We start from the raw sequence: 55528 nt of genomic DNA on the forward strand, positions 1-55528 counted from the left end.
GCGCGCATCCTGGAAATGCAGACCAGCGCCCAGCTGACCCTGCGCCACGCCCGCGAACTGCTGCTGCCGCTGCGTGAAGAAGCGCGCCGGCACAACGCCGTGACCCGCGGCGCCGCACTGGCGCTGTCGGTGATCCGGCGCAAGGGCATCGATGCCGTGCCGCAAGCCGCCATGCCACTGTTCACCCGCCCGCAGAGCACCTTCCTCGGCAGTGCCAGCCAGGTCGAGGCCTACGTCTATGCCCTGGCCCGCTTCGAGCCGAAGCCGGCCAAGTTCCCCAAGGCGCACAAGACCCAGAAAGGCCCGCTGCCGCGTGCGCCACGCACGGTCAAAGAGATGCTCGAGCGCTGCGAAGACGCCCTGCCGCTGCCCGACCTGATGGTCTGGTTGCTTGATCAGGAACCCGAAGGCGCCACCGACGAACTGCTGTACTGGTTCTCGCGCCTGTCGCGGGAGAAGCGCTTCAAGCGCGAACGCCTGGAACGGCGCGAGTACACCACCCACGAACACCTGGTCAGCCTGCGCTCGTTCGCCCTGACCTCCAGCCGCGAAGCGCAACCTGAAACCCACGCGAGCCCAGCCAATGCATCTTGATCTTTCCGAACTGTCCCAGCTCGCGCCGATCTTCCGCGAGCTGTTCAAGGGCTTCCACGTCAGCCGCCGCGCCCCTGAAATGTACGCCCAGCTGTCGAACTTCCAGGACCAGTACCGCACCCTGTTCAAGGCCCTGGGCTTCGAGCTGGTGTGCGACACCCGCGGCTTCTACTACTTCGTCCCCGAGCAGGCCGCCGCGCAGGTCAACAAGACTGCCCAGCGCCTGTCACTGTTCACCTTCATCATCGTCGAGCACCTGGCCGACCAGGGCCGCGACCCGATGGCCGTGCTCGACGGCGGCAGCATCGGCCGCGACGAGCTGCCCTCGCTGCTGGACAAGTACCGCGACCTGTTCCTGCAGGCCGAAGTGCAGACCGTCGACGAGCTGGAAGAAAAGATCATGCGCCGCATGACCCAGCTCGGCTTCGCCCACGAAGAAGGCGGCATCTACCGCTTCCTGCCGCCGATGCACCGCTTCCTCGACGTGTGCCTGTCGGTGCAGCAGGACCGCGACCTGGCCGCCAGCCTGCACAGCGACCTGCCCTTGCCGGTGCCGGTACTGGTCGAGGAAGAAAGCCCGGAACAACTCAACCGCACCGACGACCCGCTCGACCTCACCCCATTCGATGGCGAGGAAAGCGAAGAGGACGCCCTGGCCCGGGCCATCCGCGAAGAGCAACAGGAGATTGACGCATGAGCCAGGAACGCTACGGCATCCGCCGCTTTGCACTGCTCAACACCGCCGGCTACAGCCTCGGGCTGTTCCCGCTGGAGCACCCGCTGTCGGTGTATGGTGCCAACAACCTGGGTAAATCGGCGTCGATCAACGCCCTGCAGTTCCCGATCCTGGCACGCATGTCCGACATGAGCTTCGGCAAGTACAGCCTGGAGCAGTCGCGCCGGTTCTACTTCGCCAGCGACACCTCGTACATCCTCTGCGAACTGAACCTGCCCCACGGCACGCACGTGATCGGCGTGGTCGGCCGCGGCCCCGGCGGCGGTTTCGGGCATCAGTTCTTTGCCTACAAAGGCGAGCTGGACCTGGCTCACTACCAGAAGAACGACACCTGCCTGCGCCAGAAAGAGCTGTTCACCAACCTCGAGCGCCTGGGCCTGAAGGCCTATGAGCTCAAGCCCGACGAACTGCGCCGGCTGCTGGTCGGCGGCCACACTTCGTGCCCGCTGGACCTGACCCTGATCCCGCTGCGCTCCACCAGCGAGCAGAGCCTGAAAACCTTCCGCGCACTGTTCATCAACCTGCTGCACATGCGCGAGATCACAGCGGCCAAGCTCAAGCAGCTGTTCCTCGACGCCTTCGAGCACAGCCTGCGTTCGGGCAGCGTCGACTACATCGCCGCCTGTGAAGAAGCCTTCCGCGACGTGCGCCGCATGGAGCAGGACTACAACGCCCTGGTCGCAGCCGGCCCGCTGGTCGAGGCCCTGGCCGGTGGCGTGGCCCAGCGCGACATCCTGCGCGGCAAGCTGCACCGCCTTTCGCCGCTGCTCGACAACCTGCTGGGCACCTGGCAGGAGTACGCCATGGCGCGCAAGGAAGAGCTGGTGATCCAGGCCGAGCACTACCGTGGCGAGCAGGACCGCCTGCAGAACGACCAGCGTGGCGGCACCCAGGAGCTGATGCGCCTGGAGCGTGAAATCACCGGCATCCAGCGCTGGCTCGGCGAGCTGTCGGTGCTCAAGCACCGCTTCGCCCTGGTCGATGACGTCAAGGTGCTGGAACAGGGCCTGTTGGCCGCCAAGGACGCCCACGACGAACTGGCCGGCGCCCTGGCGCAGTCGCGCCAGTTCAGCGCCGAAGACCTCGACGAGCGCGTGCGCGACCTGGAAAAACGCCTCAAGCAGGTCAAGCAGCAGCTCGACCACGCCGACAACAACAGCTACGCCCGCCTGCGCGAAGAATTCTCGCAGCAGGACGTCGACCGCCTGATGCGCCTGTTCAACGGCGCGCTGTTCAGCTTGCCGCTGGGCGAGCGCGGCATCGAACTGGACGACAGCGACCTGTGGGTGAAGTCCCTGGAAGCCGTGCTCGACAGCTTCAAGGGCGAGCGCTTCGAGGCCCCTGGCCTGTCCATCGACCTCTCCAACATCGACCCGCCAGCGCTGCAGGCCTTGGCCGACCGCGCCGCCCTGCGCGACCAGAAGGAGCGCCTGGAAAAAGAGCTCAAGCAGCTCAAGACCCAGCAACAGGTCGCCGCCGACCGTACCGCCTCCAAGGCGCAGACAGAAGCCCTGTACCAGGAAGTGCTGGACGCCCAGAAGGCCCTTGAAGACTACCGCCGCAGCGAAACCCTGAGTGCCGAAGAGCCCGAGAAGCTGGAGCAACTGGCGCAGCTGGAAGCCGCCCAGGACGAGCTCAAGCGCTCCAGCGACGCCTTCACCGAGCGCGTCCAGCAGCTGTCGGCCAAGCTGCAGCTGGTCGGCCGCCAGATCGGCGACCTGGAATCCAAGCAGCGCACCCTGGAAGACGCCTTGCGCCGCCGTCAGCTGCTGCCGGCCGACCTGCCCTACGGTACGCCGTTCATGGAAGAAGTCGACGACTCCATGGAAAACCTGCTGCCGATGCTCAACGACTATCAGGACAGCTGGCAGGCCCTGCAACGCGTCGACAACCAGATCGAGGCGCTATATGCCCAGGTGCGCCTCAAGGGCGTGGCCAAGTTCGACAGCGAAGACGACATGGAGCGCCGCCTGCAGCTGCTGGTGAACGCCTACGCGCACCGCACCGACGAAGCCCTGACCCTGGCCAAGGCGCGCCGCGCCGCAGTCACCGACATCGCCCGGACCCTGCGCAACATCCGCAGCGACTACGACAGCCTCGAGCACCAGCTGGCCCTGTTCAACCGCGAGATCAACAAACGCCAGGTCTCCAACCTGGAAAGCTTCCGCGTAGTGCTGGCGCCGAACAAGGAAGCGCTCAAGCACATCGACCAGATCATCCACAGCGCCGGCCAGTACGAGGAAGGCGAGACCCTGTCGGTGTTCGACCTGACCCAGAGCGCCGAGCAGGACAACAAGAACGAAGAGGCCAAGGAGTACCTGGCGCGGCTGGTGGCTGCAAACCATAACCAGCTGGGCCTGAAGGACCTGTTCGAGCTTGCGTTCGAGATCACCAAGGTCAACGGCCAACCGATCATCCACGCCGACATCGACGGCGCGGCATCCAACGGCACCACCATGACCATCAAGGCGCTGACCAACATGTACCTGTTGCTGCACCTGATGGACCGTGACCTGGCCGGGCGCATTCGCCTGCCGTACTACCTCGACGAGGCGGCGGACATCGACGAACGCAACCAGGCGGCACTGCTGGAAACCAGCCTGCAACTGGGCTTCGTGCCGATTCTGGCGAGCGTGAAGCCGCAGGTGTCGGCACGCGTGGCGATCGACCTGGAAGGTGGCAGCGGGCCGAATGGCATCTACATCGACGAGGCGGACTGGAAGTACATCAGCCGGCTGGATGAGGTGAAGGCTATCGTGCGCGAGGATCAGGCTGAGGAGTTGGCCTGAGGAATCTGGGGCCGCATTGCGGCCCTTTCGCGACACAAGGCCGCTCCCACAAAGGTCCTGCGTACACCGGCCAATGTGGGAGCGGCCTTGTGTCGCGAAAGGAGGCCAAAGGCCTCCCGGCGATCTACCAGGCTATCAATGAGCCCAAGGCAGGATCGGGATCGCCGTCACCGCATTCTGCGGGCTGCCTTCGATCATGCGGTCGCTGTACACCAGATAAACCAGCGTATTGCGCTTCTTGTCGAGGAAGCGCACCACCTGCATGGTCTTGAATACCAGCGAGGTGCGCTCCTTGAACACCTCCTCACCGTCTTTCAGTTCACCCTTGAAGTTGATCGGCCCTACCTGACGGCAGGCAATCGAAGCCTCCGCCCGATCTTCCGCCAAGCCCAAACCACCCTTCACGCCGCCAGTCTTGGCCCGCGACAGGTAGCAGGTCACACCCTCGACCTTGGGATCATCGAACGCCTCGACCACGATGCGATCATTCGGCCCAAGGAACTTGAACACGGTGGACACCTGGCCGATCTCCTCGGCCCCGGCCAGCACCGGCAGGGTAAGGACCGCCATCGCGATTACCCGCTTGAGCAGCTTCATACCAGCACCAGGTTGTCGCGGTGCACCAGCTCCGGCTCGGCGATGTAGCCCAGCAAGGCCTCGATCTGATCGGACGGCTGGCCGATGATCTTCTGTGCCTCCAGCGCGCTGTAGTTGGCCAGGCCACGGGCCACTTCGACGCCATCCGGGCCTACGCAGACCACCATCTCGCCACGGCGGAAACTGCCCTGCACCGTCTTCACGCCGACCGGCAGCAGGCTCTTGTTCGCCTCGCGCAACGCCTGCACGGCACCTGCGTCGAGCACCAGGGTGCCGCGGGTCTGCAGGTGGCCAGCCAGCCACTGCTTGCGTGCCGCCAGCATGCCGCGCTCGGGCGACAGCAGCGTACCCAGGCGCTCACCGGCTTTCAGGCGATCCAGCACTCGCTCGATGCGGCCACCGATGATGATCGTGTGGGCGCCGGAACGGGCTGCCAGGCGTGCGGCACGCAGCTTGGTCTGCATGCCGCCCCGGCCCAGCGCACCACCGGTACCACCGGCCACGGCGTCGAGCGACGGGTCGTCGGCACGGGCTTCGTAGATCAGCTGGGCTTCGGGGTTGTTGCGCGGGTCGGCGTCGAACATGCCGTCGCGGTCGGTGAGGATCACCAGCAGGTCGGCTTCCACCAGGTTGGCCACCAGCGCGGCCAAGGTGTCGTTATCGCCGAAGCGGATCTCGTCAGTGACCACGGTGTCGTTTTCGTTGATCACCGGTACCACGCCCAGGTCAACCAGGGTACGCAGGGTACTGCGGGCGTTCAGGTAACGCTTGCGGTCGGACAGGTCGTCGTGGGTCAGGAGGATCTGCGCGGTGTGTTTGCCGTGCTCGCCGAAGCTCGTTTCCCAGGCCTGCACCAGGCGCATCTGGCCAATCGAGGCAGCGGCCTGCAACTCGTTCATCGCACTCGGTCGCGAAGTCCAGCCCAGCTGGCTCATGCCGGCAGCCACGGCCCCGGAGGAGACCAGTACCAACTCCACGCCTGCTTCACGCAGCGCGACCATCTGCTCGACCCATACGGCCATGGCGCCGCGGTCGAGACCCTTGCCATCAGCGGTCAGCAGGGCACTGCCAATCTTCACGACCCAGCGCTTGGCGCCCGTCACCTTGCTTCGCATCTTCTTCCAACCTATGCCGAATCTATAGATACCGTGGATACAAAAACGCCGCTCCCGAGAGCGGCGTTTAGTGTACTGCAACCGATCAGTCGCGCACGTAAATGATTTCCGGGCCGTCTTCGTCGTCCTCGAAATCATCGTCCCAGGCATCGTCGTCGTCGCCGATGTCGTGCACGCTCTTGACGCCGGTACGACGCAGGGTACGGGCGTCGTCCAGGGCCTGCAGCTGGGCGCGGGCTTCGTCTTCGATACGTTGATCCAGTTCGGCCAGTTCCTCGGCGTAGGCCGGGTCGTTGGCCAGGCGGTCGGCGCGGTCTTCGATGTAGCGCATCAGGTCGTGACTGAGCTGCTCGGTACCTTGCTTGGAGATTGCCGAGATCACATAGACCGGGCCCTCCCACTGGAGGCGCTCGATCACTTCCTTGACCCGCTCTTCGCGCTCGTCTTCCATCAGCATGTCGGACTTGTTCAGTACCAGCCAGCGCTCGCGGTCGGTCAGCGACGGGCTGAAGCGGGTCAGCTCGTTGATGATGACTTCAGCGGCATCGGCCGGACTGCTGCCGTCCAGCGGCGCCAGGTCGACCAGGTGCAGCAGCACGCGGGTACGCGCCAGGTGCTTGAGGAAGCGGATACCCAGGCCGGCACCGTCGGAGGCACCTTCGATCAGGCCGGGGATGTCGGCGATGACGAAGCTCTTCCAGCGGTCGACGCTGACCACGCCCAGGTTCGGTACCAGGGTCGTGAACGGATAGTCGGCGACCTTAGGCTTGGCGGCCGAAACCGAGCGAATGAAGGTGCTCTTGCCTGCGTTCGGCAGGCCGAGCAGACCGACGTCGGCCAGGACCTTCAGCTCCATCTTCAGGTCGCGCTGTTCACCTGGCTTGCCCGGTGTGGTCTGGCGCGGCGCACGGTTGGTACTGGACTTGAAGCGGGTGTTACCCAGGCCGTGCCAGCCGCCCTGGGCGACCATCAGCTTCTGGCCTGGAGTGACCAGGTCACCGATCACTTCCTGGGTCGAGGCATCGATCACGGTGGTGCCGACTGGCACACGCAGGAACAGGTCCTCGCCCTTCTTCCCGGTGCAATCGGTGCTGCCGCCATTGGAACCACGCTGGGCTTCGTGGTGACGGGTGTAGCGGTAGTCGACCAGGGTGTTGAGGTTTTCGTCGGCAACCATGTACACCGAGCCACCATCACCACCGTCGCCGCCGTTGGGGCCGCCGTTCTCGATGAACTTCTCGCGGCGGAAGCTCATGCAACCGTTACCGCCGTCACCGGCCTTGACCCGGATGGATACTTCGTCAACAAACTTCATTCAAAACCGCCTCTCGCCTGCGGGCGAGTTGAATACTGAAAAACCTGAGGCTCTTGCAAAAATGAGCGCGGCGGCCCCGTACGACCGTAGAAACCCACGCCGGCAGCCCATACAAACAGCTTTGCAAGAGGCTCACCACAAACGAAAAAGCCCCGTCGCGTGACGGGGCTTCTGGAGCGACGTCGCGATTAAGCGGCGACGATGCTCACGTAACGGCGCATGAACTCGCCTTTCTTCTCGAACTTGATCACGCCTTCGATCTTGGCGAACAAGGTGTGGTCCTTGCCCATGCCAACGCCGTAGCCAGCGTGGAATTCGGTGCCGCGCTGACGGACGATGATGTTGCCTGGTTTGATAACCTGGCCGCCATACATCTTCACGCCAAGGCGTTTCGATTCTGAGTCGCGACCGTTACGAGTACTACCACCAGCCTTCTTGTGAGCCATGGTTCAATTCTCCAAATAAATTCAGGGGACCGAGGCGATTAAGCCTGGATACCGGTGATTTTGATCTCGGTGAACCACTGGCGGTGGCCCATACGCTTCATGTGGTGCTTACGACGACGGAACTTGATGATACGAACCTTGTCGTGACGGCCTTGCGAAACGACTTCGGCAACCACTTTAGCGCCGGCGACGACTGGTGCGCCGATGGTGACTTCTTCACCGTTGGCAACCAGCAGGACGCGGTCGAAAGTCACGGATTCGCCAGTGGCGACTTCCAGCTTTTCGATCTTGAGGAATTCACCTTCAGCGACTTTGTACTGCTTGCCGCCGGTAACGATTACTGCGTAAGACATGGTATTTCTCCGATAATCCTGCTCACCCAGCGCTTTATATGATGAGTATTGGCTGGCATGGCTGCATGGGGCTGGAACGGCCCTGTGCAATTGCGTAAGGCAGGTGCTGCCCAGGAAGTTAGGGTGCGCGATTGTACGCAACCCCGGTTTTGCTTGCAAGTCCCGCCCCCGGCCAGCGGGCACCGCGCCTTGACACACCGGGACCCGCGACCTAGCATGCCGCGCAACCTCACTGGAGCAGCCGATGCAACCCCAAACCTTCTACCGCGCGGTGGCTGAAGATTTCAGCGCCGTCGACGAGATCATCAAGAAGCAGCTGACCTCGCGCGTGCCGCTGGTATCGAAGATCGGCGACTATATCACGTCGGCCGGTGGCAAGCGCCTGCGTCCGCTGCTGGTCCTGCTGTGCGGCAAGGCCCTGGGCCGTGAAGGCGCCGACCTGCGCCTGCTGGCCGCGACCATCGAGTTCCTGCACACCGCCACCTTGCTGCATGACGATGTGGTCGACATGTCCGGCATGCGCCGTGGCCGCTCCACCGCCAACGCCCTGTGGGGCAACGCGCCGAGCGTCCTGGTAGGCGATTTCCTCTATTCGCGTTCGTTCGAGATGATGGTCGAACTGGGCTCGATGCCGGTCATGCAGATCCTCTCCAAGGCCACCCGGGTAATCGCCGAGGGCGAAGTGCTGCAGTTGTCGCGGGTACGCGATGCCAGCACCACCGAAGAGGTCTACATGGACGTCATCCGCGGCAAGACCGCCATGCTGTTCGAAGCCTCGACCCACAGCGCCGCGGCACTGGCCGAAGCCAGCGAAGCGCAGCGCGAAGCCCTGCGCACCTTTGGTGACCACCTGGGCGTGGCTTTCCAGCTGGTCGACGACCTGCTCGACTACGAAGGCGATGCCGAAGCCCTGGGCAAGAACGTCGGCGACGACCTGGCAGAAGGCAAGCCGACCCTGCCGCTGATCTACACCATGCGCGAAGGGACGCCGGAGCAGGCGGCACTGGTGCGCAAGGCGATCCAGAAGGGCGGCCTGGAAGATCTGGAGCAGATTCGCGAGGCCGTCAACGCCTCTGGCGCACTGAAGTACACCGCCGAACTGGCACGGGACTACGTCAAGCGTGCCATCGAGTGCCTGGAAGTGCTGCCAGCCAGCGAATACCGGGATGCGCTGGTTGAACTGAGTGAGTTTGCCGTCGCGCGAACCCACTGACAGATCGAGTCGCCTTCATTCGCGGGTAAACCCGCTCCCACAGATTGTGCAAACGCTGTGGGGGCGGGTTTACCCGCGATGCATTTGTCCGGACAAAATTACTTCTGCCGCTAGACCTTATACAATATGGGCCTTTAACCGTCTGTCTGTTTAAGGAACCGAAGTGAGCACCCTGCCTCCCTGCCCTAAATGCAACTCCGAATACACCTACGAGGATGGCAGCCAGCTGATCTGCCCTGAGTGCGCCCACGAGTGGTCGGCCAGCGGTGAAGCCGAGGCGGCCAGCGATGACGTAGTGAAGAAGGATTCGGTCGGCAACGTCCTGCAGGACGGCGATACCGTTACCGTGATCAAGGACCTCAAGGTCAAGGGCTCGTCCCTGGTGGTCAAGGTCGGCACCAAGGTGAAGAACATCCGCCTGTGCGATGGCGACCACGACATCGACTGCAAGATCGATGGCATCGGTGCAATGAAGCTCAAGTCGGAATTCGTGCGCAAGGTCTGATTACAAAATCTGCCAATTGGCGCTTGCCATTCAGATAATAAGAATTATTCTCATTGGAGCCGTTTTCCAAGGAGAATCTCCATGACTTATCTGATCGACGCCTGGCTGGACCGCCCCCACCCCTATCTGCGCATCCTCCATCGGGAAACCGGTGAGGTGTGCGCAGTGCTCGAAGAAGAAGCACTGGACGAGCTGCGCGACCAGGGTGACCTGGACTTCAGCGGGCTGAACTCGAGCGAGCCGATCGTGCTCAAGGAATTGGTGCGGAATTTGTTTCTGTTCTGCTATGCGCGGGCGTTGCGCCCCGGGGGAACAGACTGGAACTGAGGCTGGCAGGCCCGGCCTCTTCGCGGGTGAACCCGCTCCCACAGAACTCTGTGCAGTGCCCTGTGGGAGCGGGTTTACCCGCGAATGGCCTCAAGCAGGTCTTACAGAACGTCGAGCAGCTCGACGTCGAACACCAGTACGCTGTGCGGCGGGATGCTGCCAACGCCTTGCGCGCCGTAGGCCAGCTCGCTCGGCACGTACAGGCGCCATTTGCTGCCCGCGTTCATCAGCTGCAGGGCTTCGGTCCAGCCAGCGATCACGCCGCCAACCGGGAATTCGGCAGGCTGGCCACGATCGTAGGAGCTGTCGAACACAGTGCCGTCGATCAGGGTGCCGTGGTAATGGGTGCGGACGTTGCTTTCGCGGGTCGGCTTGGCGCCTTCACCTGCGGTCAGCACTTCGAACTGCAGGCCCGAAGCCAGGGTGGTGATGCCGTCACGCTTGGCGTTTTCGACCAGGAAAGCCTTGCCAGCGGCTGCGGCGGCTTCAGCCTTGGCGGCAGCTTCGGCTTGCATCAGCTCACGGATGACCTTGAAGCTGGCCGACAGGTCGGCTTCGTTGACACGGCTTTCGGCGCCGTTGAAAGCATCGGTCAGGCCGGCCAGGATGGCTTCCAGGCTCACGCCTGGCGGCGGGTTGTCACGCAGCTGGCCGCCCAGTTGACGGCCAATGCCGTAGCTGACGCGCGTTTCGTCGGTGGACAGGTTGAGTTCGGACATGGTCATGCTCCACTGCAGGGCGCAGTGCAGCCGCGCCCTTGATGAAAAGGGCGAGCAGCCTAGCACACTGGGCAGCCGCGAGCAGCTACCAGGCCGAACGCTGGGAAATCGGCACCTTCAAATCTTCTTCGGGGTGCATGCCCATGCCACACATCTCGTCCTGCACCGACCAGTGCACAAGGTTCATCGACACCATCGGGATGGTCTGCAACAACTTGCGCGCATCCTCCACCGAGTGCACGCGCAAGCGCTCACCGCGGGTATCGGACAGGGGATGGGGATGGCCTTTGATCCGCGCTTCGATCAGGTAGTCGCCGCCCTCGATGGCAATGAGGTTCAGTTCGTCGACATGGCCGGCCCTGGCCTCGGTGTTGAGCTGATGCAGGTTCATGAGAGCACCTCGCTATGGGAACCACGCATGAGTGCTCATTTTTTGTACGAATCTAATGATTGCACAAGGCATTACTGACGCCGCTCGTCAGTTGGTTTGATCCTTTGTGGGAGCGGCCTTGCGTCGCGAAAGGGCCGCAAAGCGGCCCCAGCAATCTATGCACCAACGCTGATATCTGGGGCCGCGCTGCGGCCCTTTCGCGACGCAAGGCCGCTCCCACAATGACCGCGACAGCTGTCAGTGCTTGGTCAGCTTGTCCAGGTATCCCATGCAGAACGCCGAGACCACGAAGGTCATGTGGATGATCACGTACCACATCAGGTAGTCGGTGGAGATGTTCTGCGCATCCATGAACACCCGCAGCAGGTGGATCGAAGAAATCGCCACGATCGAGGCGGCTACTTTCATCTTCAGCGACGAAGAATCCATCTTGCCCAACCAGTTGAGCTTTTCTTTGCTCTCGTCGATGTCCAGCTGCGACACGAAGTTCTCGTAGCCGGAAATCATCACCATTACCAACAGGCCGCCAACCAGCGACATGTCGATCAGCGACAGGATGACCAGAATCAGGTCGGCTTCACTGAGGGCAAAGACGTTGGGCAGGACGTGGACAACTTCCTGGAAGAACTTCAGCGCCAGGGCCAGCAGGCCGAGGGACAGCCCGAAGTAGATGGGAGCGAGCAGCCAGCGCGAGGCATACATCGCGTTTTCGAGAATACGTTCCATGGAGAATTTGGGACTCGTCAGGTGACTGGAAATTCGGCCGCGAGTATAGCCAGCCACCTGTGACAGCAAAAGCCTGCGGCCTGATGCCGCACCGCTGACAAAGAGTGCTCAGGTTTCAGGATGGAACTGGTAGTCCCCCAGATTGCGGCAGCGTTCGCCATTGATCCGGCGCAGCTGAGCCTGCAGGTGCAGGCACCAGATCTGTGGATCGTCGGCCACCTGATACCCATGCAGCGTCAAGCTGTCGACGATGGCGCTGAGCACGGACTCGGCCACTACCGGCCCATGGAACGGCCCCTGGGCTTTGATTGCCGAGGGTTGTTCACCGGCCATGCCGGCGGCAAACAGCAGCGTCCACATGCCGTTGTCACCGGCCAGTGGGCGGATGCTGCATTCAATGCGGGTCACCAGGCCCAGGCACTGGCGAGTAAGGCTGAGGTTGCGCATGGCCGCGTCCCCTCCAATGAGCCCTGTTCAGCCTGAAAACCAGGCTGTTTCCATCCTGAACCCTGATACCGTCCTTAAGTTCCAGCATAGAAGAACGGCATAGAAAGATGGAAAACCGGCGCTGAACGGTAGCACTTGGCCGCCAGCGCCGATTTTTTGACTCAGGCCGGCTTGGCTTGGGCAATCACCTCTTCCAGCCGTTCCTTTTCTGCCTTCTCGATCTCTTCCTCGCTGATCATCTCGGCGATCTCGCGCAAGCGTTCGACCACCCGGGCGTTGACGCTGCCTTCGGTAAAGACGCCTTTATCGTTGAGTTCACCAGCTTCTTCGCCCACCAGCAGGCTCAACGCTTCATCAGCCTGGCTGACTGCATAGACGTGGAACATGCCGTTCTCGACCGCCTGCAACACGCGCTCGTCGAGCATCAGCGTGGCGACGTTGGCGCGCGGAATGATCACCCCCTGCTCGCCCGTCAGGCCACGTGCCTCGCAGAGGCGGAAGAAGCCTTCGATCTTCTCGTTGACCCCACCCACCGCCTGCACTTCACCGAACTGGTTGATCGAACCGGTGATGGCGAAGCACTGCTTGAGCGGCGTGCGCGACAACGCCGAGATCAGCGTGCAAGCCTCACCCAGCGAGGCGCTGTCGCCATCGACATAGCCGTAGGACTGCTCCAGGGCGATGCTGGCGGAAATCGCCAGGGGGAATTCCTGGGCATAGCGGCTGCCCAGGTAGCCCGTAAGGATCATTACGCCCTTGGAGTGGATCGGCTGGCCGAGGTTGACCTCACGTTCGATGTCGACGATGCCGCTGCCGCCCGGGTAGACGGTGGCGGAAATGCGCGCTGGCATGCCGAAAGCCGAATCGCCGACTTCGAGCACGGTCAGGCCGTTGCACTTGCCGATCGCCGCGCCTTCCGTGTCGATCAGGATGATGCCTGCGAGCATGTCATCGAGCACCCGCTGCGAGACACGCCCGGTACGGGTGGCCTTGGCCTTGAGCGCCCGCTCGATGTGCCCGGCGTCGGTCATTTCGTCACTGGCCAGCTGACGGATGAAATCCGCCTCGCTGACCAGCTGGAACAGGTCGCCAATGCGTGCCGACAGGCGCGACTGGTTTTCCGCCAGGCGAGCGCTGTAAGTAGCCAGGCGCGCCACCGCATCGCTGGTCAGCGGTGCCATGCCTTCTTCGTTGGTGCGGGTGCGCAGCAGCTGGGCGAACTGCTCGAGGTTCTCGTCGACCATCGGCATGTCTTCGTCGAAGTCGACCAGCACACGGAACATCTCCTGGAAGTCCGGGTCGTGGTCCTGCAGCGCGTAGTACAGCTGGCGCGAACCGATGATCACCAGCTTGATGTTCAGCGGAATCATCTGCGGCGTCAGGCTGACCGTGGCTACGCGGCCCAGCTCGCCCAACGGCGACTCCATCTTCAGCTTGCGCGACTGCAGGGCGCGCTTGAGGGCGTCCCAGACGAACGGCTCGCCCAGCATCTTCTCCGCTTCGAGAATCAGGAAGCCGCCGTTGGCGCGGTGCAGCGCGCCAGGGCGCAGCTGCCGGTAAGAGGTGTACAGCGCCCCTTGATCGGTGCTGTATTCGATGCGCCCGAACAGGTTGTCGTAGGTCGGGTGCGGCTCGAATACCACCGGTGCACCACCGTCAGCGTGGTGGCCGACCACCAGGCTTGGCGCGTACTGTTCTTCAAGCAGCTTGCGCGCAGCAGCATCGGTCTTGCTGTCTTCAACCAGCTGCTCGACCACGGTGCGCAGCAGGTTCAACTGCACGGACTGCAGGTAAGCGCAGACCGCCGCGTTCTCCGCGTACTTTTCCGACAGCGGCGCCAGCAGCGGCTGCAGGGCCAAGGTGATGGTTTCTTCGTTGAGCTGACGCAGCTGGTTGTTCGACTCACGCTTCCATTGCGGCAGGCTGGCCAGCTCCTCGTTGAGGCGCTCCTCGAGCAGGGCGATGTCCTCGTGGAATCGCTCGCGAACCTCTTCGGGCAACTGGGCGAATTCGGCTTCGTCCAGCGCCTTGCCGTCGGCCATCGGGGTGAAGGCCACGTTGCTGGCATCGCGGTACAGGGCCACGTCCTTTTCCAGCGAGGCGCGCTCGATCACGTCCAGTGCACGGTCATAACGCTGGTTGAAGGCGCGGTCGATGGCGCCCTTCTTTTGCTGGTACGACGGGTGCTCGAACACCGCCGGGAAGGTCGCCAGCAAGTTGTCGATCAAGCCGCCCATGTCGTTGATGAACTCGGCAGCGCTGCCGGAAGGCAGCTCCAGGGCGCGTGGCTCGCGGGTGTCATCGAAATGGTTGACGTAAAGCCAGTCGGACGGGGTCTGCTGACGCTTGCCCTCGGCCTTGAGGTAGCGTTTGACGAACGAGAAGCGGCCGGTGCCCGGCTCGCCCATCACATAGACGTTGTAACCCGGGCGCGGCATGGCCACGCCGAACTGCAGGGCCTCGACAGCACGCTCCTGGCCCAGGACTCCGCGAAACGGCTCCAGATCGTCGGTATTGGTAAAGGCAAACTGCTCGGGGGAGAAACGCCGGGTCAGGGCTTCAGGCGCGAGACGCAGGCGCGCAGCGACAGGATCGGGCATTGGGTTTCCTTACTTCGGCGGGGCAGATACGCAGCATTCTGGCGCTGCCCGCGCGCGCCTTGCAAGGTTCCTCGGGACTTTATGTCGCAGCGGTGATGATGTCATCGGCGAGCAAATTTTTCGCAATCAACAACGCAACCTTTAGATCATGCCTAAACTCCAAGCTGCGCGGGTGGGTGAAATGCTTTCCCGACCTGGCAACCGAGTTGCCAGAAACCCTGACCCTTGGTTAAGACAAATAGAGAACAATGCTATGAAACGGATTCTTCTGGGTACTCTGTTCACCGTGGTTTCGCTCAACGCGCTTGCCGAAGCGCCGGGTGGCCCGAACTGCGGCTGGGGCAACATGCTGTTCGAAGGCCAGCGCGGCACGCCGGCCCACTTCCTGGCTTCCACCACCAACGGTACCTCCGGCAACGCCACCTTCGGCATGACCTCCGGCACCAACGGCTGCTCGACCAAGGCCTCGCTGACCTATGGCGGCAAGTCCTGGTTCGCCATGAACGGCATGATGAACGAGCTGTCCGAAGACATGGCCATGGGCCAGGGCGAAGCCCTGACCACCTACGCCGTGGTCCTGGGCGTCGCTCCGGAAGATCGTGGCTACTTCGCCTCGGTCACCCACCAGCACTTCAATCAGATCTTCAGCAGCGCCGACGTGACTGCCGAGACTGTCCACAGCAATACCCTGGCCGTTCTGAAGAACGACCCACGCCTGGCCAAATACGCCACCGAGGCCTGAGTGCAGCTACCCCCGCCCCGGCCTCCGGGGCGGGTTTCGCCTTTCTTCGGCATCGTTAAGAAGTAGTTGCCCGACATGCTCAAACGCCTCGCATCCCTGGCGCTGTGTGCCTGCGCCCCCGTACATGCCATGCCCGTGCTGGACTCAGGCCGTATCCAGCAACTGGCCAACACCCCTTACTGGATTGCCCTGGGCCACTATGAAACCGCCAAGCTCGGCGGCTGGCGCAGCTATGTGGACGATGATGCCTTCTTCCTCGCCGAGGACGGCGCGCACCACCCGGACCAGGAGCTCAAGGCCACGGTTGCAGCGCTGTACGCCCCAGCCAGCCTGGGCGACAAGCACGCCCAATGCGTATTCCCCGCGCGCACCCGTTGGCTGCGTGAACAGCTGGACCTTAAAGACCTGCCGCAACCGGACTGCCAGGAATTCAAGACCTGGTACCAGTCGATCGACCCGCACAGCGCGGCGCTGATTTTCCCGGCGGCCTACCTCAACAGCCCGTCGTCGATGTTCGGCCACACCTTGCTGCGCATCGACCAGTCCAACACCCGCAGCGACGACACCACGCTGCTGAGCTACGCAATCAACTTCGGCGCCTACATCGAAGGCAGCGACAACAGCATCCTGTATGCCTGGAAGGGCCTGATGGGTGGCTACCCAGGCCTGTTCGCGCTGATGCCCTACCAGGAAAAGCTCTCCGAATACCGCAGCCTGGAGAACCGCGACCTGTGGGAATACCAGCTGGACCTGACGCCCGAAGAAACCGGGCGCATGGTCGAGCACGTCTGGGAGCTGAAGCAGATCCAGTTCGACTACTTCTTCTTCGACGAAAACTGCTCCTACCGCCTGCTGGAGCTGTTGCAGGTGGCCCGGCCAAGCCTGGACCTGACCTCGCAATTCCCGCTCACTGCCATCCCGACGGACACGGTGAAAGCGGTGAAGCAGTCCGGCCTGGTCGCCAGCGAAACCTACCGCCCGTCACGCGAACGCGAACTGCTGGCCCGGGCCGAGCCGCTGGACCATGACGAGAAGCGCCAGGTGCTGGCCGTCAGCGCCGATACCGCGCAGTTGCAAAGCCCTGAATTCAAAGCCCTGCCCCGCGAGCGCCAGGCACTGGTGCAGGATGCGGCTTACCGCCTGGAGCGCTACCGGGCCAACGGCCAAGCGCGAGACCCTGGGCAGGCCAAGCGCAGCTTCGAGCTTCTGCGGGCAATCAACAGCAACCCGCCGCCGCCGTTGCAGATCGAGCGCCCTGGCCTGCCAGAGGACGGCCATGACTCGCGAACCTGGCAACTGGGCGCGGGCACCCGAGAGGACCGCGCCTACGCCGAATACGGCCTGCGCATGGCCTACCACGACCTCAACGACAACGCCTACGGCTTCCCGTTGGGGGCGCAAATCGAAATTCTGCAACTGAAAGTGCGCCAGTACGAAGGCAACGACTGGCAGGTACAGCGCCTGGACCTGGCCACCATCCGCTCGCTGACGCCACGCAACGAGCTGCTAAAGCCATGGTCCTGGCAAGTCGCTGGCGGCCTGGAACGGGTGCCGGGCAAGCATGACGACGAGGTACTGGTGAGCCATGTGAACGGCGGCGCCGGGGGTACCTGGCAGCTGGCCGATGGCTTGCTGGGCTTCGCCCTGGGCACGTTGCGAATCGAGCACCACAACGACTTCGCCCAGTTCGTCGCCCCGGCGACGGGGTTCAATGGCGGGCTGCTGTGGCGCAACGGGCTGGGCAACATGACACTGGAGGCCAAGGGTGATTACTTCACCAATGGCGAGGTACGGCGCAGTGTGAGCCTGAACCAGCAGTGGGAGATCAGCCAGAACCTGGGGGTGCGGTTGAGTGCTTCGCGGGAGTTCAGCCACCTGGCGACGGCGCAGAATGAAGTGATGCTGGAGCTGAAGTGGTATCACTATTGAGGCCGCTTTGCGGCCTTTCGCGGGCTTGCCCGCTCCCACGGATACGCCAACGCCCTTCGGGCATGTGCAGTTGCTGTGGGAACGGGCGCGCCAGCGAAAGGGCCACCAGCCTCGATAACCGCAATGTGAACCAACCGACTCTTTGACACTGTTTTGACACCTCCCCGACAAATCGCCACCTAGACTTTGCGGTATATCCCAAAGGGTCCAGGTGGTCATGTCGCGGTACTGGTTCGGCTTGTGCGTTGCGTTGTTGCTGGCGGGTTGCGAAACCACCCATGATCAGATGGTCAACCACGGTTATCCCCCCGCCTACGCCGACGGCTACCAGGACGGTTGCAGCAGCGGCCGCCAGGCGGCCGGGCTGATGGTGGGCGACTTCAAGAAGGACGTACCGCGCTACTTGCACGAGCGCCACTACGAGACCGGCTGGGACGATGGGTTCCGTCAATGCCAGGCGATGCAGGACAGCGAGGAGCAGCGCCAGTACCACGAGCGCTTCTGGGACGAACGTGATCGCCAGTGGCAGCAGGAGAAAGACCGGGGCGCCGCCCGTGCCTACCGCCACGACTGAGTCGCAAATGGACATCCATTGAAACCGTCGGCCTGCCATGCTGGTCTCCAGCACAAGGAGGCCATTGCATGAGCCGAGCATTCGTCAACGAAGACCAAGCCGCTGCCCAGGCCGATCAGCCGGTGGAGCGGCGCGTCAGCGACCAACCCAATTACGTCACTGCCAATGGCCTGCGCCAGCTGCAACAACGCGTGCGTGAACTGAATGCCTTGCGCAGCGCGTTGCAGGCGCAGGGCGAGCGCGGTGACCAGCAGCGCCTGGCCGATACCGAGCGGGATTTGCGCTATTTCAGCGCGCGGGCGCAGAGCGCCCAGGTAGTGCCGGAGGCGACTTCGCGCAGCAAAGTGCAGATTGGCAGCCGGGTCCGGTTCGTCGATGAACAGGAACAGGAGCACGTAGTGCAACTGGTGGGCGAGGACGAGGCAGATGCCGCCCGCGGGATGATCAACTGGGGATCACCGCTGGGGCGGGCATTGCTTGGGGCCGGGCCTGGGGATGAAATACTGTGGCGGCGACCGGCGGGCGATCAAACGATCGAGGTGGTCGAGATCGAGACTTGATGCCTGGGGGTCGCTCTGCGCCCCCCAGGAAGCTGGAGTCAGACCACGCCTTGCGCCAGCATGGCATCGGCGACCTTGACGAAACCGGCGATGTTGGCGCCCTTCACATAATTGACCGTGCCGTCGGCTTCTTCACCGTAATGCACGCAGGCATGGTGAATCGACTGCATGATGTTGTGCAGTTTGCTGTCCACTTCACCCGCCGTCCACAGCAGGCGCATGGCGTTCTGCGACATCTCCAGGCCCGATACGGCTACGCCGCCGGCGTTGGATGCCTTGCCCGGTGCGTACAGGATCCCGGCCTCGATGAACAGGTCGACCGCCGCCAGGGTAGTCGGCATGTTGGCGCCTTCGGCCACGCAGATGCAGCCGTTGCGCAGCAGGGTGCGGGCGTCTTCGATGTCCAGCTCGTTCTGCGTGGCGCATGGCAGGGCGATGTCACACGGCAGGCTCCACGGGGTCTGGCCCTTGCGGAACTCCAGGCCAAACTGTTCAGCCAGCTCGCTGATGCGGCCGCGCTTGACGTTCTTCAGCGTCATCAGCGCGTCCCACTGGGCATCGGTCAGGCCAGATTCGGCGTACAGGGTGCCTTCGGAGTCGGACAGCGAAATCACCTTGCCGCCAAGGTCCATGACCTTGCGGGCAGCGTACTGGGCGACGTTGCCGGAACCGGAAATGGCCACGCGACGGCCATCGATGCGCAGGTTCTGGCGCTTGAGCATTTCTTCAGCGAAGTACACGCAGCCGTAGCCAGTGGCTTCGGGGCGGATCAGGCTGCCGCCGTAGGTCATGCCCTTGCCGGTCAGCACCGACGTGAACTGGTTGGCCAGGCGCTTGTACTGGCCGAACATGAAGCCGATCTCGCGGGCGCCCACGCCAATGTCACCAGCCGGCACGTCGCAATCAGCACCGATGTGGCGGTACAGCTCGCTCATGAAGGCCTGGCAGAAGCGCATGACTTCGGCATCGCTCTTGCCTTTCGGGTCGAAGTCCGAACCGCCCTTGCCGCCGCCCATGGGCAGCGAGGTGAGGGAATTCTTGAACACCTGTTCGAAGGCCAGGAACTTGAGCACGCTCAGGTTCACCGACGGGTGGAAGCGCAGGCCGCCCTTGTAGGGGCCGATGGCGCTGCTCATCTGGATGCGGTAACCGCGGTTGACCTGCACCTTGCCCTGGTCATCGACCCACGACACGCGGAACAGCACGGCGCGCTCCGGCTCGACCATGCGTTCGAGGATGCCGGACTGCAGGTAGTGCGGGTTAGCTTCGAGGAACGGCCACAAGGTACGCAGCACTTCTTCGACGGCCTGGTGGAATTCCGGTTGGCCCGGGTCGCGTTGCTGCAGGCGTGCGAGGAAATTGTCGACAGATTCGATCATGGTAGACATCTCACCAAGAGGATTGGACTTATTGGTTTTTTCTGGAATGTACCAAGAAGCAATCGCACTGGAATAGGGCGAAATGTCGTTTTTATGAAATTATTTGGTGCGTTTTATATAAGTGTATACAAAATCGCCTTCCGCGCCGCCTGCTTCGCGGGCGCGCCCGCTCCCACAGGAACCTCGCAAACCTCAAGACCGGCGCTGTACCTGTGGGAGCGGGCATGCCCGCGAATGAAGCCAACACCACTTTCCAGGCAGGCACAAAAATGGGGCCACGATGGGCCCCATTTCTGTGCATCAAGAAACCGGCTTACTGGGCCAGCTTCTTGTGCCGTACACGGTGCGGCTGGGCAGCAGCATCGCCCAGGCGCTTCTTGCGGTCGGCTTCGTACTCGGTGTAGTTACCCTCGAAGAACACCACGTTCGAGTCGTCTTCGTACGCCAGGATGTGAGTGGCAACACGGTCCAGGAACCAGCGGTCGTGGGAAATCACGATGGCGGCGCCCGGGAAGTCCAGCAGGGCTTCTTCCAGGGAACGCAGGGTTTCGACGTCGAGGTCGTTGGACGGTTCGTCGAGCAGCAGGACGTTGCCGCCCTCCTTCAGGGTCAGCGCCAGGTGCAGACGGCCACGCTCACCACCGGACAGGTCCTTGACGAACTTCTGCTGGTCACCACCCTTGAAGTTGAAGCGGCCAACGTAGGTACGCGACGGGATCTCGTAGTTGCCGATGCGGATCTGGTCGGAACCGTCGGAGATCTGCTGGAACACGGTCTTGGAACCGTCGAGGTCTTCACGGCTCTGGTCCACGCAGGCCAGCTGCACGGTTTCGCCGATCTCGATGCTGCCCGAGTCCGGTTGCTCCTTGCCCATCAGCATGCGGAACAGGGTCGACTTACCGGCACCGTTACCGCCGATCACGCCGACGATGGCGCCTTTGGGCATCGAGAACGACAGGTTGTCGATCAGCACCCGGTCGCCGTAGCCTTTGGTGACGTTCTTGAACTCGATGACCTTGTCGCCCAGGCGCGGACCGGCCGGGATGTAGATCTCGTTGGTTTCACTGCGCTTCTGGAATTCCTGCGACTGCATCTCTTCGAAGCGCTGCAGACGGGCCTTGGATTTCGACTGGCGGGCCTTGGCGCCTTTGCGCACCCACTCCAGTTCCTCTTTCATGGCCTTCTCGTGGGCGCTCTGCTGCTTGGATTCCTGCGCCAGACGCTCCGACTTGGCTTCCAGCCAGCCCGAGTAGTTGCCTTCGTACGGGATACCGGCGCCGCGGTCCAGTTCGAGGATCCAGCCGGCGACGTTGTCGAGGAAGTAACGGTCGTGGGTAATCGCTACCACGGTGCCCGGGAAGTCGTGCAGGAAGCGCTCCAGCCAGGCTACCGAATCGGCATCCAGGTGGTTGGTCGGTTCGTCGAGCAGCAGCATGTCGGGGGCCGACAGCAGCAGGCGGCACAGGGCCACGCGGCGCTTCTCGCCACCGGACAGGTGCTCGATGCGAGCATCCCAGGCCGGCAGGCGCAGGGCGTCGGCGGCGACGTCCAGCTGGCGCTCGAGGTTGTGGCCGTCGGCAGCCTGCAGGATGGCTTCGAGCTTGGCCTGTTCGGCAGCCAGCTTGTCGAAGTCGGCATCAGGTTCGGCGTAGGCCGCGTAGACCTCGTCCAGGCGAGCCTGGGCGTCCTTGATCACACTGACCGCTTCCTCGACCACTTCGCGCACGGACTTGTTCGGGTCCAGTTGCGGCTCCTGCGGCAGGTAACCCACGTTGATGTCGGGCATCGGACGGGCTTCGCCGTCGAATTCCTTGTCGACGCCCGCCATGATCCGCAACAGGGTCGACTTACCGGCGCCGTTCAGGCCGAGCACGCCGATCTTGGCGCCTGGGAAGAACGACAGGGAAATATTCTTGAGAATTTCCCGCTTCGGCGGCACGACCTTGCTCAGCCGATGCATGGTGTAGACGTATTGAGCCAAAACCAAGCCCTCTAAATAGGTAAAGACATCGACGATCGCCCCGGCACTGCGGCCAGGGGGATGTGTTTACGGGTTTCATTGAACAAAGTCGACCATTCTACGCCAACGCGCGGCGTTGCACAGGGTGGTCGGATGGTGGGGTGGGATCGTTGTGATCCTGCCGGGCATTCTTTGTCTGTGCCGGCCCTTTAGCCGCGAAGAGGCCGGCACAGCAGCCCGAAACGGGTCAGACGTGACGCTGCTTGCCAGCCTTGCCCCGTGGCAGGCGGCAACGGTCGCTCTGCTCGGCCAGGCGCGCAGCATAAGCGGCTTTGACGCTGAAGCCACCGCTGCGGGCTGGCTGTTCGGCAACCTTGGCCGGCTGGGCTGCAACAGGCGTGCTGACGACCTTGCCAGCCGGCTTGGCTACGCCAGCCACCGGTGCCTTTTCAGCGGGTGCTGCGGCCGCCTTGGCGGTCTTGCGCAGCTCAGCCAGCGATGGCGTCTTGTTTTTCGTGGCCGCAGCCGCATCTGGTTTGACCAGCGAACGCTGGCACGATTTGCAGGATACGTCCGCGGTCACGGCAGTGCTGACAAGGGTCTGACTGCTGCGCCCACAGGCGGAATCGAGGCCATTGGTGGAAAAGTGAGTAACCAAAACCGAACATCTCCGATGCGTTGTCATTGAAGCGGGCGGCATTCTCGCACAGGATGCAGGGTCTTGCCGAACGGGTCAGCATCACCACCACCATTGGCTTCGGACAATCGGGCTGGCACATTGCCATAATCACAGGCATGCTAGCCCGTTCGCATGTCCGGCTTTATAGTGCGCGGCCGCGGTCCAGGCCTGTGCAGTACCGGCATACACCGTGCATGTCCATCCCTGCCATCGCCAGCCCAATCGCAGGACCAACGCTTGACCAATCTCAATCATCCGACTCTGCTGCGCCCCACTTCGCCGGCCCCAGTCGCTTCGCTACGGGGTTCGGTCAAGGGTGCGTTGGCGCTGCTGGCCCTGATTCTGCTGGGCTTGCTGCTATGGCAACTGGTCTCCCAGTTTCGCCACACCCAGGCCGACCAGCGCCAGCTGAACCTCAACGCGAGCGCCGAACTCGCCGACCACCTGAGCCTGAACATGGCCCTCAAGGCCCAGCAGGCCATCAACGTGGTCCAGCCCTACGTCAAGGCACCGGCGCCGGCCGCCCTGCCGAGCCTGCTGGAGACCTTGCGTGAACGCCTGCCCGCCCTGCGTGACCTGGCCTGGCTGGACCAGGCCGGGGAACTGCACGGTGACAGCCTGGTCGACAGCCCTGACCGTCAGTCGATTGACGAGCTGGTCGGGCTGAACCAGGGGCGCAACTACTTTTTTACCAACTCGGCAGACAACCGCACCCTCTACCTGCTGTTGCGCCAGTCGGCGGAGCAGGACCGCGGCTACTGGCTATTGCGCCTGTCACCGGACTATTACCAGACACTCACCGAACACCTCGACGGCCCGGGCCACCCGCTCTGGCTGCTGGAAAACAGCCGCAGTGGCGAGGTGCTGGAACGCCACGCTCCGGCGCAGACCAGCGGTGAGCCGCTGCAAAGCGTGATGCTCGCCTTCATCGACAACAGCACCTGGCAATTGCGTGGCCTGTTCGACGCAGGCCTGGCCCAGCAGAAGCTGCTGCCGGCGCTGATCGGCAAATGCCTGCTGGCGCTGTTCTGCGCCCTGCTGCCGGTACTGGCGCTGTTCAACATGCGCCGACGCCAGCGCGCCCTGCAGGAAGACCGCCGGCGCTACCTGGAAATCTTCGAAGGCACCGGCGTGGCCTTGTGCGTGCTCGACCTGTCGAGCCTGCCCGGCCAGCTCGACCGCTATCACCTGCGCAACCTGGCCGGGCTCAAGCAGAGCCTGGCGCTGGACTCGAACCTGCGCCGCTCGCTGCTGCTGGAGCTGAAGATCACCGAGATCAACCAAGTGGCGCGCCAGCTCCTTAATGTCGAGTGCCACCAAGGCGCCTGGCAACGACTGATCGATGGTAGCGGCGACGGCCGCGACAGCGTCGGCATGCAGCTGATCGACGCGCTGATCGAACAGCGCCCGACGCTGGAGTTGGAAGTGCGCCTGCCCGCACCGCTGGGTGGCGAATTGCACCTGTGGCTGATGGCGCGCCTGCCGCAGCAGCGTCGCGATTACCAGGCGGTCATCCTCAGCATCAGCGACATTACCAGCCGCAAGCAGGTGGAGCTGTCGCTGCTGGAACGTGAAAGCTTCTGGTCCGACGTCGTGCGTACCGTGCCCGACCAGCTGTACGTGCAGGACGTGCTCAGCCAGCGAATGATCTTCAGCAACCGCCACCTCGGCCAGACCCTCGGCTACGACCGCACCGAGCTGGCGCAGATGGGCGACCGCTTCTGGGAACTGCTGCTGCACCACGAAGATGCCGCGCACTACCAGGCTTTGCGCCAGCAACAGCGCGACAGTGCCCATAGCCAGTCACTGCACACTCAGTTGCGCTTCCGCCACCGCGATGGCGGCTGGCGCTGCTATGAAATCCGCGAACAGGTACTGACCCGCGACGACGATGGCCTGGTCACACGCATCATCGGCGTGGGCAAGGATGTCACCGTACAGATCGAGGCCAGCCAGTCGCTGCGTGACAGCGAGCAGCGCTACCGCATGCTCGCCGAAAGCATCAGCGACGTGATCTTCTCCACCGACAGCCGCCTGCAGCTCAACTACGTCAGCCCCTCGGTGCAGGCCGTGCTGGGATACCAGGCCGAGTGGATCTTCGACAACGGCTGGCAGTCGATCATCGCCAACCCGTCCCAGCTCACCGGCATCTACAGCCTGATGGAGCGCGTCAGCAAGGCCATGGGCGACAGCGAGCAACTGGCCCAACTGCGCAGCCAGCTGCCGACGCAACTGTTCCTGTTCGACTGCCTGCGCGCCGATGGCCGCAAGATCCCCATCGAACTGCGCCTGGTGCTGGTGTGGGACGACCAGCAGCGCTTCGAAGGCGTGCTCGGCGTAGGCCGCGACATCAGCCAGCAGCGCCGTGCGGAAAAAGACCTGCGCATGGCGGCGACGGTATTCGAGCATTCCACCTCGGCCATCCTCATCACCGACCCGGCCGGCTATATCGTTCAGGCCAACGAAGCCTTCAGCCGGGTCAGCGGCTACGCGGTCGGCGACGTGCTCGACCAGCTGCCGAGCATGCTGGTCGTCGAGGATCAACAGGAAAGCCACCTGCGCTACGTGCTCAAGCAACTGCACCAGCGCGGCAGCTGGGAAGGCGAAGTGTGGCTCAAGCGCCGCGACGGCGACCATTACCCGGCCTGGGTCGGCATCACCGCCGTGCTCGACGACGAAGGCGACCTGGCCAGCTATGTGTGCTTCTTCACCGACATCAGCGAGCGCAAGGCCAGCGAACAGCGCATCCACCGCCTGGCCTACTACGACGCCCTCACCCACCTGCCCAACCGCACGCTGTTCCAGGACCGCCTGCACACCGCGCTGCAGCAGGCCGAGCGGCAGAAGTCATGGGTGGTGCTGATGTTCCTCGACCTGGACCGTTTCAAGCCGATCAACGACTCCCTCGGCCACGCTGCAGGCGATCGTATGCTCAAGGACATGGCCCTGCGCCTGCTGGCCTGCGTCGACGATGACGATACCGTGGCGCGCATGGGGGGCGACGAATTCACGTTGCTGCTGCAGCCGCGGGCCACCCGCGAGATGGCCCTGAACCGCGCCATCCACGTGGCCGAGAATATTCTTGGCAGCCTGGTGCGGCCATTCGTGCTGGAGGGTCGCGAGTTCTTCGTCACCGCCAGTATCGGCATCGCCCTCAGCCCGCAGGACGGTAACGAGCTGAGCCAGTTGATGAAGAACGCCGACACCGCCATGTACCACGCCAAGGAGCGCGGCAAGAACAACTTCCAGTTCTACCAGACCGAGATGAACGCCAGCGCCCTTGAGCGCCTGGAACTGGAAAGCGACCTGCGCCACGCGCTGGAGCAGAACGAATTCATCCTCTACTACCAGCCGCAGTTCAGCGGCGACGGCAAGCGCCTGACCGGTGCCGAAGCCCTGCTGCGCTGGCGCCACCCGACCCGCGGGCTGGTGCCGCCGGGCGACTTCATCCCGGTGATCGAAGAACTGGGCCTGGTAGTGGATGTCGGCGACTGGGTGCTACGCGAGGCCAGCCGCCAGCTCAAGGCCTGGCACAAGAACAAGGTGCGCGTGCCGAAGGTATCGGTGAACATCTCGGCGCGGCAGTTCTCTGACGGCCAGCTAGGCACGCGGATCGCCACCATCCTCGAAGAAACCGGCCTGCCGCCGGCGTGCCTGGAGCTGGAGCTGACCGAAAGCATCCTGATGCGCGAGGTCAATGAGGCGCTGCAGATTCTCGCCAGCCTGAAAAACCTCGGCCTGAGCATCGCGGTCGACGACTTCGGCACCGGTTACTCGTCGCTGAACTACCTCAAGCAGTTCCCCATCGACGTGCTGAAAATCGACCGCACCTTCGTCGACGGCCTACCCGAGGGCGAGCAGGACGCGCAGATCGCCCGGGCGATCATCGCCATGGCCCACAGCCTCAACCTGGCGGTGATCGCCGAGGGCGTGGAGACCCATGAGCAGCTGGAATTCCTGCGCGAGCATGGCTGCGACGAGGTGCAGGGCTACCTGTTCGGGCGGCCGATGCCGGCCAACCAGTTCGAAGCGCAGTTCGCCAACGCCGCCCTGTTCATGTTCCAGTGAGCCTTCGCCCCTTGGACGCGACATGGTACCTGTGGGAGCGGGCTTGTCGGACCGCCGCACCGCCGCGAAGCAGGCACCGCGCTGGATGGCACCGGCTTCGCCGGTGTTCGCGGGCAAGCCCGCTCCCACAGGGGGTGCGTCACGGCTGAAAATCGTGCCGGAAAAACGGACCTGAAAGTCAACTCCAGCCCAGACACGGCGCGGGATGCAACATGAAGCCCATTGGTCCGCGACTTGATGCCGGTTCATATGCCAGGCGCGGATCAATCGGTTAGAATGCCCCCCCAAATTACCCCGATCCTTGAGGACCGCCATGTTCAGCCGTGATTTGACCATTGCCAAGTACGACGCCGAGCTCTTCGAAGCCATGCAGCAAGAAGCCCTGCGCCAGGAAGAGCATATCGAGCTGATCGCTTCGGAAAACTACACCAGCCCGGCAGTCATGGAAGCTCAGGGCTCGGTCCTGACCAACAAGTACGCCGAAGGCTACCCAGGCAAGCGCTACTACGGCGGCTGCGAGTACGTCGACGTGGTCGAGCAACTGGCCATCGACCGTGCCAAGGAGCTGTTCGGCGCCGACTACGCCAACGTCCAGCCGCACGCTGGCTCGCAAGCCAACGCGGCGGTCTACCTGGCCCTGCTGTCGGCCGGTGACACCATTCTGGGCATGAGCCTGGCCCACGGTGGCCACCTGACCCACGGTGCTTCGGTAAGCTCGTCGGGCAAGCTGTACAACGCCATCCAGTACGGCATCGACAGCAATGGCCTGATCGACTACGACGAAGTCGAGCGCCTGGCTGTCGAGCACAAGCCGAAGATGATCGTTGCCGGCTTCTCGGCGTACTCGCAGGTCCTGGACTTCGCCCGCTTCCGCGCCATCGCCGACAAGGTCGGTGCCTACCTGTTCGTCGACATGGCCCACGTTGCCGGCCTGGTTGCCGCTGGCGTGTACCCGAACCCTGTGCCGTTTGCCGACGTGGTCACCACCACCACCCACAAGACCCTGCGCGGTCCACGTGGCGGCCTGATCCTGGCCCGCGCCAACGCCGACATCGAGAAGAAGCTGAACTCCGCCGTCTTCCCAGGTGCCCAGGGCGGCCCGCTGGAGCACGTGATCGCGGCCAAGGCCATCTGCTTCAAGGAAGCGCTGCAGCCTGAGTTCAAGGCTTACCAGCAGCAGGTCGTGAAGAACGCCCAAGCCATGGCCGAAGTGTTCATCGAGCGTGGTTTCGACGTCGTTTCCGGCGGCACCCAGAACCACCTGTTCCTGCTGTCGCTGATCAAGCAGGAGATCTCCGGTAAAGATGCTGACGCTGCCCTGGGCAAAGCCTTCATCACCGTCAACAAGAACTCGGTACCGAACGACCCACGTTCCCCGTTCGTCACCTCGGGCCTGCGTTTCGGCACCCCAGCCGTCACCACCCGTGGTTTCAAGGAAACCGAGTGCCGCGAACTGGCCGGCTGGATCTGCGACATCCTCGCTGACCTGAACAACGAAGCGGTGATCGACGCCGTACGCGAGAAGGTCAAGGCCATCTGCAAGAAGCTGCCGGTTTACGGCAACTGATTGGCGCAAGCCTGATGTGAAGAAGCCCGGCCCGGTGCCGGGCTTTTTCATGCCTGCGATCCGGCCCGGGAACAGCTTCCGGATAGGTTGAACGAACCAGGCTGCCTAACCTGCCGCCTCCTTTGAAACTGACGGGAGGCCACCCATGGCAGACCACGCAGCACTGTCCTTCACCGCAACGTTGCAGTTCGCTGAAGCCCCCATCAATGTACTGGGCGACATGACCACCGGGCCCGTGACGCTGGTGAGCCCGCATCAGGCGCCGGGTTACGTCGTTGAAGGCGCCACGGCCCTCGGCATGTTGAACGGCACCGACACGGATTGGCATCACGGCCGGGAGACCGGGCTGATCACCTTCGAACCAGCCGCCCAGCCAGCTGCGTTGCTGCTGTACTTCCGCCATAGCGAAGCGGGTTATCGCCTCTATCTGCGCAACGGCCCCCACTCCGGCGAAGGTGTGTTCACCACCGCCGATGGCCTGGTCAACGTACAGCCGATCAAGGCAAAAGACCCAAGCCTTTGGACGCTGACCGATGCACAGACGGGTGCGGCGTTCGACCTGACATCGCTTGAAGTGGGCCGCAGGGAAGTCCAGCTGGCAAGCACGCAAGGACACCCGCTGGAATTGCACAGTCTGTACCCGGTAGGCGGGTTTCTGGCCTGCTACCCGGCGGCGCAGCAAGGGACCTTGAGCCTGATCATTCAGGAGCGCGGTGTCGACTGGCTCAAGCCGACCTGATCTGCCCCGCTCACGTCTTCAGGACTGGCACAATCCCTGTGGGGGCGAGTGAACCTGAGCCCCTTCAGGCTCATTCAGCTCATGCAGCCCCCGCCGTCACGTATTAACCTGTGCCACCCAAGCGCAACCAGACACAGGCCCGGCTTTGACCAGAGAGCAACTCGAAACCCAGCAGATCCCGATCTACTTCGCCGCCGTGCTCGCCGCCCTGGCCTTCGGCCTGCTGGCCAGCGACACCGCACGGCACCTTGAAGCCCTGGTCACGCCCGCCATCGCCATCCTGATGTACGCGATGTTCCTGCAAATCCCTTTCCTCGACCTGCGCCAAGGCCTGGGCAACCGCCGCTTCATGGCCGCCCTGCTGCTCGCCAATTTCATCCTGGTACCTTTGCTGGTATGGGCCCTCACCCGCGGCGTTGCCGATCATCCGGCGATCCTCATCGGCGCGCTACTGGTACTGCTCACACCCTGCATCGACTATGTGGTGGTGTTTACCCACATCGGCAAAGGCGACTCGCGCCTGACCCTCGCCGCCACGCCCGTGCTGCTGCTGGTGCAATTGGTGCTGCTGCCGGTGTACCTGGCGCTGATCCTCGGCGACAACAGCGAGGTAACAATCAGCATTGCCCCGTTCGTGGAAGCCTTCGTGCTGCTGATCATGCTGCCGATGATCCTCGCCGTGTTCACCAGCGCCGGCGCCCGCCGCTCCCGCGCTGTATCGGCGTGGAACGACGCCTGGGCGTGGATGCCGGTGCCAGCGATGGCGTTGGTATTGGTGGCGGTGATCGGGTCGCAGATTGCCGTGGTGCTTCGGGACTTCGATCGGTTGCTGCCGGTGATTCCGGTGTACGTCGGCTTCATGCTGCTGGCACCGCTGCTCGGGCTCGTTTCGGCGCGGTTGTTGCGCCTGCCGGTGGCCGAGGCACGCTCGCTCACCTTCAGCGCCGCGACGCGGAACTCGCTGGTGGTGTTGCCATTGGCGCTGGCGTTGCCAGAGGACCTGCGCCGGTTGGCGGCGGCGGCGGTGATCACCCAGACGCTGTTGGAATTGGTGAGCGAGCTGGTTTACATCAGGCTGATTCCGCTGCTTGTACGGCGCTGACACGTCTTGTGGGAGCCAGCTTGCTCGCGAAGGGCTGCAAAGCAGCCCTCGACAAACGCTGTTTCAATGATCGGCTACGGTGCCTTCATAGCATCGGTAGTCGCCTTGATAATCTCCTTGGCCGCTTCAACGCTAATCGGTAGAGGCGCCTGTGCATCATCTTGCTCAGGCTTTGGCCGATGATGGAAATAGCGCAGCAAGGCAATCAGCAACAAGGTCGGCACGGTGGAAAGTGCCACGATGATCGGGATATCACCCGTGGAGTGAGGCTTCACGGAGGTGAAGAAATACCACGTGCCTACCGTCAGCCGAATATTCCCAAGAAACACGAAGCCAAGCAGCGCAATGTAGAAAGTGATGACCAGCGCCACAGTGACATTGGTCAGGCGCTTCTCCCAGCGAAAACGCCAAGACTCTCGTTTAAGGTAGTCACTGACCAGACCTACGTTATCCGCCTCTCCCTGAGACAGGTCATCACTCGTGCCTGTCATAGGAACCCGATTGCCTTAAGCCGGAACTCCATCGCAGCGGTCGAGACACCAAAAGCCCTGGCCAGGCGAGCAAGGTCAGTAATCCTCTGCTCAAGCACCAGGTGTTTGACCAAGGCTGCAGGCATCAGCAACGCAGCAGCGAACCGATTGGCCGCGACCTCTTTAGGGTCCCTCGTTCTCGCACTGAATTGTTCCGTGGTATCACGTGGAGCGTCCAGATCACCGTGCACGTGATGGCCTATTTCATGAGCGATCGTGAACCGCTGACGAACAGGCGCATCCGTGGAGTTGTAAGTGATCAGCGGCTTCCCGTCACGATAGGAATAATGGCCGCTCTCGTTAGGGCGCCAGTTCTCCTGATCGAACGGGGTCAACGACTTGACCTCGATGCCCATCGCCTCAGCTATCGATTGAGGGTTGACCGGCAGTCGCCCGTCCCAATGCGCTTGCAGGACGTCGTTTGCAGTACGGTACTCCATTCGGCCTCCTGAGAAAGGTTGGGGTTGTTGGTCAAAAGTGAGGGGCGATTTTGCACAAGTCAAGGGTAGCGGTCAAATTTAGGTTGACACGCGATATTGCATTCGTTCTACCGCTGAAGCTGTAGGTAAGAAAAAAGGAAATACGGAGAGCGAAAGTGCCTACGCATCCGCGTGAAAGGGCCCTACAGTACGTGATGCACAGGCACTTGGTATCCCTGCTGCCTATATCGCCTTCATCTCCGCAATATCCCGCGCCACCTGATCCGCCGAGTGATCAAACATCGCCTGCTCCTGCGTATCCAGCGGCAGCTCGATCACCCGGGCAATCCCCTTACCAGCCAGCACGCAAGGAACGCCCATGGCGATGTCGGTGCGCCCGTATTCCCCTTCAAGAATCGCAACTGCCGGCAAAATGCGGTTACGCCCATTGGCGATCGCATCCACCATCTGCGCAATGGCCACACCCGGCGCATCGCAGGCGCTGCCGACCTTCTTCAGGCCCAGGATCTCGCCACCACCCTTGCGTGTGCGTTCGACGATCCGCTCGATCTGCTCCTCGGACAGGAAGTGCGACAGCGGCACCGAGCCGATCTGGCAGTAGCGCATAAGCGGCACCATGCTGTCGCCATGCCCGCCCAGCACCAGCGCCGTGATGTCCCGGGCGGAAAACCCCGTTTGCTCGGCAATGAAGCACTTCATGCGCGCGGTATCCAGCACCCCCGCCTGGCCGAACACCCTGCCACGCCCGAGCTTGCTGAGCGACCAGGCGCGATAGGTCAGCACATCGACCGGGTTCGACACCACCAGCACCGTCGCTGCCGGCGCATAGCGATTGATGTCGTGCATGATGCCGTCGAGGATCGGCAGGTTGATGCTCAGCACGTCCTGCCGCGACTGGCCAGGCTTGCGCGGCACGCCTGCGGTAATCACCACCAGCTCAGAGTCCTGCAGCATTTCCGACTTGGCGCCTCCAAGTACCCGGGTATCAGACCCTGACTCGACGGCTGCCTGCCAGATGTCCAGCGCCTTGCCCTGGGCCAGCTCACCCTGCACGTCGAGCAACATCAGTTCACGGCAATACTCTTCCCGGGCGATGATCTGCGCCGCCGCCTCACCCACGATCCCCGCGCCCACGATTGATAACTTGTTCACCTGACACCTCCCAGCGGCGCGCGCCACCAGGAGCGCGCCTGCGTATACAGAGAAGTATTGCCTGCCAAGGCGAAAAGACCATGGGACGCGACCGCCTGCTATTGACAGCCTCCCACGGCCCCGGAAATACTTTGTAAAGATTCATATAGATGACCAAATAACAAGGTGAATCGCTCCATGACCGCACTGCCCAGCCCTACGCGTTTGCCCGGCGCCACACCGCCGTGCGCCAACCCCATTCCTCCGAAGTTCGAAGTCTGCGCATCCAGTCGGCCATCTGCCCGCGACCGCTAACGGCTCGCTACCGCCCGCAGAACCCGCTGGCAAGCCTGCAATGCCTGAGCGCCGCTAGTGCGCCAGCCCAACCGAGATTCCCTGAATGACTCCCTTAGATATACAGCTGTTGCTGACCGCGTTGGTCAGTGTCCTGGTGCTGGTTGCGCTTATCGTCTCGCGCCTCAAGATGCACCCGCTGCTGGCCTTGCTGGTGGTGTCCATTGGCGTCGGCTTTGCCACCCGCATGGAGCCCGGCAGCATCGTCTCCCACCTGCTCACTGGCGCCGGCAAGACGCTGGGTGCGGTGGGGGTGGTGATCGCGCTGGGCGCGATGCTCGGCAAGATTCTGGCTGACGCTGGCGTCACTGAGCAGGTCGCCGACGTCATCCTCAAGCGTACCTCGGATCGGATGATCCCTTGGGCGATGATGCTGGTAGCCTTTGTCATCGGCATCCCGATGTTCTTCGAAGTGGGTCTGGTGATCATGCTCCCGTTGATCTTCAGTGTGGCGCGCAAGCTGGAAGGCCAGGCCCGCTTCAAAGGCTCGGCGTATGTATATGTCGGTGTGCCGGTGATTGCCGCGCTGGCCGCCATGCACGGCATGGTGCCGCCGCACCCAGGCCCCTTGACTGCCATCGCCGTGCTCAAGACCTCGGTCGGCCCCACCATGCTCTATGGCTTCCTGGCCGCGATCCCGGCCATGATCCTGGGCGGCCCGCTGTATGGCCTGTTCATTGCGCCGCGCATGAGCACCCGGCCCGATCAGGCATTGCTGGACCAGTTCACACTGGCTGAAAAAGCCGACGGCCAACCCCGCCCCGGCGTTGTGGTCGGCATGCTGGCGGCGTTGCTGCCGGCGATCCTGATGCTGGTGCATGCCGTGGCAGAAATGCTGCTGCCCAAAGGCAATGCGCTGCTGGAACTGGCCAGCTTCCTGGGCAACCCGCTGATCGCCATGCTGCTGGGCGTGCTGTTCGCCGGCGCGAGCATGGTGCTGGCGCGTGGCGGCAATGCCGAACAGCTGCGCGATGCGCTGGGCAAAAGCCTCAAGCCAATTGCCTCGATCATCATGATCATCGCCGGGGGCGGGGCCTTCCAGGAGATGCTGACCAGCGCCAAGGTCGGCGATGCCATCGTGCACCTGACCCAGCAATCTGCCTTCCCGCCGTTGATCCTGGGGTGGCTGATCGCGATGCTGTTGTCGGTGTCTACCGGCTCCGCCACGGTCGGTATCGTGGGCGCTGCCGGCTTGCTGGCGCCGCTGGCAGGTGCTGATCCGAGCCTGAACCTGCCATTGCTGGCCCTGTCGATCGGCTGCGGTTCGCTGTTCTTCAACTACGCCAACCATGCGGGCTTCTGGATGGTGAAGGAGTCGTTTGGCATGACCATGGGTGAGGCCACCAAGACCATCTCGGTGGTGCAGTCCATCGTGGCGGTGGTCGGCTTGATCGTGGTGTTGATGCTGAATGCGGCGATTACGGTGAACTGAGCCGGGAAAACCGGCCCAGTTCATCAACTGCCTCAGCGTTTTTCTGCGACCAGGGTGTAGCACATGGGTATCTGTGCCGCGCCCTGCTCATAGACGTCGTACACCTCCTCCCGATTGGAATGCGGGTATTCGTCGAACGCACGAAGGCTCAAGCCTGCGCCAGCAACGCTCATGAGCACCTCCCTTAGCGGGTGGAGCTGCCAGTAGGACTGCAACTCGTTTGGCTCGCCCTTGCCTTCGTAAACAATGGCGCCCGTTTCGACCAGCGGTTCGGCCAGGAAATAGGACGTGCTGATGCGCCAAGGGTCGCTGGCTTCGGGGTCGAGCATTTCTAGGAAGGGGTGTGTTTCGTAGATCACCAGGGTGCCGCCCGGTTTCAGCGTTCTGGCGACGTGGGTGAAGAACAGCGCGAGGTTGGGCATCCAGTTCAGGACACCGATGGTGATCAAGGCGATATCGAAGCGCTGGTCGAGGCTTGCCGGTAGTTCGTGGATGTCTGACTCGATGAAGACGGGCGAATAGGGGGACCTTTCGGCCAGCTCGTGCGCTTGCTTCAGAAACTCCGAAGACTGATCGACGCCCACCACTTCCGATGCGCCAAGGGCAAACAGCGATATCGCTTCGCGGCCATTGTTGCAGCCCAGCTGGATAACGGCCTTTCCCGTTATGCCTACCTGTTTCAACTGGTCGGTCAGGGTTGAATCCAGGCAGGAAAAGTCTTTGTGAGCCACAGCATCGATCAGTGGGGGCCAGGACGCGCTTTGCCGATGGAAATCTGCAGATGCATTCCAGGCATCACGATTGCTGGCGATTACATCCCTGTGAGAAACCATCTTGAACCTCATCTTTGGTTGTTGAGGCTTTTGACGTTAGCAGCTGCGCCCGGTTAACGGCCTTTCGAAAATGGCTGGCGTACGAAAAGCCTACCGCCTCTCGCGAACATCATAATTCCGTGATCGAGTTGTCCCATGTCCCGGGACACGGGACGGCTAGATAGAGGTTCTCATGAAAGGTCAAGACATCGGCTTACTGCTCAAGCTGGTTTGCCTCCAGCGACATGAGTCGCGGGACAACGCCAAGGCACTGCTCGATGATGCCGAACTGGGCATGATGAAAGATTGAAGTCGAGCCACCCGCCCCTGTGGGGGCCGCGCTTGTCGTGGCGATGAACCGCGGCGATGGGCCGCAAAGCGGCCCCAACAACCCAAGCACCCGCGCAGACTTGCAAGAGAATTCATCTATGTTGGAAGACGACCTCCCACGCCAGCTGTGCAGTCACTCAAGGTTGCTTTCATACCGCAGCCATCCTGCAACCCCTGCTGCTCCACCCACGCGGTCTTTAGGATGATTCCGTCCTTCACTGACAGGCACTTGCGGGAAGTCGAATGGGCTCATCCCCTCAATACAAGCCACGTTGACCCCGTACTGGTCCGGCACAGAGCGACGCTGGTGGAAGGTATAGATCCCACACTTCGAGCAGAAGTAGTGCTTGGCTTCACGTGTGTTGAATTGATAAAGGGTCAGCGCTTCTTCGCCTTGGGTGACGGTGATGTCGTTCAGGTTGGCTGATACCGCCACGGCGCCACGCATGCGGCAGAGCGAGCAGTTGCACCTACGCGCTGTACGCAGCCCGTCGGTCAAGCGCAGTGAAAATCTCACTGTTCCGCAATGGCAGGCTGCTTGATAAACAGGGCGATCATCGTTTTTTTCATCAGTCATAGCGGTTCTCTAGTCTGAGAAGCCAATCTGAATATTCACGGGGCAAGGCCAAATGGGTGTCTATTAGCCTGAATGAAACGATCAATGCCTCGTCCCAAACCTTATGCGAGATAACCCTGCAACAATCGCCGCACATTTTCCACTAGCGCAGACTCCCCCTTACGCGGTGGAAGCAGCGAGAACCTGGCTTGCGCCAATGCCGGCAAGCCAGTCCTGTAAGGCTCCACGCCATGGGGGACAGCACTCGCGTTAAGGCATGCAATTCCAAGCCCTGCCTTCAATGCCGATTGCAACCCCGCCACCCCTGAAGTCGAGTAAACGATCTCGTATTCGACATGGGCGCGCTCCAGCACCTGGCAGCTGTACTCCGACAATCCGCACCCGCTGATCGCGAGCAATGGCAGCGGCTGCCCAGGCTCTGGAACCCAACCGGCAGCGGCTACCCATTGCAGTGGCTCCTGCCTTACTTCAAACATGGTGGATGAAGACACGCGCTCGTTGAAACGCATGGCCAAGCCAATGTCCAGGTGGTCATTTGCCCGATCAATTTCCAGGCTCTTTTTCATCACCACATGAAGTCGAAGCCGTGGATGCCATTCACGAAGTTTTTTCAGCAGCCCAGCAATGTCGTCGGGGCGAAAGTAATCAGTGATCGCTAACCGTATCTCCCCTTCGAACTGTTCGCCTCGAACGTCGGACAGCGCCCGCTCGCCCAGGGTGATGATCTGCCTGGCGTGGCGCAAAAGTCGTTCACCAGCAGCTGTTGGGCGAACGCCTTGCTTGCCGCGAATGAGCAACTCCACACCGATGGCATCTTCCAGCTTACGCAGCTGTTCGCTGATGGCGGAGGTCGAGCGAAACAAGCTCGGAGCGGCTGCCGAGATACTGCCGGCCTCACAAACTGCCAAGTAGACGTGGAGCTGCGCAATGTCGAAGTGGTACATGCAGGTTCCGGGTAAACAGGAAGATGAGCACTGATTTTCCCGCTTTTTAGGAACATGTTCAAAGGCTAAGTTACAGGCACATTCACTGACGAGGATGACTCAAATGCCTGGTATCACCCTGACCCTGTCCGGCGCGCCGAATGCTGCGTTGGCGTCCGACCTCAGCCACGAGCTGACTGAACTGACCGCACGCGTTCTGGACAAGCAGCCATCACAAACCATGGTGATCGTTCGGTTCGTCGACCCTGGCTTGTGGTTTATCGAGAATGAATCGCTTGAGAGCTTGGGGCGCAATAGCTTTCGCCTGGAGGTCACGATCACCGACGAGACGACGACAGTGGAGCAGAAACGGCGGTATCAGCGTGAGACGTATGATTTGCTTTCGGGACGCATCGGTAATGTGCACCCTCATTCGAACGTACACATCATAGACGTGCGCGCTACGGCTTATGGCTATGGCGGGGTGCCGCAAAGCGCGAAGCTGTGGAGCTGAGACAGGTAACTCGGCCTGGCGTTATCGAACCAGCGCCAGCCGCAAGCCAAGCCCCACCAGTACCGCGCCCATTGCAGCATCGATCGGCCGACGCACCTTTGTGTAAAGCACCTGCACCCGAGCCGTGGAAAACATCAATGCCAGCATGGAAAACCAGGCAAACGCAACAAGCGTGACCACCACCACGGCAGCAGCCATCACCCAGCCTGGGGCATGTGTCGGCAGCACGGTGATGAAAAAGCTGCCGAAGAACGCCGCGGCCTTGGGGTTTGTAACGGACACCAGCAAGCCGACGCGGGGGGCTGCTGTGGTGGTGTTTTGCGTCGTGCTGATTTCGAGGGCTGCATAAGGCCGCCGAGCGCCAAGCAGCATTTTGATGCCCATATAGATCAGATACCCCGCGCCCACTACCCGAATCGCGTCATACAACCACGCCACTGTGCTCAGCAAGACACCCAGTCCGACAATCGCCAGCACCGCCCAGATGGCGATGCCTGCGCTGGTGCCCACTGCAACACCCATTCCTCGGCTGCGGCTCACCAAGGCGTTGGAAGTGACGGCGATGAAATCGGGGCCTGGGCTTACGCAAGCCAGGAGCATGACGGCGCCAATGGTCAAAAGCTGGGGAACGTAGTCCACGTGATGTCTCCAGTTACTTCGTTGTCTATCGAGCTACGTCGTAATGCACCGACAGCAGGCCTTTCTTCTCTTTGAGCTTGAGCACCTTGATCGGCCCGACCATGCCCGTTGAGGTGACATGCGTGCCGCCGCAACCGTGCATCGGCAAGGTGCCGAAGCGCACTGAGCGGACACCGTCCTGATCGATCAACTCACGCGGCACGTCACGCTCGATCAGCGCGTTTACCTCTGCCTCGATGCCTTCGACCGTCAGCGGTTCGCAACCGCCCTGGCGTTCGAAAACCACTCGGCACTCCCCAGGCCAGTGGTGGCCTTTGCTGGGAAGCCAACCCAAGTTCTGCCCGATACCGGCAATCAGGTGGCCGGCCGAATGCAGGCGAGCATGCAACGCACGCACTTCTGGCGAGATGGCAATCCTGACGCTGCCAACGGGCACGGGTTGCCCGAGGACATGCGCCACATCGCCGTCGATATTGAGCACTTCCTCTACCCGGATACCCGCGATGGTTCCCTGATCCGCCAGCTGCCCGCCGCCCTGTGGGTGAAAGAGGGTCTCGGCCAAGTCGACCCGGAACCGCCCATCCTCCATCGGCGTGCAACGCACCACGTGCGTGCTCAAGGTCAGTTCATCGCTGGTGTAGTAAGCCCGTTGCGTCATCGATCGAAATCCTTGTTTCTTTCCGGGGCAGCGCCCGCTCAAGACTCAAGGCTAAAGGGCGAGGGCTTCGCGCACTTGTAAAAAATTGATGGGGCAACAGCGATCAGTAACGAGACGGTGCAACGCCAAAGGCTTGCCTGAAGGCCCGATTGAAGTGGCTCTGATCGTAGAAACCCACCTCTTGCGCGACCCTGGTCAATTCCCACTGGGTATGGCTCAGCAGCACACAGGCGCGCTCCAGGCGCAAACGTACCAGCCAGGCATGTGGCGTCATGCCGACTGTTTGCTTGAACAGCTTGAGGAACTGAAAACGCTCCAGGCCGCACAACGCAGCCAGTGCTTCGAGCGTTATCTTGTCGGCGAGGTGTTCGTTGCAGTAGTCCCGCACACATCGCCACTGCACGTTTGAAAGCGTGCCCTTTACGAACTGCGGCTTGACCATCCGCGCTTGGGCGAACAGCCGCCCGAGCAGCATGAGCCATTGAGCATCGACGAACAGCGGGTCGGTAGGCAGCCCTGCTGCGAGCGCGTCGTGCAGCCGGGAAAGCTGGATGGCGAGGCTGGCATCCTGCAACAGCGCGCCACCCAGGGCGGAAAACTGGTCACGGCCCGTCAGCTCTTGCGTAACGCTGCGCAACAGGTCGGCGGACACACGGAACGTCTTCAGCGTGTAGGCGTCGTCGCCTGCACTGATGCCATCGTGGATTTCGCCGGGTGGCATCAACTGGATGGTGCCCGGCGACAGCAACGCCGTTTCACCGTTGAGTACTTGGCGCTGCACGCCGTCGGTGACCAAGCCGACGTGGAAATCCAGATGGTAGTGACGCCCGAAACGAAAGCTCGAGAAACGCGCCTCGCTCAGCACCAGCCCGGGAATATCCCTGTTGCGTTTGTAATCAACGTGGTCTGCCATCGACCGCCTCCTGCCACACCGGAGGGAATCATCTCATACCTGATCTTGTGGGGCTGGCGTGGTTGCCGGGTCGAGGGCTTGGCGAGGCTGCGCCAGCGCTTGGCTGGCGGCAGCGGTGCCTTGATCAGGCGGCTGGATCATTCAGGTTGCCGAGGTCGATCATCTTTGCGCACTGTTCACTGGCCAGCCGGCTGATGATCCGGATCGCCTGGTGGATACCTGCTGTGTTACGAAAGCTCAGGTGAGGGTTGTGTTCGCACTCCAGCACTTCATCGTGCTGGACCAAGGCTTCGCCGAGCAGTTCGAGGGTCCAGGCGTAGCTTTGGATGTTCGATAAGCGCTCCTGGTCAGTCATGGGGCACCTGCCTGGGTTGGGAGGTGGGGCGAGCCAGATTGCAGATCGGGTAGAAGCGGTGAGGATTGGGGGCCGGCGCGGGGCGGCGGCGGAGAACGGATGCGAGGATCCTGAACAGATTGCTGGTGGTCATGCATGAGTTCCTTTCGTTGTGGAACTGCCACCGCTCGCGGCCAAGCAAGTTTGGGTGGCAGCAGTACGCGGGTTGGCCGACCGGGACGAAAGGAGCCCGGCACACCCGAAGGTGTCCCGCGCACCACCGCCATAACACGACATCGCGGGCACAAAAAAAGCGCCTGCGATGAAGACTGGGCGCTGCTGCGCCTTTCGATTCCGACCGGCCAAGGTCGCATCGCCGATGCTTCGGCGACTGGGGCAATTTATCCCTATGTTCCCCCTTTCGCAAGCACGTGCGGGCTGTACGGTGCCACACGTCTTGTAGGGAGAAAGCTGACCGATATGAGGGGTTCCGTCGATTCAGGGCGGATTGTCGTCCACCTTCTGCGCTTCACTGCTGCCAGATTCGGGGGGGCCAATTACTGGCAAGCCATGCCCAAAAAATGCGCGTTTGCAGTCCTCGCTGAGCATTCTCAAAGATTTGCCCTGAAAGAACAAACCACCCATGTTCGGCAAATTTATTCACTATCCGGAGAGTGCCTGACTTTTTCAAAGCACAAAAAAGGCCTGCATCGCTGCAAGCCTTCATATGTGGTGCCGGAGACAGGAATCGAACCTGCGACCTTCGCGTTACGAGTGCGCTGCTCTACCGACTGAGCTACACCGGCATGTAGCGCAACGTACCACTGCCGCACCTGCCGCGTAAACCCCTGTTTCCCCGGCCTTATTCCCCTTTCCTCAGAGCGCTTTGCAGCCCTTCGGCGCGAGGTCTTCCTCGATATCGGTCGTGCAGGTCCAGCCAGTTGGCGAACGCGTCAGGGCAAGGCTCTTGCCAACCACATTGGTCGGCGCATCAACCAGGGTGCATGCAATCGTGCCAATCCCGTCAGCCGCCTTGCTGCTGACCGCAATTGCACAGTTCGCCGTAGCCGGCTGCCCACCCAACTCGGCCACACTCGCCACATCCTTGCCTTCATTCAAGCGCAGCTCCATCGCCGTCTTCAGCGCGCTGATCTCCAGCAACCCGGCCGCAGCCTTCGTGCGGGACTGGTGGTTGGTGTACATCGGGATGGCAATGGTCGCCAGAATGCCGATGATCGCGACGACGATCATCAGTTCGATCAGGGTGATACCGCGTTGCCCTTTCATGAACGGTTTCCTTTTTCATACGGGTATTCGTGGAGGTCAGGTTCGCCCCCAGCTGGCAGCGGCGCAGTAGGCCTGAACAGACACCTTTTGTCACCCCTGCCTGCCAGGGCGTCATCTTCGCTGAACTACTCTAGTGAGCATCACGGACGCACGCCCGCTCATGGACGCGCCAAGCTGTTTCCAGGCTTGTCGCACGAGCCGAAAAGGACCTCTGCAATGAACCCATCTACACACCTCTACACCTGGCGCGGCACGGATGCCAATGGCGCCGCGGTCAGCGGCCAGGTCAGCGGGCTCAGCCCGGCCTATGCGCGGGCCGGCTTGCAGCGCCAGGGCATCCGCGTGGTCAGCCTGCGGCAGGCTGGCGGGTTGGAATGGCGTTTGCCGAAGGCGCGCGAAAAGACCGACCCGGCGGGGTTCAGTCGGCAGCTGGCGACCTTGCTCAAGGCTGGGGTTCCACTGTTGCAGGCCTTCGAGGTGATGGGGCGCAGCGGCTGCAGTGCGGGGCAGGCAGTGTTACTGGATAAAATGAAACGGGATGTGGCCTCGGGCCTGGGGCTGGCGGATGCGCTGCAGCGCCATCCGGCATGGTTCGATGAGTTGTACTGCAACCTGATTCGTGTGGGCGAGCAGTCCGGTACGCTTGATCGGCAGCTGGAACAACTGGCGGGGATGCTGGAGCAGCGCCAGGTGCTGCGTAAGCGAGTTCGCAAGGCGATGCTCTATCCGTTGCTGCTGTTGCTGACCGGGCTGGGGGTTTCGGCGGTGCTGTTGCTGGAGGTGATTCCTCGTTTCGAGAGCCTGTTTGCCGGTTTCGATACCGCGCTGCCGGCGTTCACGCAGTGGGTGATCGTCTTGTCCACAGGGCTGGGGCGCTATGCGCCGCTGCTGTTGATAACCGCTCTTGGCCTGGGCTTCGCCGTGACCCGGCTGTATCAGAAGCATGCGCCAGCCCGCTTGTGGATAACTGCACAGGCTTTGCGCCTGCCTGTGTTCGGCAAGCTGTTGAGCCAGGCGGCCCTGGCGCGCTTCGCTCGCACCCTGGCCACATCCTATGCTGCGGGGGTGCCGTTGCTGGATGCGCTGGTCACCGTGGCCAAGGCCTCTGGCGATGACCTGCACGAGCAGGCGGTGCAGCGCTTGCGCCAGGGCATGGCCAACGGGCAGGCGCTGAATCAGGCAATGGGTAATGAACCGCTGTTTCCACCATTGTTGGTACAACTCACCGCCATCGGTGAATCCAGCGGCACGCTGGACCAGATGCTGGATAAGTCCGCCAGCCATTACGAGGAACAGGTCAGCCAGACGCTGGACCAGTTGACCAGCCTGCTGGAGCCGGCCATCGTGCTGATCCTGGGCTTGCTGGTCGGTGGCCTGGTGGTGGCGATGTACCTGCCGATCTTCCAGTTGGGTAGCTTGATCTGAACATGACTTCATGGACTTTGCTGGCCGAGCAGCCGGCCTACTTCATCACCCTGGCGGCTGTGCTCGGCCTGCTGGTGGGCAGCTTCCTCAACGTGGTGGTGCATCGCCTGCCAATCATGCTCGAGCGCCAGTGGCAGCGCGAGGCACAGGAAGTGCTGGGCCTGCCGACCACCGAGCACGAGCGCTTCATTCTGTCCCTCCCCGCCTCCCACTGCCCGCATTGCCACCACGCGATCCGCGCCTGGGAGAACATTCCCGTTCTGAGCTACCTGGCATTGCGCGGACGCTGCTCGGCCTGCAAGCAGCCGATCGGTGCGCGTTATCCATTGGTCGAGTTGGCGTGTGCGCTGTTATCGGTGGTGGTGGCCTGGCACTCCGGCGCTGGTGTCCAGGCGCTGACCCTGCTGCCGTTGACCTGGAGCCTGCTGGCACTGAGCCTGATCGACCATGACCAGCAGATTCTGCCCGATGTCATCGTGCTGCCGACGCTGTGGCTGGGCTTGATCGTCAATGCCTTCGATACCGTGGTGCCGTTGCCGGCTGCAGTGTGGGGCGCGGTGGCCGGGTACCTGAGCCTGTGGCTTGTCTACTGGGTGTTCAAGCTGATCACCGGCAAGGAAGGCATGGGCTATGGCGACTTCAAGCTGCTGGCGCTGATCGGTGCCTGGGGCGGCTGGCAGGTATTGCCGTTGACCTTGCTGCTGTCATCGGTAATCGGCGTGGTGGCGGGCCTGTGCCTGCTACGCGTGCGCAGACAATCCGTCGGCACGGCCATACCATTTGGCCCTTATCTGGCCATTGCGGGGTGGATTGCTGTGCTCTGGGGTGATGAAATGTACGCCTTCTACCTGCAACTGTTTGGAATGTGATGACCACCAAGGCCTTCACCCCCTGGATTCTCGGGCTGACCGGCGGCATCGGCAGCGGCAAGAGTGCCGCCGCCGAGCGCTTCGTCGAACTTGGCGTGCACCTGGTCGACGCCGACCAGGCGGCGCGCTGGGTGGTCGAACCCGGTCGCCCGGCACTGGCCAGCATCGTCGAGCGCTTCGGCACCGGTGTGCTGCTGGACGATGGCCAGCTGGACCGCGCAGCGTTGCGCCAGCTGATCTTCGCCGACCCGGCCCAGCGCAAGTGGCTGGAACAACTGCTGCACCCGCTGATCGGCCAGGAGATCTTCAGTTACCTGGCGAAGGCCGAGTCGCCCTATGCGGTGTACGTGTCGCCGTTGCTGATCGAGTCGGGCCAGCACCAGAAGGTCCAGCGCGTGCTGGTGATCGATGTGCCGCAGGAGCTGCAGGTGGCGCGCACCCTGGCGCGTGACAACACCAGCCCTGAGCAGGTACAGGCCATTCTCAAGGCCCAGCTGGCCCGTGAGGAGCGCCTGGGCCATGCCGACGATGTGGTGGTCAATGATGGCAATCTCGCCGCACTGCACGAGCAGATTGACCGCCTGCACCATTTTTACCTGACTTTACGAGGAGGCCAGCCATGAGCCAGCCATTGACCGTCGATTGCCCGACCTGTGGCGCACCTGTGGAATGGAACGAGAAGAATGCATATCGGCCGTTCTGTTCCGACCGCTGCAAGCTGATCGATCTGGGCGCCTGGGCGGCCGAGGAGCACAAGATTCCGGTAGCGCCGGATGCAGAGGATGAGCTGTTTTCGGGGGAGCTGGAGCCGCGGCATTAAACTGAAACCTAGGCTGCCTGTGCCGGCCTCTTCGCGGGTGAACCCACTCCTACAGGTCCGTCACAGATCTGCAAGCCGTGATACCCCCTGTGGGAGCGGGTTTACCCGCGAAGAGGCCAGTACAGCCAATACATAAATCAGCGCTCATCATCTTTCCACGGCGCCTGCAGATACCGGGTGCGGTTGAATGTCTCCAGCCATTCCGGGCAGAACACCACCAGCGCACTGATCACCATGCCGTTGATGAACGCCTCAGGGAACATCATCAGCCACAGGTAGCCGATAAAATCGCTGAGCCACTCCGGCATCGCAAAGCGACCATCCAGCCATAACACGCCCAACGCCACCGGCACGCAAACCAGCACCGTCAGCGCAGCGGGAAAGAACCCCGAACAGAAGATGTAAACGAACAGGTTTCGCGGCTGCGCCCGCTCCACCAGGATCGCGCACACTTCGGTGATCAGCACCGGCAAGCCCACCAGCAGCAAACCGTTGACCCCAAGCGCCGCAAAGTCTTGCCGCCCCAGCGCCAGCAACCCCAACTGAGCGAGGAAACCGCCCAGAACGGCCAGCGGCCAGTCCAGCAGCAAGGTCACCGCCGTCATGCCGATGAAGTGGTAAGACACACCCGTGTCGAAATCGCGCCGGACCAGCCACAGCGCGAACAGGCAGAACACCGTGCCAAACAAAAGGTGCTGACGGCGCCGGTCGGTCACCAGTTCCACCCAGCGTGTACGGCTGGCAGCCCAGATCAGCAAGGGCACGTAACCAAGCCAAGCCACGGCAAGGCTGGTTGTGGATAAAACCTGCGCGCTGATCACCTGGAACATATCCCTTTCGGCCATGTGGACAAGTTGAGTCTACACCCTGCCCCGTTTCCTACGCACAAACAGCATCTTACCGTCATCGATTAGCGGCTAAGCTTGTTCCCATGGATGACTCAGATTACCTGCGCCTGCTTACCATCCAGGCCGAACAAGCCAATGCCTTTCTCTCCAACGCCCGCAAGTGGGAGCGGGAGCGGTGGGTGTGCCAGCGCCTGTTGCAAGGGCTGAACATCCCCTACCGCAGCGAGGACTTCACCCCGGCCGGCCAGGAGCCACCGGATGTGCTGTTCCGCGATGCGGCATTCGAGGTGTTCTTCGTGCTCGACGAAGGCCGCCGCCTCAACGACGAGTGGCGAGAGGAGCTGCAACGCCGGCGCAGTGCCTTTTCCCTGGCCCAGCTGGTGCGCCGCGAAGCCCGCCCCCGGCGCATCGCCGCCGCCGAGCTGCTCGGGCGCCTGGCGCCGACCCTGCGCAAGAAAGCGCACAACTACCGTGAGCGCGGGCTGGACTTGAGCGAGCTGGACATCATTGCCTTTGCCAGCCTCAAGCGCGAAGTGCTCGACCTCAATACCCATTTCCCACCGCCCACCGAATACTTGCGCCAGGGCTGGCGCTCGCTGTCGCTGGTCGGGCCGACATTCGCCCGCGTGCTGTTCGCCCACCCCGACGCGCCGGACTTTCTGCGTGGCAACCTGGGGCGCAGCATCGTCTTCGACGTGGGCATCAGTCTTTGATCCACTGCCGAGAGTCTTTGCGATGGCGTAAACTCGGCGCCAGGGATAGAAAGCATTATCATTTGTTTGACGCGCTTGCATGAACGCTGTGGCGTTCGTGCAGTCACAAACGTCTATCTGACGAGGCCCACCATGACCAGCCGCCTGAACCCGGAAGATCAGCGTCGTGTCGATGAGTATCTGCAAGCCCCCCAGCATCAAGTCGAGCGCCGGCCTTTCCGGCCCTGGCTGCTCCTTGTGCTGGTATTGGCCGTGACCATCGGGTTGGGTCTTGTCAGCCGCCTGCTGAGTGGACTGGTGCTATGAGCTGCCTTGCGCTCGCCCTCCCCTCACGCAGTCTGCGGCCGGCCCTTGTGGCCATGAATTCCGTAAACCTTATGAGATATTTCCATGACTCATCGCATCGTGATTGTCGGCGGCGGCGCCGGCGGCCTGGAACTGGCGACCCGCCTGGGTAAAAGCCTGGGCAAGCGCAAACAGGCCGAGATCACCCTGGTCGACGCCAACCTTACGCACATCTGGAAACCCCTGCTGCACGAAGTGGCCGCCGGCTCGCTGAACTCCTCGGAAGATGAACTGAACTACGTGGCCCAGGCCAAGTGGAACCACTTCAACTTCCAGCTGGGCCGGATGAGTGGCCTGGACCGGGAAGGCAAGCAGATTCAACTCGCCGCCACCCTCGATGACGAGGGCCGCGAGTTGCTGCCTGCGCGCATCCTGGGCTACGACACCTTGGTCATCGCCGTGGGTTCGAATACCAATGACTTCGGCACCCTGGGCGCGGCGCAGCACTGCCTGTTCCTCGACACCCGCAAGCAGGCCGAGCGCTTCCATCAGCAGCTGCTGAACCACTACCTGCGTGCCCATGCCGGTGACGTGGCCAGCGAGCAGATCAGCGTGGCCATCGTCGGCGCTGGTGCCACCGGTGTGGAACTGGCCGCAGAGCTGCACCACGCGGCCCACGAACTGGCGGCCTATGGTCTGGACCGCATTCAGCCCAAGGACATGCACATCACCCTGATCGAGGCCGGCCCGCGCGTGCTGCCTGCACTGCCGGAGCGTATCAGCGTGCCGGTGCACAAGACCCTGGAGAAACTCGGGGTGAAAGTGATGACTAACGCGGCGGTCAGTGAAGTGACCGAAGATGGCCTGAAGACCAAAGACGGTGAAGTCATCCAGGCCAGCCTCAAGGTGTGGGCAGCAGGTATCCGTGCGCCGGGTTTCCTCAAGGACATCGATGGCCTGGAAACCAACCGCATCAATCAGCTGGTAGTGCGCCCGACCCTGCAGACCACCCGCGATGACAACATCTTCGCCTTCGGTGACTGTGCCGCGTGCCCGCAACCGGGCAGCGACCGCAACGTGCCACCACGGGCCCAGGCCGCGCATCAGCAGGCTTCGATGCTGGCGCAGAGCCTGAAGGCGCGGCTGGAGAACAAGGTGCTGCCAACCTACGCATACAAGGACTACGGTTCGCTGGTGTCACTGTCGCGCTTCTCGGCGGTGGGCAACCTGATGGGTAACCTGATGGGCAGCGTGAAGCTGGAGGGCTGGCTGGCGCGGATGTTCTACGTGTCGCTGTACCGCATGCACCAGATGGCGTTGTACGGGTTCTTCCGCACGGCGTTGATGATGCTGGGCAGCAAGATTGGCCGTGGCACGGAGCCGCGATTGAAGCTGCACTGAGATTGCTGGGGGCGCTTTGCGCCCCTTTCGCGACACAAGGCCGCTCCTACAGAAAACCGCGTTCCCTTGTAGGAGCGGCCTTGTGTCGCGAAAGGCCTGCGAAGCAGGCCCAAGGATCTGGCAGGATAAATTCGAGGCAAAGAAAAAGGGCATCTCATTCGAGATGCCCTTTTTGCATGGTGGGTCGTGTAGGATTCGAACCTACGACCAATTGGTTAAAAGCCAACTGCTCTACCAACTGAGCTAACGACCCAAAAATGGTCGGGGTGAGGGGATTCGAACTCCTGACATCCTGCTCCCAAAGCAGGCGCGCTACCGGACTGCGCTACACCCCGAGGTCTTGCTAAAAAAAAGGGCACCTCAATCGAGATGCCCATTTTTACATGGTGGGTCGTGTAGGATTCGAACCTACGACCAATTGGTTAAAAGCCAACTGCTCTACCAACTGAGCTAACGACCCGGAAAATGGTCGGGGTGAGGGGATTCGAACTCCTGACATCCTGCTCCCAAAGCAGGCGCGCTACCGGACTGCGCTACACCCCGAGATTGGCTCCGCGACCTGGACTCGAACCAGGGACCCAATGATTAACAGTCATTTGCTCTACCGACTGAGCTATCGCGGAACTGAACTTCGGTACATCTTTACAGCTTCGAAGTCTGTGTTAGCTTCGAACCCTTTAGCTACTTCGCTTTCGCGTTGTCGCTGCTGAGGTCGGCTATTCTACATTCTTCGTTTTGCTTGTCAACCACTTTTTTTCATTCAACTTACTGATTTGTAAGTTGTTTTGCGGTCACCGATGTTGCTGGTGATTCGCTTAGTGCCTGACAACGCGGCGTATATTAGGGGCACTCGATTCTTGATGCAAGCAGAAATTTCAAAAATTTCAGCAGGTTACCCCGAAAACTGGAAAACCCCCGGATTTGCTGGGCCTGAGTCGGCCCCTTCGCGGGCTCGCCCGCTTCCACAGGGTCACCACAAGCCCTGAGACCTGTGCAATACCTGTGTGTGCAGGCAAGCCCGCGAAGAGGCCGGCACAGGTAAATGGGCAAAAAAAGCCCCGCCGAAGCGGGGCTTGTGCAAGACAGCAATCAGGCAAAGACGATTTCGTCGCCTTCCACCTTCGCGGTAATCGCCGTACCCGGGAGGAACTTGCCAGCCAGGATCAACTGCGCCAACGGGTTTTCGATCCAGCGCTGGATTGCCCGCTTCAGCGGCCGTGCGCCATACACTGGGTCGTAACCCACGGCGATCAGCTTGTCCAGGGCCTCCGGGCTCAGGCTCAGCGACAGCTCGCGTTCGAGCAGTCGGCTGCGCAGGCGGCCAAGCTGGATCTCGGTGATACCGGCGATCTGCTCGCGGCCCAGTGGCTCGAACACCACCACTTCGTCGATCCGGTTGATGAACTCCGGACGGAAGTGCGAACCCACCGCGTCCATCACCGCCGCACGCTGCGCCTCACGGTCCCCCACCAACTCCTGAATCTGTGCCGAGCCCAGGTTGGAGGTCATCACGATCACCGTGTTGCGGAAGTCCACCGTGCGGCCATGGCTGTCAGTCAGGCGGCCGTCTTCCAGCACTTGCAGCAACACGTTGAACACATCCGGGTGCGCCTTTTCCACCTCATCCAGCAGCACCACCGAATACGGCTTGCGGCGCACGGCCTCAGTCAGGTAACCGCCCTCTTCATAACCGACATAGCCTGGCGGAGCGCCGATCAGGCGAGCCACGGAGTGTTTCTCCATGAACTCGGACATGTCGATGCGCACCATGGCCTCTTCGGTGTCGAACAGGAACTCGGCCAGCGCCTTGCACAGTTCGGTCTTGCCCACACCGGTCGGGCCGAGGAACATGAACGACCCACTGGGTCGGTTCGGGTCGGACAGCCCGGCACGGGAACGGCGCACGGCGTTGGCAACCGCGGTCACCGCCTCGCCCTGGCCGATCACCCGCTGGTGCAGCAGCTCTTCCATCTTCAGCAGCTTCTCGCGCTCGCCTTCGAGCATCTTCGCCACCGGGATGCCGGTCCACTTGGACACCACTTCGGCAATTTCTTCCTCGGTGACCTTGTTGCGCAGCAACTGGTTCTCGGTCTTGCCGTGCTGGTCGACCATCTGCAGGCTGCGCTCCAGGTCGGGGATCACCCCGTATTGCAGCTCGGCCATGCGGCTCAGGTCGCCTTTACGACGGGCGGTTTCCAGTTCCTGACGGGCCTGCTCGATCTTTTGCTGGATCTGCGCCGAGCCCTGAACCTCGGCTTTCTCCGACGCCCAGATCTCCTCCAGGTCGGAATACTCCCGCTCCAGCCGCTCGATTTCCTCGGTCAGCTTCTCAAGGCGCTTCTTGGCCGCCTCGTCTTCTTCCTTCTTCAGCGCCTGGGACTCCACCTTCAGCTGGATCAGGCGACGGTCGAGGCGGTCGAGCACTTCCGGCTTGGAGTCGATTTCCATACGGATGCGGCTGGCCGCTTCGTCGATCAGGTCGATTGCCTTGTCTGGCAGCTGGCGGTCGGTGATGTAGCGGTGGCTGAGCTTGGCCGCAGCGATGATCGCGCCATCGGTGATGGCCACCTTGTGGTGCACTTCATAACGCTCTTTCAGGCCACGCAGGATGGCGATGGTATCTTCCTCGCTCGGCTCTTCCACCAGCACCTTCTGGAAACGCCGCTCCAGCGCCGCGTCCTTCTCGATGAACTGGCGATATTCGTTGAGCGTGGTGGCGCCAACGCAGTGCAGTTCGCCACGGGCCAGGGCCGGCTTGAGCATGTTGCCAGCGTCCATGGCGCCCTCGCCTTTACCGGCGCCGACCATGGTGTGCAGTTCGTCGATGAACAGGATGATCTGGCCTTCCTGCTTGGACAGCTCGTTGAGCAGGCCTTTGAGGCGCTCTTCGAACTCACCACGGTATTTGGCACCGGCGATCAGCGCGCCCATGTCCAGCGCCAGCAGGCGCTTGCCTTTCAGGCCATCGGGCACTTCACCATTGATGATGCGCTGGGCCAGGCCTTCGGCGATGGCGGTCTTGCCCACGCCAGGCTCACCGATCAGCACCGGGTTGTTCTTGGTTCGCCGCTGCAGCACCTGCACGGTGCGGCGGATTTCATCGTCACGGCCAATTACCGGGTCAAGCTTGCCTTCTTCGGCGCGCTTGGTCAGGTCGACGGTGTACTTGTCCAGCGCCTGGCGTGACTCCTCGGCGTTGGCGTCATTCACCGCCGCACCGCCGCGAAGGTTGTTGATGGCGTTTTCCAGAGCCTTCTTGCTCACGCCTTGGCTGAGCAGCAGCTTGCCGAGCTTGCTGTTCTCGTCCATGGCGGCGAGCAGTACCAGTTCGCTGGAAATGAACTGGTCGCCCTTCTGCTGGGCCAGGCGATCAGCCTGGTTGAGCAGGCGCGCCAGGTCCTGCGACATGTTCACATCGCCAGTAGGATTCTGGATTTTCGGCAACTGGTCGAGTTCTTTCACCAATGCCTGGCGCAGGTGGTTGATGTCGAAGCCGACCTGCATCAGCAGCGGCTTGATCGAGCCCCCCTGCTGCTCGAGCAGCGCCTGCAACAGGTGCACGGGCTCGATGGCAGGGTGGTCCATGCCAACGGCCAGGGACTGGGCATCGGATATTGCAAGCTGGAGCTTGCTGGTCAAACGGTCTATTCGCATGGGGTACCTTCCTTTAAAGGGCAGGTCGGAGCGATGGACAGCGCCTGTTTATGAAGAAACCTGCCTGAGATGCCTTAATAGATAAGGGTGATTCTGGAGGATTCAAGCTTAGCGGGGTTGACCGGCGTCAAACTGATGGATTAGCGCTGGGGCATTCGCGGGCACGCCCACCCACCAGTAAAGCACCGCTTTCAAGGCCGGTGAGTTCCCTGTGGGAACGGGCTTGCCCGCAAAGAGGCCAGTACAGGCTAGCGCGGAGCCAGCCAGACCAGCGAGGCGAAGCGCCCGCCCTGCGGGGTACGTCGGTAGGAGAAGAAGCGCCCATCACTGACCGTGCAGTAGCCACCGCCATAAACAGCCGTCACCCCACGCGCCGCCAGGCGAATGCGCGCCAGCTCATAGATGTCGGCCAGCAACTTGCCCGGCCGTTCGCCATCGACGAAGGCTCTGGCCGCTTCTGGATGCACGGCGGTAAATGCATCACGCACCTCCAGCCCCACTTCGAAAGCCTTGGGGCCGATGGCCGGCCCAAGCCACACCAGCACCTCTTCAGGTGCCACGGCCAGGCGATCGAGGGTCGCCTCAAGCACGCCGCCCGCCAACCCGCGCCAGCCAGCATGGGCTGCCGCCACGCGAGTACCGGCGCGATCACAGAACAGCGCCGGCAGGCAATCGGCCGTCATCACGGTGCAGGCGATACCTGGCTGGTCAGTCCAGCTGGCATCCGCTTCGGCCACCACGGCCGGATCGGCATCCGCCACCCCTTGGCCATGCACCTGCTTGAGCCACGCTGGCTGGATAGCGAAAGTGTCACTCAGGCGACGACGGTTCTCGGCAACCGCGACCGGGTCATCGCCCACGTGATCGCCGAGATTGAAGGATTCGTAGGGCGGCAGGCTGATGCCGCCCTCGCGGGTAGTGACGCAGGCACGAACCGAGGCCGGGGCTGGCCAGTCGGGAAACAACAGCGACTGCGTCAGGCCGCTCATCCGATAAAGCTCTCGCGGTCCTGGTTGAGCAGCGACAGCAACCAGACGAAGTCGTCTGGCAGCGGCGACTCCCACTTCATGATTTCACCGGTAATCGGGTGGGCCAGCGCGAGGAAACGCGCATGCAGGGCCTGACGCGGGAAGGTCTTCACCGCCTCGACCATGGTTGGGCTGGCAGCTGGCGGAATGCGGAAGCGCCCGCCGTAGGTCTGGTCACCGACCAGCGGAAAACCGACATGGGCCATGTGCACGCGAATCTGGTGGGTACGGCCGGTTTCCAGCTTCACGCGCACGTGGGTGTGCGAGCGGAAGCGCTTGAGCACACGATAGTGGCTGACCGCCGGCTTGCCGCCGTCGGTTACCGCCATGCGCTGGCGCATGCCGCCGTGGCGACCGATGGGCGCATCGATCTTGCCGCCAGCGGTCACTACACCAATCACGATGCACTCGTAGATGCGGCTGACTTTACGCGCTTGCATCTGTTCGACCAGCTTGGTCTGCGCCTGCAAAGTCTTGGCTACCACCATCAGACCCGTGGTGTCTTTATCCAGGCGGTGAACGATACCGGCGCGCGGCACGTTGACGATGTCCGGCACATGGTGCAGCAGCGCGTTGAGCAAGGTACCACTGGCATGCCCGGCAGCCGGGTGCACGACCAGCCCGGCAGGCTTGTTGATCACCATGATATGGTCGTCTTCGTAGACGATATCGAGTTCGATATCTTCTGCGATCCACTCACCCTGGGCCTCTTGCTCGGCCTCCAGGATAAGTTGCGAACCACCGTGGACCGGGTCCCGAGGGCGCACGACGGCGCCATCGACCGTCAGGCGGCCTTCTTTGATCCACGAAGTAAGCCGCGAACGCGAATACTCGGCGAACAATTGGGCGGCGACCTGGTCGAGGCGTTGGCCGCCCAGTTCGGACGGGACCTCTGCGCTAAGTTGAATGATCTCGGACATGCTCGATTCGGCGGGCGCACAGCCTTTGGTTTCGGCTGCGAGCTTGTGGTTAAATACGGCTTCTTTTGTCCCGGGGTTGGCCGGGGCGCTCATCATAACAGGACGGCACCGCCCAAGACAGCGGCCGTCAAAGGGACGCAAGCCGCCATGCAAGTGAAACACCTGCTGCTGATCGCCATCCTCGGGCTCACCGCGGCCTGTTCCTCCAATAAGGAAGTCATTGACGAGAACCTCAGTGAGGCCGAGCTCTATCAACAGGCTCAGGCTGACCTGGACAACTCCAGCTATACCAGCGCCGTGAACAAGCTCAAGGCGTTGGAGTCGCGCTATCCGTTCGGCCGCTACGCCGACCAGGCGCAGCTCGAGCTGATCTACGCCAACTACAAGAACTCCGAGCCTGAGGCTGCCAAATCGGCCGCCGAGCGCTTCATCCGCCTGCACCCGCAGCACCCGAACGTCGACTACGCCTACTACCTCAAGGGCCTGACCTCGTTCGACCAGGACCGCGGCCTGCTGGCGCGCTTCCTGCCTCTGGACATGACCAAGCGTGACCCGGGTGCCGCCCGCGACTCGTACAACGAGTTCGCCCAGTTGACCAGCCGCTTCCCCAACAGCCGCTACTCGCCGGACGCCAAGCAGCGCATGATCTACCTGCGCAACCTGCTGGCTTCCTACGAAATCCACGTGGCCGACTACTACCTGGGCCGCCAGGCTTACGTGGCCGCCGCCAACCGTGGCCGCTACGTGGTCGAGAACTTCCAGGAAACGCCATCGGTCGGCGACGGCCTGGCGATCATGGTCGAGTCGTACCAGAAGATGCACCTGGACGACCTGGCTGCCACCAGCCTGGAAACCCTCAAGCTCAACTACCCCGACCATCCGAGCCTGGTCGATGGCCAGTTCCAGCCCAAGCAGACCGAGTCTGACGGCCGCGGCTGGCTGTCCAAGGCCACCCTGGGCCTGATCGAGACCGACACCCCGCTGCCGCCGGGTGAAACCCGCGCCAACCAGGACGTGGTCAAGCAGTTCCAGGACGCGCGCGACGAGATGCCGCAAGAACTGCTGCCAAAGGACGAGAACGGCGACCCGATCGTGCCAGCAGGTCCGAAGGAAGCTGAAAAAGACCGCTCGTGGTTCAGCTACATGACCTTTGGTCTGTTCGACTGATCCACGTGACATGAGAAAGGGAGGCTCGAGGCCTCCCTTTTTTTATGCCCGCGTCCTAGACTGTCGGCTTCTCCAACCAACAAGCTGGACACCATGGTTCGCCTACTCTTCTGGATCGCCCTGATCGCCGCCGCGTTCTGGCTGTGGCGCAAGTTCAAAGTCAGCCAGCAGTCGCACTCCGAGCCCAAGCTCGATGCACCATTGAAGATGGTGCGCTGCGCCCACTGCGGCGTGCACCTGCCCGACGATCGGGCGCTGCAGCAGGGGAATGACTGGTATTGCAGCCAGGCGCACTTGCAGCAGGGGCCTGGTCAATCGCGGTGATCTGTTAGCTTGGTGAAATTGGGGCTGCTTTGCAGCCCTATCGCGGCACAAGGCCCGCAAAGCGGGCCCGGCAATCTCAGCCCAAACGCCCCTCTGGCGCATACGGCGCCGGATCGATGATCGGCTCGGCCCCGGTCAACAGGTCGGTGAACAACTGACACGAAGCCGGCGCCAGCACCAACCCGTTGCGGTAATGCCCGCAGTTCAGCCACAGACCGTCATGCCCCGGCACCGGGCCGATGTAGGGAATGCCTTCCGGCGACCCCGGCCGTAGTCCAGCCCAATGCCCCACCACCGTGGCATCCTTGAGCGCTGGCAGCAACTCGATAGCTGAAGCCTTGAGGCTGGCCAGCGCGTCCTCGGTCGGTGTCTTGTCGTATCCGGCATGTTCCAGCGTACTGCCCACCAGGATGTGCCCATCACGACGCGGGATCGCATAGCGCCCTTTGGCCAGCACCATGCTCGGCAGGAAGTCTTCGGCGCACTTGAACAGGATCATCTGGCCCTTCACCGGCTCGACCGGCAGCTGGAGCCCCAACGTGCCCAAAAGATCACCGCTCCAGGCGCCTGCGCTAAGCACCACTTCATCTGCCCTGAGCACACCGTCAGCGGTCTGTACGCCAGTCACGCGTCCGTTCTCATGAACGAAGCCGCTGACCTGACAGTGCTCGCGCAGGGTCACGTTAGGCAGTGCCAGTAATGCCGCCTTGAGCGACTTCACCAAACGAGGATTGCGCACGTTGGCCACACCGGCCATGAAGATGGCGTGCTTGAAGCCCGGGCCAAGCACCGGCACCGCATCATAGGCAGCGGAAATATCCACAGCACTAAGTGGCCGCCGTTCGCGCTCGGCCCATGCCAGCGCCTCGGCTTCGTCGTCCAGGTCGAGCCAGTACAGCCCGGTGGTGTGCACCTCGGGGTCGAGCCCGGTGCTGGCGAACAGGCGTTCGCCCAACTGTGGATAGAAATCCTGCGACCAATGCGCCAGGGCGGTCACCGCCGGGCTGTAGCGCCAGGGGTACAACGGC

General features: G+C 62.3%; 54 protein-coding genes and 6 tRNA genes (2 of these 60 only partly in view). 25 read left to right on the forward strand and 35 right to left on the reverse strand.

Annotation, left to right across the window (positions count from 1 at the left end):
• The 3 genes in view from mksB to mksF are tightly spaced (each overlapping or abutting the next) and all read left to right on the forward strand, a layout consistent with a single transcriptional unit that may run on beyond the window.
• Nucleotides 1-594 carry the end of an Mks condensin complex protein MksB gene (gene mksB, locus CQW31_RS17795; protein ID WP_178075577.1) on the forward strand. It extends 684 nt beyond the left edge of the window, so 594 of the gene's 1278 nt are visible here — the last part of the coding sequence; the start codon falls outside the window, past its left edge; its stop codon occupies nt 592-594.
• Nucleotides 584-1291, forward strand: a complete 708-nt coding sequence (gene mksE, locus CQW31_RS17800; RefSeq protein WP_099815046.1) for an Mks condensin complex protein MksE — start codon at nt 584-586, stop codon at nt 1289-1291. Before mksB ends, mksE begins: the two co-directional genes overlap by 11 nt.
• Nucleotides 1288-4119, forward strand: coding sequence for an Mks condensin complex protein MksF (mksF, locus tag CQW31_RS17805; protein WP_054887603.1), 2832 nt, complete (start codon nt 1288-1290; stop codon nt 4117-4119). Before mksE ends, mksF begins: the two co-directional genes overlap by 4 nt.
• Nucleotides 4120-4254: 135 nt before the next feature.
• On the opposite strand, the gene CQW31_RS17810 is transcribed toward mksF, so the two are convergent.
• The 5 genes from CQW31_RS17810 to rplU all read right to left on the reverse strand — a co-directional run bounded on the left by CQW31_RS17810 (nt 4255) and on the right by rplU (nt 7945).
• Nucleotides 4255-4716: a CreA family protein gene (locus tag CQW31_RS17810; protein WP_099815047.1), complete on the reverse strand. Its 462-nt coding sequence runs from the start codon at nt 4714-4716 to the stop codon at nt 4255-4257.
• On the reverse strand, nt 4713-5831 hold the full coding sequence (gene proB, locus CQW31_RS17815) for a glutamate 5-kinase (RefSeq protein WP_054887601.1): 1119 nt from the start codon (nt 5829-5831) through the stop codon (nt 4713-4715). Before proB ends, CQW31_RS17810 begins: the two co-directional genes overlap by 4 nt.
• A gap of 85 nt (nt 5832-5916) precedes the next feature.
• Nucleotides 5917-7146: an Obg family GTPase CgtA gene (gene cgtA, locus CQW31_RS17820; RefSeq protein ID WP_054887600.1), complete on the reverse strand. Its 1230-nt coding sequence runs from the start codon at nt 7144-7146 to the stop codon at nt 5917-5919.
• 188 nt (nt 7147-7334) lie between these two features.
• On the reverse strand, nt 7335-7592 hold the full coding sequence (gene rpmA / locus CQW31_RS17825) for a 50S ribosomal protein L27 (protein WP_003247464.1): 258 nt from the start codon (nt 7590-7592) through the stop codon (nt 7335-7337).
• A 38-nt stretch (nt 7593-7630) separates the two neighbouring features.
• Complete coding sequence (rplU, locus tag CQW31_RS17830) at nt 7631-7945, reverse strand: 50S ribosomal protein L21 (RefSeq protein WP_003247466.1); 315 nt, start codon at nt 7943-7945, stop codon at nt 7631-7633.
• 244 nt (nt 7946-8189) lie between these two features.
• On the opposite strand from rplU, the gene CQW31_RS17835 reads away from it, so the two are divergent.
• The 3 genes from CQW31_RS17835 to CQW31_RS17845 all read left to right on the forward strand — a co-directional run bounded on the left by CQW31_RS17835 (nt 8190) and on the right by CQW31_RS17845 (nt 9990).
• Nucleotides 8190-9158, forward strand: coding sequence for a polyprenyl synthetase family protein (locus CQW31_RS17835; protein WP_099815048.1), 969 nt, complete (start codon nt 8190-8192; stop codon nt 9156-9158).
• Between the two features lie 163 nt (nt 9159-9321).
• A complete protein-coding gene (locus CQW31_RS17840) occupies nt 9322-9663 on the forward strand; it encodes a zinc ribbon domain-containing protein YjdM (RefSeq protein ID WP_054887598.1) in 342 nt (113 codons plus the stop codon).
• A gap of 81 nt (nt 9664-9744) precedes the next feature.
• Nucleotides 9745-9990 carry a hypothetical protein gene (locus tag CQW31_RS17845; RefSeq protein ID WP_054887597.1) on the forward strand — a complete coding sequence of 82 codons (246 nt, stop codon included), beginning with the start codon at nt 9745-9747 and terminating at the stop codon, nt 9988-9990.
• Between the two features lie 101 nt (nt 9991-10091).
• On the opposite strand, the gene CQW31_RS17850 is transcribed toward CQW31_RS17845, so the two are convergent.
• The 5 genes from CQW31_RS17850 to CQW31_RS17870 all read right to left on the reverse strand — a co-directional run bounded on the left by CQW31_RS17850 (nt 10092) and on the right by CQW31_RS17870 (nt 14873).
• A complete protein-coding gene (locus CQW31_RS17850) occupies nt 10092-10709 on the reverse strand; it encodes an FKBP-type peptidyl-prolyl cis-trans isomerase (protein WP_054887596.1) in 618 nt (205 codons plus the stop codon).
• Nucleotides 10710-10794: 85 nt separating this feature from the next.
• Nucleotides 10795-11100 (reverse strand): DUF6482 family protein, encoded by a 306-nt coding sequence (locus CQW31_RS17855; protein ID WP_099815049.1) that lies wholly within the window; start codon nt 11098-11100, stop codon nt 10795-10797.
• A gap of 237 nt (nt 11101-11337) precedes the next feature.
• Nucleotides 11338-11826, reverse strand: coding sequence for a TIGR00645 family protein (locus CQW31_RS17860; protein ID WP_003247486.1), 489 nt, complete (start codon nt 11824-11826; stop codon nt 11338-11340).
• A gap of 108 nt (nt 11827-11934) precedes the next feature.
• Nucleotides 11935-12273 carry a hypothetical protein gene (locus CQW31_RS17865; RefSeq protein WP_054887213.1) on the reverse strand — a complete coding sequence of 113 codons (339 nt, stop codon included), beginning with the start codon at nt 12271-12273 and terminating at the stop codon, nt 11935-11937.
• Nucleotides 12274-12434: 161 nt separating this feature from the next.
• Nucleotides 12435-14873, reverse strand: coding sequence for a Lon protease family protein (locus CQW31_RS17870; RefSeq protein WP_099815050.1), 2439 nt, complete (start codon nt 14871-14873; stop codon nt 12435-12437).
• Between the two features lie 253 nt (nt 14874-15126).
• Between CQW31_RS17870 and CQW31_RS17880 the strand changes: the two genes are divergently transcribed.
• From CQW31_RS17880 to CQW31_RS17895, 4 genes are all read left to right on the forward strand, one after another.
• Nucleotides 15127-15615, forward strand: coding sequence for a DUF3015 domain-containing protein (locus tag CQW31_RS17880; RefSeq protein WP_054887210.1), 489 nt, complete (start codon nt 15127-15129; stop codon nt 15613-15615).
• A 75-nt stretch (nt 15616-15690) separates the two neighbouring features.
• Nucleotides 15691-17544, forward strand: coding sequence for a DUF4105 domain-containing protein (locus CQW31_RS17885; protein WP_054887209.1), 1854 nt, complete (start codon nt 15691-15693; stop codon nt 17542-17544).
• A 217-nt stretch (nt 17545-17761) separates the two neighbouring features.
• Nucleotides 17762-18118, forward strand: coding sequence for a hypothetical protein (locus tag CQW31_RS17890; protein WP_099815051.1), 357 nt, complete (start codon nt 17762-17764; stop codon nt 18116-18118).
• Between the two features lie 68 nt (nt 18119-18186).
• The gene (locus CQW31_RS17895; RefSeq protein WP_054887207.1) at nt 18187-18678 is read left to right on the forward strand and encodes a GreA/GreB family elongation factor; all 492 of its coding nucleotides are present in this window, start codon (nt 18187-18189) and stop codon (nt 18676-18678) included.
• Nucleotides 18679-18716: 38 nt separating this feature from the next.
• On the opposite strand, the gene gdhA is transcribed toward CQW31_RS17895, so the two are convergent.
• The 3 genes from gdhA to CQW31_RS17910 all read right to left on the reverse strand — a co-directional run bounded on the left by gdhA (nt 18717) and on the right by CQW31_RS17910 (nt 22675).
• Nucleotides 18717-20057 carry an NADP-specific glutamate dehydrogenase gene (gdhA, locus tag CQW31_RS17900; RefSeq protein ID WP_054887206.1) on the reverse strand — a complete coding sequence of 447 codons (1341 nt, stop codon included), beginning with the start codon at nt 20055-20057 and terminating at the stop codon, nt 18717-18719.
• A gap of 313 nt (nt 20058-20370) precedes the next feature.
• Entirely contained in the window at nt 20371-22038 is a 1668-nt protein-coding gene (ettA, locus tag CQW31_RS17905) for an energy-dependent translational throttle protein EttA (RefSeq protein WP_054887205.1), read from the reverse strand.
• A gap of 226 nt (nt 22039-22264) precedes the next feature.
• Nucleotides 22265-22675 carry a hypothetical protein gene (locus tag CQW31_RS17910; RefSeq protein WP_054886143.1) on the reverse strand — a complete coding sequence of 137 codons (411 nt, stop codon included), beginning with the start codon at nt 22673-22675 and terminating at the stop codon, nt 22265-22267.
• A gap of 258 nt (nt 22676-22933) precedes the next feature.
• Here CQW31_RS17910 and CQW31_RS17915 point away from each other — a divergent pair, with 258 nt between their 5' ends.
• The 4 genes from CQW31_RS17915 to CQW31_RS17930 all read left to right on the forward strand — a co-directional run bounded on the left by CQW31_RS17915 (nt 22934) and on the right by CQW31_RS17930 (nt 30172).
• Nucleotides 22934-26764, forward strand: a complete 3831-nt coding sequence (locus CQW31_RS17915; protein WP_099815052.1) for an EAL domain-containing protein — start codon at nt 22934-22936, stop codon at nt 26762-26764.
• Nucleotides 26765-27077: 313 nt separating this feature from the next.
• Nucleotides 27078-28331, forward strand: coding sequence for a serine hydroxymethyltransferase (gene glyA / locus CQW31_RS17920; protein ID WP_054886141.1), 1254 nt, complete (start codon nt 27078-27080; stop codon nt 28329-28331).
• 145 nt (nt 28332-28476) lie between these two features.
• Nucleotides 28477-29070 (forward strand): hypothetical protein, encoded by a 594-nt coding sequence (locus CQW31_RS17925; protein ID WP_099815053.1) that lies wholly within the window; start codon nt 28477-28479, stop codon nt 29068-29070.
• Between the two features lie 145 nt (nt 29071-29215).
• On the forward strand, nt 29216-30172 hold the full coding sequence (locus CQW31_RS17930; protein WP_099815054.1) for an arsenic resistance protein: 957 nt from the start codon (nt 29216-29218) through the stop codon (nt 30170-30172).
• A gap of 74 nt (nt 30173-30246) precedes the next feature.
• Here CQW31_RS17930 and CQW31_RS17935 read toward each other — a convergent pair whose 3' ends face one another.
• From CQW31_RS17935 to CQW31_RS17945, 3 genes are all read right to left on the reverse strand, one after another.
• Nucleotides 30247-30663, reverse strand: coding sequence for a hypothetical protein (locus CQW31_RS17935; RefSeq protein ID WP_054886138.1), 417 nt, complete (start codon nt 30661-30663; stop codon nt 30247-30249).
• Nucleotides 30660-31142, reverse strand: a complete 483-nt coding sequence (locus CQW31_RS17940) for an ImmA/IrrE family metallo-endopeptidase (RefSeq protein WP_099815055.1) — start codon at nt 31140-31142, stop codon at nt 30660-30662. Before CQW31_RS17940 ends, CQW31_RS17935 begins: the two co-directional genes overlap by 4 nt.
• 222 nt (nt 31143-31364) lie before the next feature.
• Nucleotides 31365-32294 carry a malate dehydrogenase gene (locus CQW31_RS17945; RefSeq protein ID WP_099815056.1) on the reverse strand — a complete coding sequence of 310 codons (930 nt, stop codon included), beginning with the start codon at nt 32292-32294 and terminating at the stop codon, nt 31365-31367.
• A 379-nt stretch (nt 32295-32673) separates the two neighbouring features.
• Here CQW31_RS17945 and CQW31_RS17950 point away from each other — a divergent pair, with 379 nt between their 5' ends.
• The gene (locus CQW31_RS17950) at nt 32674-34059 is read left to right on the forward strand and encodes a GntP family permease (RefSeq protein WP_099815057.1); all 1386 of its coding nucleotides are present in this window, start codon (nt 32674-32676) and stop codon (nt 34057-34059) included.
• A gap of 32 nt (nt 34060-34091) precedes the next feature.
• Here CQW31_RS17950 and CQW31_RS17955 read toward each other — a convergent pair whose 3' ends face one another.
• The 3 genes from CQW31_RS17955 to CQW31_RS17965 form a co-directional block, all read right to left on the reverse strand.
• The gene (locus CQW31_RS17955) at nt 34092-34904 is read right to left on the reverse strand and encodes a bifunctional 2-polyprenyl-6-hydroxyphenol methylase/3-demethylubiquinol 3-O-methyltransferase UbiG (protein WP_249342243.1); all 813 of its coding nucleotides are present in this window, start codon (nt 34902-34904) and stop codon (nt 34092-34094) included.
• A 430-nt stretch (nt 34905-35334) separates the two neighbouring features.
• A complete protein-coding gene (locus CQW31_RS17960) occupies nt 35335-35778 on the reverse strand; it encodes a GFA family protein (protein ID WP_082433622.1) in 444 nt (147 codons plus the stop codon).
• 101 nt (nt 35779-35879) lie between these two features.
• Complete coding sequence (locus CQW31_RS17965; protein ID WP_099815059.1) at nt 35880-36722, reverse strand: LysR family transcriptional regulator; 843 nt, start codon at nt 36720-36722, stop codon at nt 35880-35882.
• A 103-nt stretch (nt 36723-36825) separates the two neighbouring features.
• Between CQW31_RS17965 and CQW31_RS17970 the strand changes: the two genes are divergently transcribed.
• A complete protein-coding gene (locus tag CQW31_RS17970; RefSeq protein WP_054886132.1) occupies nt 36826-37215 on the forward strand; it encodes a tautomerase family protein in 390 nt (129 codons plus the stop codon).
• Nucleotides 37216-37236: 21 nt separating this feature from the next.
• Here the strand turns inward: CQW31_RS17970 and CQW31_RS17975 are convergent, their stop codons facing one another.
• The 6 genes from CQW31_RS17975 to CQW31_RS18000 all read right to left on the reverse strand — a co-directional run bounded on the left by CQW31_RS17975 (nt 37237) and on the right by CQW31_RS18000 (nt 41046).
• Nucleotides 37237-37854, reverse strand: a complete 618-nt coding sequence (locus tag CQW31_RS17975) for a LysE family translocator (RefSeq protein WP_099815060.1) — start codon at nt 37852-37854, stop codon at nt 37237-37239.
• A gap of 25 nt (nt 37855-37879) precedes the next feature.
• Entirely contained in the window at nt 37880-38512 is a 633-nt protein-coding gene (locus tag CQW31_RS17980; RefSeq protein ID WP_099815061.1) for a hypothetical protein, read from the reverse strand.
• 103 nt (nt 38513-38615) lie between these two features.
• Nucleotides 38616-39425: an AraC family transcriptional regulator gene (locus CQW31_RS17985; protein ID WP_099815062.1), complete on the reverse strand. Its 810-nt coding sequence runs from the start codon at nt 39423-39425 to the stop codon at nt 38616-38618.
• 124 nt (nt 39426-39549) lie between these two features.
• Nucleotides 39550-39780 carry a hypothetical protein gene (locus CQW31_RS17990; RefSeq protein ID WP_099815063.1) on the reverse strand — a complete coding sequence of 77 codons (231 nt, stop codon included), beginning with the start codon at nt 39778-39780 and terminating at the stop codon, nt 39550-39552.
• Between the two features lie 709 nt (nt 39781-40489).
• A tRNA-Thr gene (locus CQW31_RS17995) sits at nt 40490-40565 on the reverse strand.
• A 70-nt stretch (nt 40566-40635) separates the two neighbouring features.
• On the reverse strand, nt 40636-41046 hold the full coding sequence (locus tag CQW31_RS18000) for a pilin (RefSeq protein ID WP_054886121.1): 411 nt from the start codon (nt 41044-41046) through the stop codon (nt 40636-40638).
• Nucleotides 41047-41262: 216 nt separating this feature from the next.
• Here CQW31_RS18000 and CQW31_RS18005 point away from each other — a divergent pair, with 216 nt between their 5' ends.
• From CQW31_RS18005 to yacG, 4 genes are read left to right on the forward strand one after another with little or no spacing between them, the layout of a single operon-like run.
• On the forward strand, nt 41263-42471 hold the full coding sequence (locus CQW31_RS18005; RefSeq protein WP_099815064.1) for a type II secretion system F family protein: 1209 nt from the start codon (nt 41263-41265) through the stop codon (nt 42469-42471).
• A 2-nt stretch (nt 42472-42473) separates the two neighbouring features.
• The gene (locus CQW31_RS18010; RefSeq protein ID WP_099815065.1) at nt 42474-43340 is read left to right on the forward strand and encodes an A24 family peptidase; all 867 of its coding nucleotides are present in this window, start codon (nt 42474-42476) and stop codon (nt 43338-43340) included.
• Nucleotides 43340-43963, forward strand: a complete 624-nt coding sequence (coaE, locus tag CQW31_RS18015) for a dephospho-CoA kinase (protein WP_054886118.1) — start codon at nt 43340-43342, stop codon at nt 43961-43963. Before CQW31_RS18010 ends, coaE begins: the two co-directional genes overlap by 1 nt.
• Nucleotides 43960-44160 carry a DNA gyrase inhibitor YacG gene (gene yacG / locus CQW31_RS18020; protein ID WP_054886117.1) on the forward strand — a complete coding sequence of 67 codons (201 nt, stop codon included), beginning with the start codon at nt 43960-43962 and terminating at the stop codon, nt 44158-44160. The genes coaE and yacG overlap by 4 nt, the downstream gene beginning before the upstream one ends.
• Before the next feature lie 137 nt (nt 44161-44297).
• Here yacG and CQW31_RS18025 read toward each other — a convergent pair whose 3' ends face one another.
• Entirely contained in the window at nt 44298-44990 is a 693-nt protein-coding gene (locus tag CQW31_RS18025; protein WP_371858387.1) for an energy-coupling factor ABC transporter permease, read from the reverse strand.
• A gap of 101 nt (nt 44991-45091) precedes the next feature.
• Here CQW31_RS18025 and CQW31_RS18030 point away from each other — a divergent pair, with 101 nt between their 5' ends.
• The 3 genes from CQW31_RS18030 (at nt 45092) to CQW31_RS18040 (ending at nt 47407) form a co-directional block, all read left to right on the forward strand.
• The gene (locus CQW31_RS18030; protein ID WP_027918232.1) at nt 45092-45721 is read left to right on the forward strand and encodes a DUF1780 domain-containing protein; all 630 of its coding nucleotides are present in this window, start codon (nt 45092-45094) and stop codon (nt 45719-45721) included.
• Between the two features lie 132 nt (nt 45722-45853).
• Entirely contained in the window at nt 45854-46027 is a 174-nt protein-coding gene (locus CQW31_RS18035; protein WP_054886115.1) for a DUF3094 domain-containing protein, read from the forward strand.
• Between the two features lie 84 nt (nt 46028-46111).
• Nucleotides 46112-47407, forward strand: a complete 1296-nt coding sequence (locus tag CQW31_RS18040) for an NAD(P)/FAD-dependent oxidoreductase (RefSeq protein ID WP_099815067.1) — start codon at nt 46112-46114, stop codon at nt 47405-47407.
• Between the two features lie 177 nt (nt 47408-47584).
• Here the strand turns inward: CQW31_RS18040 and CQW31_RS18045 are convergent.
• The 8 genes from CQW31_RS18045 to rluD form a co-directional block, all read right to left on the reverse strand.
• Nucleotides 47585-47660, reverse strand: a tRNA-Lys gene (locus CQW31_RS18045).
• Nucleotides 47661-47665: 5 nt separating this feature from the next.
• A tRNA-Pro gene (locus tag CQW31_RS18050) sits at nt 47666-47742 on the reverse strand.
• Between the two features lie 49 nt (nt 47743-47791).
• Nucleotides 47792-47867 (reverse strand) — tRNA-Lys (locus tag CQW31_RS18055).
• A 6-nt stretch (nt 47868-47873) separates the two neighbouring features.
• Nucleotides 47874-47950 (reverse strand) — tRNA-Pro (locus tag CQW31_RS18060).
• A 4-nt stretch (nt 47951-47954) separates the two neighbouring features.
• Nucleotides 47955-48030 (reverse strand) — tRNA-Asn (locus tag CQW31_RS18065).
• A gap of 466 nt (nt 48031-48496) precedes the next feature.
• The gene (clpB, locus tag CQW31_RS18075) at nt 48497-51061 is read right to left on the reverse strand and encodes an ATP-dependent chaperone ClpB (protein ID WP_099815069.1); all 2565 of its coding nucleotides are present in this window, start codon (nt 51059-51061) and stop codon (nt 48497-48499) included.
• A 248-nt stretch (nt 51062-51309) separates the two neighbouring features.
• Nucleotides 51310-52050: a peptidoglycan editing factor PgeF gene (gene pgeF / locus CQW31_RS18080; RefSeq protein ID WP_054886112.1), complete on the reverse strand. Its 741-nt coding sequence runs from the start codon at nt 52048-52050 to the stop codon at nt 51310-51312.
• Entirely contained in the window at nt 52047-53009 is a 963-nt protein-coding gene (rluD, locus tag CQW31_RS18085) for a 23S rRNA pseudouridine(1911/1915/1917) synthase RluD (RefSeq protein WP_027918228.1), read from the reverse strand. Before rluD ends, pgeF begins: the two co-directional genes overlap by 4 nt.
• A gap of 147 nt (nt 53010-53156) precedes the next feature.
• On the opposite strand from rluD, the gene CQW31_RS18090 reads away from it, so the two are divergent.
• Both CQW31_RS18090 and CQW31_RS18095 read left to right on the forward strand, forming a co-directional pair.
• Entirely contained in the window at nt 53157-54176 is a 1020-nt protein-coding gene (locus CQW31_RS18090; protein ID WP_054886111.1) for an outer membrane protein assembly factor BamD, read from the forward strand.
• 93 nt (nt 54177-54269) lie between these two features.
• Nucleotides 54270-54500 carry a PP0621 family protein gene (locus CQW31_RS18095; RefSeq protein WP_054886110.1) on the forward strand — a complete coding sequence of 77 codons (231 nt, stop codon included), beginning with the start codon at nt 54270-54272 and terminating at the stop codon, nt 54498-54500.
• A gap of 76 nt (nt 54501-54576) precedes the next feature.
• Here CQW31_RS18095 and thiO read toward each other — a convergent pair whose 3' ends face one another.
• Nucleotides 54577-55528, reverse strand: the 3' portion of a protein-coding gene (gene thiO, locus CQW31_RS18100) for a glycine oxidase ThiO (RefSeq protein ID WP_099815070.1). 146 nt of this gene lie beyond the right edge of the window; only the last 952 of its 1098 coding nucleotides appear in the window; its start codon lies beyond the right edge, outside the window; its stop codon occupies nt 54577-54579.

It is taken from the genome of Pseudomonas sp. 382 (assembly GCF_002759075.1).
GTDB lineage: Bacteria > Pseudomonadota > Gammaproteobacteria > Pseudomonadales > Pseudomonadaceae > Aquipseudomonas > Aquipseudomonas vlassakiae.

Coding starts and splice junctions, on each gene's coding strand:
- mksE (WP_099815046.1), top strand. CDS start 584: ATGCATCTTGATCTTTCCGAACTGTCCCAGCTCGCGCCGATCTTCCGC.
- mksF (WP_054887603.1), top strand. CDS start 1,288: ATGAGCCAGGAACGCTACGGCATCCGCCGCTTTGCACTGCTCAACACC.
- CQW31_RS17810 (WP_099815047.1), bottom strand. CDS start 4,716: ATGAAGCTGCTCAAGCGGGTAATCGCGATGGCGGTCCTTACCCTGCCG.
- proB (WP_054887601.1), bottom strand. CDS start 5,831: ATGCGAAGCAAGGTGACGGGCGCCAAGCGCTGGGTCGTGAAGATTGGC.
- cgtA (WP_054887600.1), bottom strand. CDS start 7,146: ATGAAGTTTGTTGACGAAGTATCCATCCGGGTCAAGGCCGGTGACGGC.
- rpmA (WP_003247464.1), bottom strand. CDS start 7,592: ATGGCTCACAAGAAGGCTGGTGGTAGTACTCGTAACGGTCGCGACTCA.
- rplU (WP_003247466.1), bottom strand. CDS start 7,945: ATGTCTTACGCAGTAATCGTTACCGGCGGCAAGCAGTACAAAGTCGCT.
- CQW31_RS17835 (WP_099815048.1), top strand. CDS start 8,190: ATGCAACCCCAAACCTTCTACCGCGCGGTGGCTGAAGATTTCAGCGCC.
- CQW31_RS17845 (WP_054887597.1), top strand. CDS start 9,745: ATGACTTATCTGATCGACGCCTGGCTGGACCGCCCCCACCCCTATCTG.
- CQW31_RS17850 (WP_054887596.1), bottom strand. CDS start 10,709: ATGTCCGAACTCAACCTGTCCACCGACGAAACGCGCGTCAGCTACGGC.
- CQW31_RS17855 (WP_099815049.1), bottom strand. CDS start 11,100: ATGAACCTGCATCAGCTCAACACCGAGGCCAGGGCCGGCCATGTCGAC.
- CQW31_RS17860 (WP_003247486.1), bottom strand. CDS start 11,826: ATGGAACGTATTCTCGAAAACGCGATGTATGCCTCGCGCTGGCTGCTC.
- CQW31_RS17865 (WP_054887213.1), bottom strand. CDS start 12,273: ATGCGCAACCTCAGCCTTACTCGCCAGTGCCTGGGCCTGGTGACCCGC.
- CQW31_RS17870 (WP_099815050.1), bottom strand. CDS start 14,873: ATGCCCGATCCTGTCGCTGCGCGCCTGCGTCTCGCGCCTGAAGCCCTG.
- CQW31_RS17880 (WP_054887210.1), top strand. CDS start 15,127: ATGAAACGGATTCTTCTGGGTACTCTGTTCACCGTGGTTTCGCTCAAC.
- CQW31_RS17885 (WP_054887209.1), top strand. CDS start 15,691: ATGCTCAAACGCCTCGCATCCCTGGCGCTGTGTGCCTGCGCCCCCGTA.
- CQW31_RS17890 (WP_099815051.1), top strand. CDS start 17,762: ATGTCGCGGTACTGGTTCGGCTTGTGCGTTGCGTTGTTGCTGGCGGGT.
- CQW31_RS17895 (WP_054887207.1), top strand. CDS start 18,187: ATGAGCCGAGCATTCGTCAACGAAGACCAAGCCGCTGCCCAGGCCGAT.
- gdhA (WP_054887206.1), bottom strand. CDS start 20,057: ATGATCGAATCTGTCGACAATTTCCTCGCACGCCTGCAGCAACGCGAC.
- glyA (WP_054886141.1), top strand. CDS start 27,078: ATGTTCAGCCGTGATTTGACCATTGCCAAGTACGACGCCGAGCTCTTC.
- CQW31_RS17925 (WP_099815053.1), top strand. CDS start 28,477: ATGGCAGACCACGCAGCACTGTCCTTCACCGCAACGTTGCAGTTCGCT.
- CQW31_RS17935 (WP_054886138.1), bottom strand. CDS start 30,663: ATGACAGGCACGAGTGATGACCTGTCTCAGGGAGAGGCGGATAACGTA.
- CQW31_RS17940 (WP_099815055.1), bottom strand. CDS start 31,142: ATGGAGTACCGTACTGCAAACGACGTCCTGCAAGCGCATTGGGACGGG.
- CQW31_RS17950 (WP_099815057.1), top strand. CDS start 32,674: ATGACTCCCTTAGATATACAGCTGTTGCTGACCGCGTTGGTCAGTGTC.
- CQW31_RS17955 (WP_249342243.1), bottom strand. CDS start 34,904: ATGAGGTTCAAGATGGTTTCTCACAGGGATGTAATCGCCAGCAATCGT.
- CQW31_RS17960 (WP_082433622.1), bottom strand. CDS start 35,778: ATGACTGATGAAAAAAACGATGATCGCCCTGTTTATCAAGCAGCCTGC.
- CQW31_RS17965 (WP_099815059.1), bottom strand. CDS start 36,722: ATGTACCACTTCGACATTGCGCAGCTCCACGTCTACTTGGCAGTTTGT.
- CQW31_RS17970 (WP_054886132.1), top strand. CDS start 36,826: ATGCCTGGTATCACCCTGACCCTGTCCGGCGCGCCGAATGCTGCGTTG.
- CQW31_RS17980 (WP_099815061.1), bottom strand. CDS start 38,512: ATGACGCAACGGGCTTACTACACCAGCGATGAACTGACCTTGAGCACG.
- CQW31_RS17985 (WP_099815062.1), bottom strand. CDS start 39,425: ATGGCAGACCACGTTGATTACAAACGCAACAGGGATATTCCCGGGCTG.
- CQW31_RS17990 (WP_099815063.1), bottom strand. CDS start 39,780: ATGACTGACCAGGAGCGCTTATCGAACATCCAAAGCTACGCCTGGACC.
- CQW31_RS18000 (WP_054886121.1), bottom strand. CDS start 41,046: ATGAAAGGGCAACGCGGTATCACCCTGATCGAACTGATGATCGTCGTC.
- CQW31_RS18005 (WP_099815064.1), top strand. CDS start 41,263: ATGAACCCATCTACACACCTCTACACCTGGCGCGGCACGGATGCCAAT.
- CQW31_RS18010 (WP_099815065.1), top strand. CDS start 42,474: ATGACTTCATGGACTTTGCTGGCCGAGCAGCCGGCCTACTTCATCACC.
- coaE (WP_054886118.1), top strand. CDS start 43,340: ATGACCACCAAGGCCTTCACCCCCTGGATTCTCGGGCTGACCGGCGGC.
- yacG (WP_054886117.1), top strand. CDS start 43,960: ATGAGCCAGCCATTGACCGTCGATTGCCCGACCTGTGGCGCACCTGTG.
- CQW31_RS18025 (WP_371858387.1), bottom strand. CDS start 44,990: ATGTTCCAGGTGATCAGCGCGCAGGTTTTATCCACAACCAGCCTTGCC.
- CQW31_RS18030 (WP_027918232.1), top strand. CDS start 45,092: ATGGATGACTCAGATTACCTGCGCCTGCTTACCATCCAGGCCGAACAA.
- CQW31_RS18035 (WP_054886115.1), top strand. CDS start 45,854: ATGACCAGCCGCCTGAACCCGGAAGATCAGCGTCGTGTCGATGAGTAT.
- CQW31_RS18040 (WP_099815067.1), top strand. CDS start 46,112: ATGACTCATCGCATCGTGATTGTCGGCGGCGGCGCCGGCGGCCTGGAA.
- clpB (WP_099815069.1), bottom strand. CDS start 51,061: ATGCGAATAGACCGTTTGACCAGCAAGCTCCAGCTTGCAATATCCGAT.
- pgeF (WP_054886112.1), bottom strand. CDS start 52,050: ATGAGCGGCCTGACGCAGTCGCTGTTGTTTCCCGACTGGCCAGCCCCG.
- rluD (WP_027918228.1), bottom strand. CDS start 53,009: ATGTCCGAGATCATTCAACTTAGCGCAGAGGTCCCGTCCGAACTGGGC.
- CQW31_RS18090 (WP_054886111.1), top strand. CDS start 53,157: ATGCAAGTGAAACACCTGCTGCTGATCGCCATCCTCGGGCTCACCGCG.
- CQW31_RS18095 (WP_054886110.1), top strand. CDS start 54,270: ATGGTTCGCCTACTCTTCTGGATCGCCCTGATCGCCGCCGCGTTCTGG.